Source organism: Streptomyces sp. NPDC101393, from assembly GCF_044767385.1.
GTDB lineage: Bacteria > Actinomycetota > Actinomycetes > Streptomycetales > Streptomycetaceae > Streptomyces.
The window spans coordinates 56,806-112,869 of sequence record NZ_JBIWNU010000007.1 but is presented as its reverse complement, the minus strand read 5'-3'; the positions used below and the strand labels follow the sequence as shown (position 1 = coordinate 112,869).

The 56,064-nt window shown below is 72.4% G+C and carries 49 protein-coding genes (2 of these 49 cut by a window edge); 16 read left to right on the top strand and 33 right to left on the bottom strand.

Annotation, left to right across the window (positions count from 1 at the left end):
- From ACIRQ7_RS22760 to asnB, 7 genes are all read right to left on the bottom strand, one after another.
- Positions 1-127, bottom strand: partial view of a hypothetical protein gene (locus tag ACIRQ7_RS22760; RefSeq protein WP_404264658.1) — the 5' portion only. Its footprint begins 1,088 nt before the window's first position; only the first 127 of its 1,215 coding nucleotides appear in the window; its start codon is at positions 125-127; its stop codon lies off the left edge, out of view.
- Between the two features lie 88 nt (positions 128-215).
- On the bottom strand, positions 216-593 hold the full coding sequence (locus ACIRQ7_RS22755; protein WP_401473768.1) for a hypothetical protein: 378 nt from the start codon (positions 591-593) through the stop codon (positions 216-218).
- Between the two features lie 135 nt (positions 594-728).
- Entirely contained in the window at positions 729-1,022 is a 294-nt protein-coding gene (locus ACIRQ7_RS22750; protein WP_404264657.1) for a LuxR C-terminal-related transcriptional regulator, read from the bottom strand.
- A 735-nt stretch (positions 1,023-1,757) separates the two neighbouring features.
- Positions 1,758-2,720, bottom strand: a complete 963-nt coding sequence (locus ACIRQ7_RS22745; protein ID WP_404264656.1) for a pirin family protein — start codon at positions 2,718-2,720, stop codon at positions 1,758-1,760.
- A 19-nt stretch (positions 2,721-2,739) separates the two neighbouring features.
- Positions 2,740-3,516 carry a dimethylargininase gene (gene ddaH / locus ACIRQ7_RS22740; RefSeq protein WP_404264655.1) on the bottom strand — a complete coding sequence of 259 codons (777 nt, stop codon included), beginning with the start codon at positions 3,514-3,516 and terminating at the stop codon, positions 2,740-2,742.
- A gap of 5 nt (positions 3,517-3,521) precedes the next feature.
- The gene (locus ACIRQ7_RS22735; RefSeq protein ID WP_401473779.1) at positions 3,522-3,911 is read right to left on the bottom strand and encodes a GntR family transcriptional regulator; all 390 of its coding nucleotides are present in this window, start codon (positions 3,909-3,911) and stop codon (positions 3,522-3,524) included.
- Between the two features lie 165 nt (positions 3,912-4,076).
- Positions 4,077-5,927, bottom strand: coding sequence for an asparagine synthase (glutamine-hydrolyzing) (gene asnB / locus ACIRQ7_RS22730; RefSeq protein ID WP_404264654.1), 1,851 nt, complete (start codon positions 5,925-5,927; stop codon positions 4,077-4,079).
- Positions 5,928-6,149: 222 nt separating this feature from the next.
- Between asnB and ACIRQ7_RS22725 the strand changes: the two genes are divergently transcribed.
- Positions 6,150-7,079, top strand: coding sequence for a GNAT family N-acetyltransferase (locus tag ACIRQ7_RS22725; protein ID WP_404264653.1), 930 nt, complete (start codon positions 6,150-6,152; stop codon positions 7,077-7,079).
- A 90-nt stretch (positions 7,080-7,169) separates the two neighbouring features.
- Here ACIRQ7_RS22725 and ACIRQ7_RS22720 read toward each other — a convergent pair whose 3' ends face one another.
- The 4 genes from ACIRQ7_RS22720 to ACIRQ7_RS22705 form a co-directional block, all read right to left on the bottom strand.
- Positions 7,170-8,348: a methyltransferase domain-containing protein gene (locus ACIRQ7_RS22720; RefSeq protein ID WP_404264652.1), complete on the bottom strand. Its 1,179-nt coding sequence runs from the start codon at positions 8,346-8,348 to the stop codon at positions 7,170-7,172.
- 112 nt (positions 8,349-8,460) lie between these two features.
- Positions 8,461-10,044 carry a tripartite tricarboxylate transporter permease gene (locus tag ACIRQ7_RS22715; protein ID WP_404264951.1) on the bottom strand — a complete coding sequence of 528 codons (1,584 nt, stop codon included), beginning with the start codon at positions 10,042-10,044 and terminating at the stop codon, positions 8,461-8,463.
- A gap of 18 nt (positions 10,045-10,062) precedes the next feature.
- Entirely contained in the window at positions 10,063-10,581 is a 519-nt protein-coding gene (locus ACIRQ7_RS22710) for a tripartite tricarboxylate transporter TctB family protein (protein ID WP_404264950.1), read from the bottom strand.
- A 32-nt stretch (positions 10,582-10,613) separates the two neighbouring features.
- Positions 10,614-11,597 (bottom strand): Bug family tripartite tricarboxylate transporter substrate binding protein, encoded by a 984-nt coding sequence (locus ACIRQ7_RS22705; RefSeq protein WP_404264949.1) that lies wholly within the window; start codon positions 11,595-11,597, stop codon positions 10,614-10,616.
- A 142-nt stretch (positions 11,598-11,739) separates the two neighbouring features.
- Between ACIRQ7_RS22705 and ACIRQ7_RS22700 the strand changes: the two genes are divergently transcribed.
- Both ACIRQ7_RS22700 and ACIRQ7_RS22695 read left to right on the top strand, forming a co-directional pair.
- Entirely contained in the window at positions 11,740-12,453 is a 714-nt protein-coding gene (locus ACIRQ7_RS22700) for a response regulator (RefSeq protein ID WP_404264651.1), read from the top strand.
- A gap of 375 nt (positions 12,454-12,828) precedes the next feature.
- Complete coding sequence (locus ACIRQ7_RS22695; protein WP_404264650.1) at positions 12,829-13,839, top strand: lytic polysaccharide monooxygenase; 1,011 nt, start codon at positions 12,829-12,831, stop codon at positions 13,837-13,839.
- 92 nt (positions 13,840-13,931) lie between these two features.
- Here the strand turns inward: ACIRQ7_RS22695 and ACIRQ7_RS22690 are convergent, their stop codons facing one another.
- On the bottom strand, positions 13,932-14,390 hold the full coding sequence (locus tag ACIRQ7_RS22690) for an Lrp/AsnC family transcriptional regulator (protein ID WP_401473800.1): 459 nt from the start codon (positions 14,388-14,390) through the stop codon (positions 13,932-13,934).
- A gap of 80 nt (positions 14,391-14,470) precedes the next feature.
- Between ACIRQ7_RS22690 and ACIRQ7_RS22685 the strand changes: the two genes are divergently transcribed.
- Positions 14,471-15,763 carry an APC family permease gene (locus ACIRQ7_RS22685; RefSeq protein ID WP_404264649.1) on the top strand — a complete coding sequence of 431 codons (1,293 nt, stop codon included), beginning with the start codon at positions 14,471-14,473 and terminating at the stop codon, positions 15,761-15,763.
- 80 nt (positions 15,764-15,843) lie between these two features.
- On the opposite strand, the gene ACIRQ7_RS22680 is transcribed toward ACIRQ7_RS22685, so the two are convergent.
- Entirely contained in the window at positions 15,844-16,698 is an 855-nt protein-coding gene (locus ACIRQ7_RS22680) for an esterase/lipase family protein (protein WP_404264648.1), read from the bottom strand.
- A gap of 380 nt (positions 16,699-17,078) precedes the next feature.
- Here ACIRQ7_RS22680 and ACIRQ7_RS22675 point away from each other — a divergent pair, with 380 nt between their 5' ends.
- Entirely contained in the window at positions 17,079-17,702 is a 624-nt protein-coding gene (locus ACIRQ7_RS22675) for a pyridoxamine 5'-phosphate oxidase family protein (protein WP_404264647.1), read from the top strand.
- Here ACIRQ7_RS22675 and ACIRQ7_RS22670 read toward each other — a convergent pair.
- Together ACIRQ7_RS22670 and ACIRQ7_RS22665 are read right to left on the bottom strand one after the other, a co-directional pair.
- Positions 17,693-18,817, bottom strand: a complete 1,125-nt coding sequence (locus tag ACIRQ7_RS22670; protein WP_404264646.1) for a hypothetical protein — start codon at positions 18,815-18,817, stop codon at positions 17,693-17,695. The two genes, ACIRQ7_RS22675 and ACIRQ7_RS22670, sit on opposite strands and share 10 nt — an antisense overlap.
- Positions 18,814-22,422, bottom strand: a complete 3,609-nt coding sequence (locus tag ACIRQ7_RS22665; RefSeq protein ID WP_404264645.1) for a PHP domain-containing protein — start codon at positions 22,420-22,422, stop codon at positions 18,814-18,816. Before ACIRQ7_RS22665 ends, ACIRQ7_RS22670 begins: the two co-directional genes overlap by 4 nt.
- 275 nt (positions 22,423-22,697) lie before the next feature.
- Between ACIRQ7_RS22665 and ACIRQ7_RS22660 the strand changes: the two genes are divergently transcribed.
- A complete protein-coding gene (locus ACIRQ7_RS22660; RefSeq protein ID WP_404264644.1) occupies positions 22,698-23,777 on the top strand; it encodes a DUF3533 domain-containing protein in 1,080 nt (359 codons plus the stop codon).
- A 60-nt stretch (positions 23,778-23,837) separates the two neighbouring features.
- Here ACIRQ7_RS22660 and ACIRQ7_RS22655 read toward each other — a convergent pair whose 3' ends face one another.
- Positions 23,838-24,608: an SDR family NAD(P)-dependent oxidoreductase gene (locus tag ACIRQ7_RS22655; RefSeq protein WP_404264643.1), complete on the bottom strand. Its 771-nt coding sequence runs from the start codon at positions 24,606-24,608 to the stop codon at positions 23,838-23,840.
- Between the two features lie 116 nt (positions 24,609-24,724).
- Between ACIRQ7_RS22655 and ACIRQ7_RS22650 the strand changes: the two genes are divergently transcribed.
- Together ACIRQ7_RS22650 and ACIRQ7_RS22645 are read left to right on the top strand one after the other, a co-directional pair.
- Positions 24,725-25,378 (top strand): TetR/AcrR family transcriptional regulator, encoded by a 654-nt coding sequence (locus ACIRQ7_RS22650; RefSeq protein WP_404264642.1) that lies wholly within the window; start codon positions 24,725-24,727, stop codon positions 25,376-25,378.
- A gap of 357 nt (positions 25,379-25,735) precedes the next feature.
- Complete coding sequence (locus ACIRQ7_RS22645) at positions 25,736-26,176, top strand: subtilase-type protease inhibitor (RefSeq protein ID WP_404264641.1); 441 nt, start codon at positions 25,736-25,738, stop codon at positions 26,174-26,176.
- Positions 26,177-26,279: 103 nt separating this feature from the next.
- Here ACIRQ7_RS22645 and ACIRQ7_RS22640 read toward each other — a convergent pair whose 3' ends face one another.
- Entirely contained in the window at positions 26,280-27,350 is a 1,071-nt protein-coding gene (locus ACIRQ7_RS22640; protein ID WP_404264640.1) for a S1 family peptidase, read from the bottom strand.
- Between the two features lie 751 nt (positions 27,351-28,101).
- Here ACIRQ7_RS22640 and ACIRQ7_RS22635 point away from each other — a divergent pair.
- Positions 28,102-29,043, top strand: a complete 942-nt coding sequence (locus ACIRQ7_RS22635) for a nitroreductase/quinone reductase family protein (protein ID WP_404264639.1) — start codon at positions 28,102-28,104, stop codon at positions 29,041-29,043.
- Positions 29,044-29,051: 8 nt separating this feature from the next.
- On the opposite strand, the gene ACIRQ7_RS22630 is transcribed toward ACIRQ7_RS22635, so the two are convergent.
- The 10 genes from ACIRQ7_RS22630 to ACIRQ7_RS22585 all read right to left on the bottom strand — a co-directional run bounded on the left by ACIRQ7_RS22630 (position 29,052) and on the right by ACIRQ7_RS22585 (position 40,307).
- Positions 29,052-30,068, bottom strand: coding sequence for a slipin family protein (locus tag ACIRQ7_RS22630; RefSeq protein WP_404264638.1), 1,017 nt, complete (start codon positions 30,066-30,068; stop codon positions 29,052-29,054).
- 254 nt (positions 30,069-30,322) lie between these two features.
- The gene (locus tag ACIRQ7_RS22625) at positions 30,323-31,222 is read right to left on the bottom strand and encodes a S1 family peptidase (protein WP_404264637.1); all 900 of its coding nucleotides are present in this window, start codon (positions 31,220-31,222) and stop codon (positions 30,323-30,325) included.
- A 273-nt stretch (positions 31,223-31,495) separates the two neighbouring features.
- Positions 31,496-32,284 carry a DUF1684 domain-containing protein gene (locus ACIRQ7_RS22620; RefSeq protein WP_404264636.1) on the bottom strand — a complete coding sequence of 263 codons (789 nt, stop codon included), beginning with the start codon at positions 32,282-32,284 and terminating at the stop codon, positions 31,496-31,498.
- A 5-nt stretch (positions 32,285-32,289) separates the two neighbouring features.
- Positions 32,290-33,615, bottom strand: a complete 1,326-nt coding sequence (locus ACIRQ7_RS22615; protein ID WP_404264635.1) for an NtaA/DmoA family FMN-dependent monooxygenase — start codon at positions 33,613-33,615, stop codon at positions 32,290-32,292.
- Entirely contained in the window at positions 33,615-34,640 is a 1,026-nt protein-coding gene (locus ACIRQ7_RS22610) for an LLM class flavin-dependent oxidoreductase (protein ID WP_404264634.1), read from the bottom strand. The genes ACIRQ7_RS22615 and ACIRQ7_RS22610 overlap by 1 nt, the downstream gene beginning before the upstream one ends.
- Positions 34,641-34,664: 24 nt before the next feature.
- Positions 34,665-35,633, bottom strand: coding sequence for an ABC transporter substrate-binding protein (locus ACIRQ7_RS22605; RefSeq protein ID WP_404264633.1), 969 nt, complete (start codon positions 35,631-35,633; stop codon positions 34,665-34,667).
- Between the two features lie 100 nt (positions 35,634-35,733).
- Positions 35,734-36,537, bottom strand: coding sequence for an amino acid ABC transporter ATP-binding protein (locus ACIRQ7_RS22600; RefSeq protein WP_404264948.1), 804 nt, complete (start codon positions 36,535-36,537; stop codon positions 35,734-35,736).
- Positions 36,538-36,641: 104 nt separating this feature from the next.
- Entirely contained in the window at positions 36,642-37,559 is a 918-nt protein-coding gene (locus ACIRQ7_RS22595) for an amino acid ABC transporter permease (RefSeq protein ID WP_404264632.1), read from the bottom strand.
- Entirely contained in the window at positions 37,543-39,450 is a 1,908-nt protein-coding gene (locus ACIRQ7_RS22590) for an FAD/NAD(P)-binding protein (RefSeq protein ID WP_404264631.1), read from the bottom strand. Before ACIRQ7_RS22590 ends, ACIRQ7_RS22595 begins: the two co-directional genes overlap by 17 nt.
- On the bottom strand, positions 39,447-40,307 hold the full coding sequence (locus tag ACIRQ7_RS22585; RefSeq protein WP_404264630.1) for an amino acid ABC transporter permease: 861 nt from the start codon (positions 40,305-40,307) through the stop codon (positions 39,447-39,449). The genes ACIRQ7_RS22590 and ACIRQ7_RS22585 overlap by 4 nt, the downstream gene beginning before the upstream one ends.
- A gap of 531 nt (positions 40,308-40,838) precedes the next feature.
- Here ACIRQ7_RS22585 and ACIRQ7_RS22580 point away from each other — a divergent pair.
- From ACIRQ7_RS22580 to ACIRQ7_RS22565, 4 genes are all read left to right on the top strand, one after another.
- Positions 40,839-41,927: an LLM class flavin-dependent oxidoreductase gene (locus ACIRQ7_RS22580; protein WP_404264629.1), complete on the top strand. Its 1,089-nt coding sequence runs from the start codon at positions 40,839-40,841 to the stop codon at positions 41,925-41,927.
- The gene (locus ACIRQ7_RS22575; RefSeq protein WP_404264628.1) at positions 41,924-42,430 is read left to right on the top strand and encodes a GNAT family N-acetyltransferase; all 507 of its coding nucleotides are present in this window, start codon (positions 41,924-41,926) and stop codon (positions 42,428-42,430) included. The genes ACIRQ7_RS22580 and ACIRQ7_RS22575 overlap by 4 nt, the downstream gene beginning before the upstream one ends.
- Positions 42,427-43,377, top strand: coding sequence for an ABC transporter substrate-binding protein (locus ACIRQ7_RS22570; protein WP_404264627.1), 951 nt, complete (start codon positions 42,427-42,429; stop codon positions 43,375-43,377). The genes ACIRQ7_RS22575 and ACIRQ7_RS22570 overlap by 4 nt, the downstream gene beginning before the upstream one ends.
- Positions 43,378-43,825: 448 nt before the next feature.
- On the top strand, positions 43,826-44,275 hold the full coding sequence (locus ACIRQ7_RS22565; RefSeq protein ID WP_401473872.1) for a cell division protein SepF: 450 nt from the start codon (positions 43,826-43,828) through the stop codon (positions 44,273-44,275).
- 71 nt (positions 44,276-44,346) lie between these two features.
- Here ACIRQ7_RS22565 and ACIRQ7_RS22560 read toward each other — a convergent pair whose 3' ends face one another.
- On the bottom strand, positions 44,347-45,543 hold the full coding sequence (locus tag ACIRQ7_RS22560; protein WP_404264626.1) for an acyl-CoA dehydrogenase family protein: 1,197 nt from the start codon (positions 45,541-45,543) through the stop codon (positions 44,347-44,349).
- A 214-nt stretch (positions 45,544-45,757) separates the two neighbouring features.
- Positions 45,758-47,410, bottom strand: a complete 1,653-nt coding sequence (locus ACIRQ7_RS22555) for an MFS transporter (RefSeq protein ID WP_404264625.1) — start codon at positions 47,408-47,410, stop codon at positions 45,758-45,760.
- Between the two features lie 212 nt (positions 47,411-47,622).
- Between ACIRQ7_RS22555 and ACIRQ7_RS22550 the strand changes: the two genes are divergently transcribed.
- Together ACIRQ7_RS22550 and ACIRQ7_RS22545 are read left to right on the top strand one after the other, a co-directional pair.
- Entirely contained in the window at positions 47,623-48,816 is a 1,194-nt protein-coding gene (locus ACIRQ7_RS22550) for a hypothetical protein (RefSeq protein ID WP_404264624.1), read from the top strand.
- 265 nt (positions 48,817-49,081) lie between these two features.
- Complete coding sequence (locus ACIRQ7_RS22545; RefSeq protein WP_401473883.1) at positions 49,082-50,116, top strand: phosphatase PAP2 family protein; 1,035 nt, start codon at positions 49,082-49,084, stop codon at positions 50,114-50,116.
- A gap of 105 nt (positions 50,117-50,221) precedes the next feature.
- Here the strand turns inward: ACIRQ7_RS22545 and ACIRQ7_RS22540 are convergent, their stop codons facing one another.
- Complete coding sequence (locus ACIRQ7_RS22540; RefSeq protein WP_403673451.1) at positions 50,222-50,446, bottom strand: I78 family peptidase inhibitor; 225 nt, start codon at positions 50,444-50,446, stop codon at positions 50,222-50,224.
- Between the two features lie 500 nt (positions 50,447-50,946).
- Between ACIRQ7_RS22540 and ctaD the strand changes: the two genes are divergently transcribed.
- Positions 50,947-52,626 (top strand): cytochrome c oxidase subunit I, encoded by a 1,680-nt coding sequence (gene ctaD / locus ACIRQ7_RS22535; protein ID WP_401473889.1) that lies wholly within the window; start codon positions 50,947-50,949, stop codon positions 52,624-52,626.
- Here ctaD and ACIRQ7_RS22530 read toward each other — a convergent pair.
- The 3 genes from ACIRQ7_RS22530 to ACIRQ7_RS22520 form a co-directional block, all read right to left on the bottom strand.
- Positions 52,595-53,554 carry a helix-turn-helix transcriptional regulator gene (locus tag ACIRQ7_RS22530; protein ID WP_401473892.1) on the bottom strand — a complete coding sequence of 320 codons (960 nt, stop codon included), beginning with the start codon at positions 53,552-53,554 and terminating at the stop codon, positions 52,595-52,597. The genes ctaD and ACIRQ7_RS22530 overlap by 32 nt on opposite strands.
- Before the next feature lie 281 nt (positions 53,555-53,835).
- Positions 53,836-54,855: a hypothetical protein gene (locus tag ACIRQ7_RS22525; RefSeq protein WP_404264623.1), complete on the bottom strand. Its 1,020-nt coding sequence runs from the start codon at positions 54,853-54,855 to the stop codon at positions 53,836-53,838.
- Positions 54,852-56,064: the 3' portion of a glycosyltransferase family 4 protein gene (locus ACIRQ7_RS22520; protein WP_401473898.1), read on the bottom strand. Its footprint extends 47 nt past the window's final position; only the last 1,213 of its 1,260 coding nucleotides appear in the window; its start codon lies beyond the right edge, outside the window; its stop codon occupies positions 54,852-54,854. Before ACIRQ7_RS22520 ends, ACIRQ7_RS22525 begins: the two co-directional genes overlap by 4 nt.

The window sequence follows — 56,064 nt, the reverse complement described above, 5'->3', positions numbered from 1 at the left end:
GGACGAACGCGGCCTTGGGGGCGTCGGGTCGGGGCTCGGTGTCGGCGGCCTGTGAGGTGGCGGCGGTGGCGAGCAGGAGCAGGGGAAGGGCGGCGGTTATCGCGGTGCGGGGCAGGTTGGGGCGCACACCATCTCCGGTGGATTGTGGGGGCTGGGGGACGGCGCGCCCCAGGGCCGTTGCTCACAACATGTCCCTGGGGCACGCTTGTTGGCGTCTAGCGGACGCCGATGTCCACCTTCTTGCCCTTCTTGGGGTACTTGAGGACGACGTAGTACTTGCCTGCGGAGACCTTCTTGAAGTCGGTGAGCCAGCAGACGTACTTGTCCTTGTGCCTCATGGAGAAGACCTTGGGGTCCTTGCCCTTGACCTTCTTGTAGGCGGTGGCCGTGAAGGTGGTCCTGCCATTGCCCTTGATGCAGACCGTCAGGAAGCGCTTGCCCTTCTTGACGTGGTGGGCGCCGGTGGTCTGGGTCTTGTTGCCGGTGGTCTTGTAGGAGTGCTGCCAGGCGAGGGCGTCGCCGGCTCCTCCCAGACCGATGGTGAGGGCGAGGGCGGTGGCGCCTACGCCTTTGGCGATGCGGTGGTTGGCCATCGGGTTCCCTTCCTGTGTTCGTGTGGAAGGGGACCGTAGCCAGGATGATCTTGGTTGGGGAACGTCCCTGGGGGCAGTGCCCCAAAGGGCGGGTCCCTGTGGGGCAGTGCCCTTCGGGGAGGGCGGCCAGGCGGATCAGCGGCGGGCGGAGCAGGGTCCGGGTGAGTCGGTGGCCTGGTGGGGGATGCCGTTGAGGATGACGCGGCAGCGGGTGTCCGGGCAGAGCTGGGCGTGGACGAGGACGGAGATCACGGAGACCTGAAGACGTGTTTCCTGGCCGAGCTTGAGGAGGATGCGGGAGATGTGGGCCTTGACCGTTCGTTCGGCGATGCCGAGGGTTTTGGCCAGTTCCCTGTTCGAGGGACCTCCCGCCAGGTGGAGGAGGACCTGCCGCTCGCGGTCGGTGAGGCGGTCGATGTCCCAGCTCATCTCGAACGGCCCCGCGGTGTCGCCGCTTCTTCGAAGCAGGCACTCTCGTGCGTCGTGGTCATGGTTTTCGCTGGTGGGAGCGGAGCGTTTCACAAGCGGTCGGCTTTCTGGCGCGCGCTGGTCCCAGCGAAGCCCCGTGCCCCGGTTGTGGCGCGCGCCGGTTTCGACCCTAGCGGCGCCGCGTGGCAGGTACATGGACTTAACGAATGCGGAGTGTCCGGAAGTTGCCCCTCCCGAAGGGGAAGTGCCCCTGTGGGATGGGCCGTTGGGGCAGTGCCCGAAGAGGCAATACCGGAACGGTGTGCGCTCCACGTAGGCTCGGGATGACCAAGGGACCGACGTCGTACCGGAGTTGCTCATCGGCACTGTCATGACCCGCCGCGTCGGTACCGCTGTGGCAGCCGGTGCCGCGACCGCCGTCGTTTTCGCCACGCCCGACCGCTTCCGCGGCGACCACGATCCCGGCCGCGCCTGCTTCGACGTCATCGTCGGTGGAGGCGACGAAGCCTGCGAAGCTGACGGTCACCTCGGGCAAGACCGCCTACAAGGCGCAGCTCGCCAACCGCTGAGCTTGGCGGTGACCGGCCCCCGTACGGCCCCCCTGGCTGACCTGATCGCTTGAGGTCGGCCACATGTGGGCGGCGCTGATGGCGACCGCTGCTCTCTTCACCGCGGGACATCCCCAGAGGCCACGGCCACCCCGCGCGACCACGATCAACCCGTCATCACCGCAGGTCAGCGCGCCCTCCCCCGTGGCTTCAGCGGCAGCGGCGGGAGTTCCGGGGCGGACAGCGGGGCGCCGTCGTAGCCCTGCACCTTGCCGAAGCGGGAGCCGTCGGTCCAGTCTGCGCGGGCCTGGGCGATGTCCTCGTGGGTGCGGCCGATGAAGTTCCACCACATGACGATGTCCTCCTCGAACGGTTCGCCGCCGAGGAGCATCAGACTGCTGTCGGAGTCGGCGCGCAGGGGCAGCTCGTTGCGGCCGCAGCCCAGGTAGAGGAGGGCGCCGGGGGCCAGGCGGATGCCGTCGATCTCGCTCTCGCCGGAGATGGCCAGGGCCGCGTACTCGAAGTCGGGATCGACCGGCAGACGGGTGTCCGTGCCGGCGGCCAGGGTGAGGTCGGCGCCGACGAGCGGGGAGTAGGTGGTGCCGGGTGAGGTGGCGCCGGCCAGCTCACCGAGGATGACGGTGGCGGACAGGCCGCCGCCACCGCTGATCACCGGCAGCTCGGCGTGGTGCTCGAACGCCGGGGCGGCGTCGCGGTGTTCGCCGGGGAGCGCGACCCACAGCTGGGCGCCGTGCAGCAGCGGGGCATGGCCGTGCGGCGACTCCTCGGAGTGCGCGATGGCACGGCCCGAGGTCATCAGGCCGAGTTCGCGCGGGCGTACGGTCTGCACACTGCCGAGGCTGTCGCGGTGCAGCACCTCGCCCTCACGCAGCCAGCTGACGGTCTGCAGGCCCATGTGCGGATGCGGTGGCACCTGCATTCCGGGCTCGTCGGCGATGTCGTCGGGGCCGTAGTGGTCGACGAAGCACCAGGCCCCGACCATCCGTCGGCCGAGGTTGGGCAGCAGCCGGCGGACGACGGTGCTCTCGCCGAGCGGCACGAGCTTGCCGGGCTGGACGTCGCGTACCGGGCCCGTACGTCCGTTCCCCCCGCACAGGTTGGGCGCGGGTTTGAGATCGAGATTGCTCATACCGCCACGATATGCGCGTTCAGGCATACAGCTCGCGCAGGCGTACGGACAGGCATGTCACACAGCCCTCCAGTTTCTCGAACTCGCCGATGTCCACGAGGACGGGCTGATATCCGAGATCGGTGAAGAGCTGCGCGCTGCGGGGCGCGGAGGCGGCCATCAGCAGCTTGCCGCCGCCGAGCAGGACGACATGCGCGCCGGACTCCTCGGGGACCGGCAGGAACCGCCCGAACACGCCGGGGTCGTCGACCAGCGGCGGGTGGCCGATGACGGTGCCGTCCGGCAGGGCGGTCACCGCGGATTTGAGGTGCAGCACCTTGCTGACGGGTACGGCCACGACCCGGGCACCCAACGGTTCGAAGGCGGAGCGGAGTTGGCGTACGCCGTCGGCGTTGGTCCGGCCGCCGCGGCCGACGTAGACGGTGTCGCCGATCTTCAGCACATCGCCGCCGTCGAGGGTGCCGGGAGCCCTGACCTCGTTGAGGGAGCAGCCGAGCGCGCGGGCTGCCTCGCGGGCCGCGTCGGCCTCGGGCTTGCGGGGGTCGGCGCCGGGGCGGGCGATGAGGGCGACATTGCGGAAGACGACCATGGTGTCCTCGACGAACACCGCGTCCGGGCAGTCGTCGGCCGGGTCCACCTCGGTGGTCTGCCAGCCGTGGTCGCGCAGCACCTGGACGTAGCGCTCCCACTGGCGCAGCGCGAGCGCGGCGTCCACCGGCCGGCGGTCGATATGGGTGACCAGGCCCTCGGCGATGCGGGGTCCTGGGCGGCGTACGAGTGCCTGCTGGCCGGGCATGGGGATCAGCCTTCCGAAGGGTAGGTGGCGCGCAGCGCGTCCTCGACCGCGGCGAGGGCGGCGCGCCGGTCCAGGCCGAGGCGGTGGGCGCGCCGCGCATAGGTCTCGGCGGCCGCCGCTGCTTCCTTGTCGGCGGCCTCGCCGGCCGCCGCGATGAAGCTGCCGTTGCGGCCCCGGGTCTCGATCACGCCGTCGGATTCCAGGGCGCGGTAGGCCTTGGCGACGGTGTTGGCGGCCAGTCCGAGGTCCTCGGCGAGGCCCCGGACGGTGGGGAGTTTGTAGCCGACGGGCAGACCGCCGTCCCGGGCCTGGCCGGCGATCTGGGTGCGTACCTGCTCGAACGGCGCCTCGGTCGCATCCGGGTCGATGGTGATCGTCAGGGTCTGCGGTGGCACGGGGCGCTCCTGGTGCGGGTGGAGGTGCTGGCGGGCGGGTGCGCGTTCGTCGCGCCCATTGTGCGCCAGGAGCGCCCGTGGTGCCGGGGCGGGGCGGTACGCCCAGGAGGGTGGCGTGCGAGGTCACACCCCCGGGTCACACCCCGGATCGCACCGCCGGGGGGGTCACAGCTCCAGTGTGGTGCCGGTCGTCCGCAGCCAGGCGTTCATGCCGAGGATCAGCTCGGCGCCGGGGCGGATGTCGGACGTCGCGCCGTCGGCGGTGGCCTCGGCCGCGGCCACCGAGTTCAGCAGCGGCTGCACGGGGGCGTCGCGGTCGGCGACCACGCCCTTGAGTCCGGTGCGCAGCGCCTCGCCGTAGCGCGGGTCCTGGGTGCTGGGGTAAGGGCTCTTGACCCGGTCGGCGACCAGGTCGGGCAGCACATCGCGGGTGGCGGCGCGCAGCAGGGACTTCTCCCGGCCGTCGAAGGTCTTCATCGACCAGGGGGTGTTGAAGACGTAGTCGACGAGGCGGTGGTCGCAGAACGGGACCCGGACCTCCAGGCCGACGGCCATGCTGGCCCGGTCCTTGCGGTCGAGCAGGATCTGCACGAAGCGGGTCAGGTGCAGGTAGCTGATCTCGCGCATCCGGCGCTGGAGTCCGGTGTCGCTGTCCAGATACGGCACTTCGGCGAGCGCCTCGCGGTAGCGGCGGTCCTCGTAGCCGGGCAGGTCGAGCTTGCCGAGCAGGCCGCGGTCGAGGAGTGCCTCGCGGGTGGCGTTGCCGCCGGTGAAGCGTCCGGAGACGCCGGCCGCGATCCAGGGGAAGGTGTCGGCGTTGACGGTCTCGGGGTCGTGGAACCAGCGGTATCCGCCGAAGACCTCGTCGGCCGATTCACCGGACAGCGCGACGGTCGACTGTTCACGGACGGCCTTGAACAGGAGGTAGAGGGAGGTGTCGCCGTCGCCGAAGCCGTTGGGCAGGTCACGGGCGGCCAGGACGGCGGCGCGGTGGCCGGGGTCCATCAGGGCGGCGGTGTCCAGCACGATGTCGTTGTGGTCGGAGCGTACGTGCTCGGCGAGGGCGTGCGCGTACGGGCCGTCGGGGGTGCCGCGCAGGTCATCGGCCTTGAAGTTCTCGGTATAGCCGGTGAAGTCGACGGCGAACGAGCGGACCGGGCCGCTGCCCTGGGCGGCCAGCGCCTTGGCGGCGAGCGCGGTGATGGCGGACGAGTCGAGGCCGCCGGAGAGCAGGGTGCACAGCGGGACGTCGGCGATCAGCTGGCGGGCGACGATGTCGTCGAGCAGCTCGCGGACGTGCGCGACGGTGGTGTCGAGGTCGTCGGTGTGCTCACGGGCCTCCAGCGCCCAGTAGCGGGTGGCCTTCACCCCGCCGCGGCCGACCTTGACGATATGGCCGGGCCGGACCTCGTGCATGCCCTTGTAGACGGCGTGGCCGGGGGTCTTGGTGAAGGTGATCAGCTCGGCGAGGCCCTCGGCGTCGACGGTGGGACGCACCGAGGGGTGGGCGAGGATCGCCTTGGGTTCGGAGCCGAAGAGGACGCCGTCGTGGGTGGGGTGGTAGTAGAGCGGCTTGATGCCCATCCGGTCACGGATCAGCAGGAGTTCTTCGGTCCGCGGGTCCCAGAGCGCGAACGCGAACATGCCGTTGAGCCGCGCGGCGAAACCCTCACCCCATTCGAGGTAGGCGTGCAGCACCACTTCGGTGTCGCTCCGGGTGCGGAAGGCGTGGCCCAGCTTCTCCAGCTCGGCGCGGAGTTCGCGGTAGTTGTAGACCTCACCGCTGTAGGTGGTGACGATCAGTGTGCGGCCGTCGTGTGCGACGGACATGGGCTGCTTACCGCCGTCGATGTCGATGACCGCGAGCCGGCGGTGGCCGAACGCGGCGTGTCGGTCGAGCCAGATGCCGGCGGCGTCCGGGCCGCGGCAGGTCATGGTCTCGGTCATCGCCTCAAGTGTGGGGCGCTGGGTGGTGAGGTCGTTGTCGTAGGCGATCCATCCGGTGATTCCGCACATGCGGGCGGCTCCTTCTCCGTGGGCGGCGGGCCGCAGCATCCCGGCGACGGCCTGCGGTGGCGACCGTACGCCCAGGTAGTTGCAGAGGCCACCTATGCCGCGGAGGGACCGTCCGGAACGAGCCACGCGTTCCCCGGCACGGGGGAAAGGGACGGCAAATCGCGCACCCCACCGCGGAAAAGGAGAGGCAAAGGCACACCCCCCGGCGTACCGTCCGCCGTCATGACGATCACCGTGCGCGACTATCGCCCGGCCGACGCCAAGGCCGTCTCCGATCTGCGGCGCGTGGCGCTGCCCTTCCTGATCTCCACCCCGCAGGGCGTCGCCTGGGACGTCACCACCTCCCCGGCAGCACAGGAACTGCGGATGTACATCGCCGAACTCGACGGCCGGATCGTCGGATCCGCCCGTGCCCAACTGCTCCACGACAGCAGTGTTCGGGGGCAGGCCGCGGCCGCCGTTCAGGTGCATCCCGACCACCGGGGGCGGGGCGCCGGCGGGGCGCTGCTGGCTTCGGCCGAGGAACACCTGTCCGCGGTCGGCGCCACCCACCTCTTCGCCTGGGTGTCCGACACCCCGGACGCGCACGCCTTCGCCACCCGGCACGGCTACCGGCGCTCCCGTCCGGGCCGCTTCCTGCGGCTCGACCTCGCCGGGGCCGACCTGCCACCGCTGCCCCGCGCGCTCCCGTCCGGCGTCCGGCTGTGCACCGGCGCGGACTTCGACGCCGATCCGTACCCGCTGTTCGCCGCCGACGCGGAGGCCGCCACGGACGAGCCGGGCGATGTGGCCGCCGACGCCATGGCCTACGAGGACTGGCTGCGGCACACCTGGGAACATCCCGACATCGACCTGGACCTCACCTCGGTGGTGACCGTCAGGGGCGAGGTCGCCGCCTTCAGCCTGGCCGTGACCGACGGGCTCGGCCGCTATGTGTCGGGCATGACCGGCACCCGCCGCGCCTTCCGGGGGCAGGGCCTGGCCCGGCTCGCCAAAACGGCCTCGCTGCGCCGGGCCCGGGACGCCGGCTGCACCGAGGCCTTCACCGGCAACGACGCCGCGAACGCGCCGATGCTCGCGCTCAACACAGCCTTCGGCTACCGCTCGTTCGCAGCCGAGTGGCGGTACGTCCGCGAACCGGGGCGGGGCTGAACCGGGACCGCCCTCCCCCAGGACCCCACCCGCTCCTCGCCGGGGCCGGAGCCGGGTCGGGCCCGGCCCGCCGCCCGGCCCGGCCCGCGACTACGGCGCGTCGAGGGCGAGGGCCCGACCCGCGGCCGACGGGTCGTGGGCGATGGGGTCGCCGGGCCGGTGCCAGTGGAGCAGGAAGCGGTGGCCCGCGCGGATACCGTCCAGCCCGGCCCGGCAGTACGCGACCATGTCGTCGGGCAGGCCGTCCCACGGAAACCAGTCCAGCTGCGAGCACTTGTCCGGCTCCCGGTTGACCGGCTCGCCGCCCGCGCCGTACGCCGCCTCGAAGAACCAGCCGATCCGCGGGCGGGCCGCCGGATCGGGCGCACGGTGCTGCATCACCAGCGCGACCCTCAGGTCCTCGGGCCGCAGCCGCAGCCCGAGCTCCTCCGCGGCCTCGCGGATCATGGCCTGCCGCACGTCCTCGCCGTCCTCGGCGTGCCCCGAGGGGGCGTGCAGCAGCCCGTCCGCGTAGCCGGTGCCGGAGCGGCGGGCGAGCAGCACCTCCCCGCCACGGCGCAGGACGAGATGGACGTCCACCACTTCGGTGTGCCGCAGGGGCACTTGGGCGATCAGGGCGTACCGCTCATCGGTCACCTCCCTGCCCCAGAGGGCGCGGTCGTGGGAGAGCGGCTCAAGATGCGTAGGGGACGCCCACGGCTCGGTGAGGGCGCGGAGTTCGGTGGCCGGGATGCCGATCGGGGCGGACTCGCCCCAGCGGCCCTCGATGAGCACCAGCCTGCCGCCAGGCGCCAGCAGACCGGCCCAGCGGCGCAGCGCGGCCCCGGGGTCGGGCAGCGCCCACAGGACATGGCGGACCAGGACGACATCGAACCGCCGCTCCCCAACAGGGGGTTCGGCGGCATCCCCGACCAGGAACGCCGCGTCCCGCCCGGCGAGCTTGGTGCGGGCCCGCTCGACCATGCCGGGTGAGCGGTCGACTCCCGTCACCCGATGGCCCTGTTCGGCGGCGAGCAGGGCCAGGCTGCCCGTGCCGCAGCCGAGGTCGAGGAGGTCGCAGGGGGCGGGCGGGAGCCAGCAGCGCATCCGGGCGGCCCAGGCCGCGCGGACGGCGGGGTCGCGCAGGCCGTGATCCGGTTCCTCGTCGAAGGCCTCGGCGGCGGCTTCCCAGTAGGCGGCGTCGGCGGTCGGCAGGGGCGGTCGCCCCTGGTGGCCGGTCGGTTCGGCGGGCGGGTCGGCGGGCGGGTCGGCGGGCGGGTCGATGCTCATGCGCCCATGGTGCCGCCGACCACTGACAACGGCGGGCGCGGAACGGGGGGATGGAGGGGTCCGCGCGCGGGGGGCGGGCGGCGGCACGGCGCGGCCGCCGCCCGTCTCCGGGTCAAGCGCCGTCCGCCGCCCCGGATCCCGGCCCCGAAGCCGAGCCCGCTCCCGCCCCGGAAGCCGGCCCCGATCCCTGCCCCGGTCCCGGCCCCGGTCCCGACCGCAGCCGTACCACCAGGCGCTTGATCCACGGCCAGGCCAGCAGCACCAGGATGACGGCGTACACCGTCACCGCGAACGGGGTGTTGACGAGGCCGGTGACGCTCCCGTCGCTGATCTGCAGGGCGCGGCGCAACTGCTGTTCCGCTGCCGGGCCGAGGATGACGCCGATGACGGCGGGCAGCACCGGCAGCCCGTACCGCCGCATACCCAGCCCGATCAGGCCGATGACCAGCAGGATCACCAGGTCCATGGCCTGCCCGCCGACGGCGTACGCGCCGACCGCGGCGAAGAAGAGGATGCCGGCGTAGAGGTACGGGCGCGGGATCCGCAGCAGCTTCGCCCAGACCGGGGCGAGCGGCAGGTTGAGCACCAGCAGCAGCACCATGCCGACGAACAGCGAGGCGATCAGGCCCCACACCAGGTCGGGTTCCCGCTCGAAGAGCAGCGGGCCCGGCTGGATGCCGTACTGCTGGAAGGCCGCGAGCATGACGGCGGCGACCGCTGTGGTGGGCAGGCCCAGCGTCAGCATGGACACCAGCGTGCCGGCGGCGGACGCGGAGGACGCCGACTCGGGACCGGCCACCCCCTCGATGGCTCCGCGGCCGAATTCGTCGCGGTTCCTGGAGAGTCTCTTCTCCATGACGTAGGAGAGGAAGGTGGGGATCTCGGCGCCGCCGGCCGGGATGGCGCCGAAGGGGAAGCCGATGAGCGGTCCGCGCAACCACGGCTTCCAGGTGCGCCGCAGCTCCGCCTTGCCCAGCCAGGGGCGTCCGACCGGGATCGACTCGCCGGACGTGCGCCGCAGATGGGCGGCGACCCACAGCGCCTCGCCGATGGCGAAGAGCCCGACGGCGACGATCACGACGTCGATGCCGTCGGCGAGTTGCAGGGATCCGAACGTCAGCCGCTGCTGGCCGGTCATCTGGTCCAGCCCGACCAGACCGATGGTGAGGCCGATCAGCAGGGAGGCGAAGCCGCGGATGCGGGAGCTGCCCAGGACGGAGGTCACCGCGATGAACGCGAGGACCATGATGGCGAAGTAGTCGGGCGCGCCGATGTCGACGGCGAGCGAGGCGACCGTCGGGGCCAGCACCACCAGCAGGATCGTGCCGATCATGCCGCCGGCGAAGTGGCCGATGGCGGCGGCCGCGAGCGCCTGGGCGCCGCGCCCGGCCCTGGCCATCGGGTTGCCTTCGATGGCGGCGACCACGGCCGCGCTCTCGCCCGGGGTGTTGAGCAGGATCGAGGTGGTGGAGCCGCCGAACATGCCGCCGTAGTAGATGCCGGCGAACATGATGAACGCCCCGGTGGGGTCGAGTCCGTAGGTGACGGGCAGCAGCAGCGCCACGGCCATCGCGGGCCCGATGCCGGGCAGCACGCCGATGGCGGTGCCGAGCAGCACGCCGATGGCGGCCCACAGGAGGTTGAGCGGGGTGAGTGCCGTCCCGAAGCCGTCGAGGAGCGAGTTCAGGGAGTCCATCGCCACAGTGGTCATCGGTTACAGCACCCCCATCAGCGGGCCGCCGGGCAGCGGGACGCCCAGCAGGTTGTTGAAGACCAGGAAGGTGGCCAGGGACAGCCCGGCCGCGATCAGCGGGTCCCGGGTGAGGTTGCGGCTGCCGAGTGCGTACGCGGATCCCCAGAAGAGGAGCGCGCCGGATATCGGGAAGCCGAGCGGCTCGATGAGGACGGCGTTGGCGAGGAAGACGCCGACGAGGAGGACGACGGTGCGCCAGTCGCCGGGCTCGGTGAGGTCCACGTCCTCGCCGCCCTCGGCCTCCCCCCGGCCGCCGCGCAGCACATCGACGGCGAGGAGGACGGCGACGACCAGCAGGAGGATCCCGACGGCGAAGGGGACGGTGGTGGGACCCACGGGGCCGCGCCGGCCGATGTCGGTGTCCATGGAGAGGGCGTCGGTCAGCACCAGGATGCCGAGGACGAGGAGGATGCCGCAGACGCCGAGTTCGGAACGGCCGCGCAGCCGGTCGCGCAGGGTCGTGGGCCCGGGCGGGGTCATGGGCTCGGGCGAGGTCGTGCCGTCGGTCGCGTTCACAGCCCCAGCTCCTTCAGCACCGTGTCGACCCGCTTGTCCTGGGCGGCCAAAAAGCGGCCGAAGGTGTCACCGGTCGCGAAGGCGTCGATCCAGCCGTTGCGTTGGGCGGCTTCCTTCCACTGCCGGGAGTCGTGCAGCGTGGTGAACAGCTTGATGAGCTTGGCCCGTTCGGTGTCCGACAGGCCGGGCGGCGCAACGACGCCGCGCCAGTTGGTGAACTCCACGTCCACGCCCGACTCCTTGAGGGTCGGGGCGTCGAACCCGTCGACCCGCTCGGGACCGGTGACGGCGAGCAGCCGCAGTTGGCCGGACTTGATCTGGTCGAGGTATTCGCCGAGGCCGGAGACGCCGAAGGCGACCTTGCCGCCGAGTACGGAGGCGAGGAGTTCGCCGCCGCCGTCGAACGGCACGTAGTTGACCGTCCTGGGCGTGATGCCGGCGGCCCTGGCCATCAGCATCGGCGCGAGGTGGTCCGGGCCGCCGGGCGAGGATCCGCCGCCCACCGGCGTCTTGGCGGGGTTCTTCTTCCAGTCGGCGAGCAGCTGACCGAAGGTCTTGTACGGGGAGTCCTTGGCGACGACGACGATGTCCGGCTCCTCGGTGAGCCGGGCGATGGGTGTGGTGTCGGCGAGCGTGGAGGGCGCGTGGTTGGTGTGTACGGCGCCGACCACCCCGAGGCCCATGGACATCACGGTCCTGCCGTTGCCGCGCTCGTTGACCAGCCGGCTGAGCCCGACCGTGCCGCCGGCGCCGGGGAGGTTGTAGACCTCGACGTTGTGGTTCAGTCCGGCGTCTTCGACGCTCTTGGCGGCCGTCCGGGCGGTGATGTCGTAGCCGCCGCCGGGGGTGTTGGGCACCATGATCTTGAGGCCGGGGATCTGCGTGCCGGTTTCGGCGCCGCTGCCGGAGGTGAGCAGCGGCGGTCCCAGGAGGACCAGCAGCGCCGCCGAGAGCAGAGCGAGGGGTGTGCGCGGGCGCACAGGTGACACCACCCTTCTGTGGTTGGCCGGCGGGGGGGTGGCCGTGTGATGCGGGCCACATGTTGCCGGGGGGTTAACGTCACGTCGCGCTTCCGGTATTAAGGGTCCTTATGAAACTTGTGGCCATGGAGAGGCTCGTGTGATGACCGAGGTCCTGGTCGTCGACGACGACTTCATGGTCGCCAAGCTGCACAGTCATTACGTCGCCGCCACGGAAGGCTTCTCCGTCGCCGGGGTGGCCCACAGCGGTGCTGAGGCGCTGCGCGCCGTCGACCGGCTGCGGCCCGATCTCGTCCTGCTGGACGTCTACTTGCCGGACATGGACGGGGTGAGTGTGCTGCGGGAGGTACGGGCCAGGGAGGCGGCGGCCCGCAGTCAGCACGCCCCCGGGGGAGGGCGGCATGTCGACGCGCTGTTCATCACCGCCGCCCGGGACGCGCACATCATCCGCGACGCGCTGCGGGCCGGGGCCCTGCACTACCTGATCAAGCCCTTCCACCGCACCTCCCTCCAGGAGCAGTTGCGGCATGTGGCCGCGCAGCGCTCCCGCCTGGACCGGCTGGACCGCCTGGACGACGCCCGGCAGGAGGACGTGGACCAGCTCTTCGGCGCCCGCCCGCCGGGCTCCCGCGGGCTGCCCAAGGGGCTCGCCGCGCACACTGCCGAACTGGTCGAGCGAACCTTGCGCGATCATGCCGCCGGCCTGTCCGCCGCCGAGTGTGCGGCGGCCGGTGCGCTGTCCCGGGTGAGCGCGCGGCGCTATCTGGAGTACTTCACCGACACCGGGCGCGCCGAGGTCTCGCTGCGCTACGGCGGCACCGGGCGCCCCGAGCGGCGCTACCGCTGGATCACCTGAGCGGTCGGCGAATCGGTCGGCGCCACCCTGGGCCGGCCGGTCGCCCCGGTCGCCCCGCGACCCTGCCCGGAAGCTCACGTGACGTCACGTCAGCCGCACCTTCCGGCGCCCAACTCCCGCCCCGGATGCCCCTTTTCGCCCCGCCTGCCTGTCGCCCCGCTTAGCCCTTCCTTAAACGGACCATAAGGATCCGCCGGATCGCCTTCCGAGGCCCGAATCCGCTGTTCAGCGCGGCTAGCGTGCTGTTCGCAAGGCGGGTTGCGTGCCCTCGGCGCCGCTCACCGGGGGACGGCGCCGTGTGCGCAACCCGACCCCCCACCGCTCCCCCTTGCGCCCCCACCCCGCTCGACGCACCAGATGAAGGAGAACCTCACGATGACCGCTCGTCGCAAGGCCGCCGGGATCGCCATTGTCGGCATCGCCCCGCTGGCGCTCACCGCGCTCGCCGCGAGTCCGGCCGCCGCGCACGGTTCGATGACGGACCCCGTCAGCCGGGTCTCGGCCTGCTACGCGGAGGGCCCCGAGAACCCGCGGTCCGCGGCGTGCAAGGCCGCCGTGGCCGCCGGCGGCTCGCAGGCCCTCTACGACTGGAACGCGGTGCGCGACGGCAACGCCGGCGGCGCGTCACAGGAGAAGATCCCGGACGGCAAGCTCTGCAGCGGCGGCGACGACAAATACAAGGGCCTGGACCTGCCGCGCGCCGACTGGCCGTCCTCGAAGATGCAGGCCGGCAACCACACGTTCCACTACAAGGCGACGGCCCCGCACAAGGGGTACTTCGCGCTGTACCTCACCAAGGCCGACTACGACCCGACGAAGCCGCTGAAGTGGTCGGACCTGGAGTCGAAGCCGTTCACGAAGGTCACCGACCCGACGCTCACCAACGGGGAGTACGTCTTCGACGGCAAGGTGCCCGCACGGTCGGGCCGGCACCTGATCTACAGCATCTGGCAGCGTTCGGACAGCCCCGAGGCGTTCTACACCTGCTCCGATGTCGTCTTCGGCAAGGACAGCGGCGGTGCGGGCGCCGGCTCCTCCGCGGCACCCGCCCCGGCCGCCTCCGCACCGACCGACACCCAGATCGCCGCGGGTGCGGACAAGTCGACCGTCGAGCACCACGGCCACGGCGACGACGACGCCCACACGCACAGCGACCCGGCACCCTCCGCCGGTGCGGACGACCCGGCGCTGGGCGGCGGCGCTCCCGAGGGCAACGCCCCGCACACCGACGGGAGTTCGACGCCGGTCGACGGCCACCGGCTGGCCGAGACCGGTGGTGACAGCTCCACCGGCCCGATCGCCATCGGCGCCGCCGCCGCACTGGCCGCGGGCGCGGCGTTGCTGTTCGCCACCACCCGCCGCCGGGCCGCCCGCCAGCGCGGCTGATCCGCCACCGGGGGGGCTGACTGCGACAGCCCCCCGGCACGACGACGCCGCCCCCGGCACCCGGGGGCGTCGTCGTCGTGCCGGGTTCCGCGTCACTGCGCGAGCGGCTCGATGATGTCGTTGGCGACGTGCTGGTAGATGACCGAGCTGCGGCAGTCGACGACCTCCCGGCGCTTGAAGACCTGGTCCATCAGCAGGGCGTGCAGCCGGTCGACGTCGGGGACGGCGACATGGACGAGGAAGTCGTCGCCACCCGCGACGACATAGACGTTGAGCACCTCGGGCAAGGAGGTCAAAAACGCCTTGAAGCGTTCGATGACCTCGCGGTTCATGGGGCGGATGCGGACCGTGAGCAGGGCCTGTACGGGGCGGTTCAGGGCCCGCAGGTCCACGGTCGCGCGATAGCCGGTGATCACCCCGCGGGCGCGCAGCGCGCGGACCCGCTCCAGGCAGGTGGAGGGGGCGATGTTCAGCAGGCGGGCCAGTTCGCGGTTGGTCTGCCGTGCATCGCGCTGCAGTTCGCGGACAATCGCCGAATCAATGTCGTCCATGGGACCCATCGTGCCGCACTCACCGAATTTCGTTCGGCGAGCCAGCGAATCGATCATCATTACGGTTACCTTCAGCAACTGTGACCGTACAAGAAACAACGCTTCCCGCTTCCGCACGGCCGGATGTACGGCGGCTGGGCATCGGCAGCGGCACCGCGCTGTGCGCCGGTGCCGTCCTCGGCCCCGGCGTGCTGACCCTGCCCTCCCTCGCCGCCGCCGCGGCGGGCCCCGCCTCGATCCTGGCCTGGGTCGTGCTGCTGGCGATGTGCGTGCCGGTGGCCGCCTCGTTCGCCGCGCTCGGCGCGCGGTTCCCCGACGGCGGGGGCGTGGCCACGTACGTCCACCGGGCGATGGGCCCGCGGGCCGCGGCGGTCGTGGGCTGGTGGTTCTACGGGGCGGTGCCGATCGGGGTCGTCTCGGCCGCCTGGATCGGCGGGAAGTACGTCGCCGACGCGGTCGGGTGGGGCGACGCCGGCGCCGCGGCGGTGGGCGCCGCGGTGCTGGTCTGGGCGCTGGTCTCCAACGCCGTGGGGCTGCGGATGTCGGGCCGGGTGCAGCTGCTGCTCGGTGCGCTGCTGGCGGCCGTGCTGCTGTGCGCCGTACTGGCCGCCGCCCCGCACGTGTCCGCCGCGCACTTCACCCCGTTCATGCCCGGCGGCTGGTCCTCGGTCGGCTCGGCGGCCTCCGTGCTCTTCTTCGCGTTCGCGGGCTGGGAGGCGGCGAGCCATCTGTCGGGGGAATTCGCCGACCCCCGGCGGGATCTGCCGCGGGTGACCCGCTACACCCTCGCCGTGATCACCGTGCTCTACCTGGGCCTCGCCCTCGCCACGATCGGCGCGCTGGGACCGGCCGCGGCCCGCACCGACACCCCGCTGACCGAACTGCTCACCCGGAGCGTGGGCGAGGCCGCCCGGCCGGTCGCCGCGGCGGCCGCGCTGTTCCTGACCTTCGGCGCGGTCAACTCCTATCTGGCGGGCGCCTCCCGGCTCGGCGCGGCCCTCGGCCGGGACGGCGCGGCACCCCGCTGGCTGGCCAAGGGCGGCGCACCGGGCGAGGTGCCGCGCCGGTCGCTCGCCGTACTGGGCGGGGTGTGCGTGCTGCTCGGCCTGGCGGCCGGTGCCGGCGGCGCCGATCTGGATCTGCTGATGCGGGCGACCGCGACCTGTCTGGCGGCGGTGACGCTGGCCGGGCTGGCCGCCGCGCTGCTGCTGCTCCCGCGCCGCACTCCGCTGTGGTGGGGCGGGCTCGCCAGTTCCGTGCTGACCCTGGCCGTGCTGGCCTTCTCCGGCCTGCTGCTGCTCATCCCGGCGGCGCTGGCGCTCGCCTCGTTCTGCTTTCTGACGCTGCGCCGGGTGGGCCTTCGGCGCCGGTGAGGCGGCCGGCGGCCGGGCGGTTCGGTCGGACGGCCCGGACCTGTGTCCGAGGGGGGATGCGGGTCCGGGCCGTCCGCCGGTCAGTTCACGTCGCAGGTGGTGGGGGTGGCGTGGGCGGGGTCGAGGGCGTTGGCCGTTTCGTGGAAGGCGACCCTGTCCGCCAGGCCGATGGCGACGTGCTCGGACCGGTCGGACGGACACAGGTCCTGGAGCAGGACGTTGTGCACATCGGGGCCTTCGAGGAACTGCGTCCGGTAGGGCGTGACGACCTCGTCATAACGGGTCGCGATGACGGTGTAGTGCACGCCGGGGACCGTGTCGCCGCCGTCGTTGAGGCGGCTGAGGGTGTCGGATCCGGCGATCTGGTCGGACAGCCCGGGGGCGGAGGCGTCGATGTATTCCTTGGCGCCGGGGAAGTGGTCCAGCAGCCGGGTCAGGCCGTTCAGATCGGTGCCGTGGTTGCTGGGAGCCAGCCCGATCAACGCGTTGACCTTGTCCGCGCCGCCGTGGGACTTCAGGTAGACCCGCGGCATCATGCCGCCCTGCGAGTGGCCGACGATGTCGGTCTTGGATGCCCCGGTGGCCGCCAGCACCCGGTCGACGTACACGGCCAGCTGCCGGGCGGAGGCGTCGACGGCGCCCAGTCCGTGGAAGAACGGGACGCCGGGCAGCTGACCGTAGTCCAGGGAGAAGACGCAGTAGCCGCGGTGCACCAAGTACGGCGCCAGACCGAGCCAGTTGTCGACCGCGTTGCCGAAGGTGCCGTGTGCCAGGACCACCGGACGGGGGTGTGCGGCGGAGGGCTTGCAGGAGAAGTTGTTCCAGCCGCTGCTGACGGTGGGGGCGCCGGCGGAGGCGGGGGCCGCCGTGACGAGGCCGACTGCCAGGGCGAGGGTGGGCACCACGGTGAGGGCGCGTGACCAGCACAGCTTCATACGATGCTCCTTGCGGGGTGAGGGGACTCCGAAGTGCTCGGTGAGCCGTTCACCTGCGATCCGGATCGCAAGGGCCAACGTTGTTGACTGAACGTCAAGTTACGGCCGGGTAGACGCGGAGACCAGCCACGCGACGGTGAAGGAAGGCGCACACAACCCTCACCGGACGCACGGGGTCCGCATCGACCCGGCCGTGCTCACCACTGCCCGATACTTCGCCGCCATCCCGTTTGTCAGTGGTGTCGCGTAACGTCGGTGATGCGTTCGATCCGGGTCGGTGCGGGACCGGCCCCCCCGGGCCACCGGGCGCAGCAGCTGCGGGCACCGCAGTGGCACGGCGGACGGGAGACGGAACAGTGGACGGGACGACGGAGCCGACGATGACCGGGATGACGGAGATCTCGTCCGCGGCGGAGCTGCGCGAGCTGATCGGCGAGCCGTCGGCGCACGCCGCGCACAAGACCCGCGACCGGCTGCACGAACTGGACCGCCAGTGGCTGGCGCGCTCGCCGTTCTGCCTGATGGCCACCTCGGACGCTCAGGGCAGATGCGATGTCTCACCCAAGGGCGACCCGGCCGGCTTCACCCACGTCCTGGACGACACCACCCTCGTCATCCCCGACCGCCCCGGCAACAAGCGCCTGGACGGCATGCTCAACATCCTCAGCAATCCGCACATCGGGCTGAACTACCTCCTGCCGGGCCGCGGTGACACCCTCCGGATCAATGGCCGGGCCCGGCTGCTGCGGGACGCCCCGTTCTTCGACGCACTGGTGGTCAAGGGCAACCGGCCGCGGCTCGCGCTGCTGGTCGAGGTCGAGGAGGTCTTCTACCACTGCTCCAAGGCGTTCCTCCGCTCCGATCTGTGGAAGCCGGAGACCTGGGAGCCGGACGCGCTGCCGGCACGGGCCCGGATCGTCAAGGGCCTGGAGGCCAAGGACGTGCCGCTGGAGACCCTGGAGGAGCACTACGGCCCGCAGTACGCGGAGCGGCTCTACGGCTGAGCGGCTCCAGGGCCGAGCCGCGGGAATGCCGGGTCCCGGGCCACCGCGCCCCCGGGCTTCCCGGCGGCGATCTTCGCCGCCGGGTGCACCGCTCCGGTGCCGAAGCGCGCCCGGGCGCGGTCGACGGCCGCCTCGATGCGGTGGGCCTTGTCGTCGGCCGGGTCGAACATCAGCTGGCGCACGGCGAGTTCGGCGCGGCACAGGCCCTCGGCCCGCAACGCCACCGCCCGCACCCGCGCCCGCTGCAGCCCGAGCGCGGCATGCAGGGCGTAGGCCGCCTCGGTCAGCGTGGGGCCGTGCGCGGTCGGTTCGGCCAGCCGCCGGGTGCGGGTCGTCGTCGAGCGGTCGGCGTAGCGGACGGTGAGGGTGAGCGCGCGGGCCGCCTGACCGCCCGCGCGCATCCGGTCGCCGAGGTCGTCGGCGAGCGAGAGCAGCGCCCTGCGCCGGCAGGCCGGATCCAACTCGTCGTGGACGAAGCGGTGTTCGGAGCCGATCGAGCGGGCGGCGGCATTGGGTGTCACCGGGGTCGGGTCGACGCCCCGGGCCCGCTCGTGGACCGCACGGCCCGCCTTCGCGCCGAGGATCCGCTGCAGGGTCGCGGGCGGCGCTGCGGCGATCCGGCCCACGCTGTCGAGCCCGTACGCACACAGGGTGCGCGCGGTCGCGGGCCCGACGCCGTGCAGCGCGGAGGCCGGCCGGCGGGCGAGGAAGGCTGCGACGGACCCGGCATCGCCGGGAACGGCCCGGATCTCTCCGGGCTCCGCGCCCTGCGCCGCCATCCGGGCGAGCAGCGGGTTGGCGGCGATCCCGATCGTGCACCGCACACCGTGCCAGGCCAGCGCGCGCAGCCGCACCAGTTCGGCGATGCCCGTCGCGTCCCGGCCGAAGTAGCGCAGCGCCCCGCGGACGTCGGCGAGTGCGGCGTCCGGCGGCAGCGCCTCGACCACCGGGGTGAACCGCGCCAGCAGCCGCAGCAGTTCCTCGTACTCCTCGGCGCTCACGGGGGCGTCACCGGCCGCCCGGAAGCGGACATGGAGCATGCCGGGCGGTGCCGTACCCGGCGTGGCGGGCGGTACGGGAGCGGGTGCCGGGGTGGGCACGGGTGCCGGGGTCATCCCGCGCTCCCCGGGCTGGAATGCCACAGCTTGGGGCCGGTGGCGACGCGTGCGCCCAGGGGCCGGAGGCCGGCTCCCGGGTGCTGTTCCTCGCCTGCCTCCGGCCGGCCGGCGTGCCCGGAGCCGGCGGCGGGGGCAGGGGCGGCGGGGGTGTCCCTGCCGTCCGTCCCGTCCTTCCCTCCGCCGTCCCCTTCCGCGTCCCGGGGCGGCCGGTCCGGTCCTGCCGCGAGGCGGGCGGTGACCGCCTCCAGGCCGCCCTCGCGGCGCAGTTCGGCCAGCTCGGCGAGGTTCCAGGCGGCGGCGCCGATCACACCGAAGCTGCCCGGCCCGCTCCGCCGGACCGTTCCGCGCACCAGCAGCAGCCAGGAGTGGTGGACGGTGTGAGCACAGGTGGCAAGGGGGCCGGCGGGACCTTCCAGGCCGTCAGGGTCCCGGGGAGCGTCGAAGAAGGCGCAGTCGACCAGCCCCGTGCTGTCGTCGAGGGTGGTGAGGATGACCCGGCTGCCGGAGCGGGCCGGTGGCGTCCGGGTGGCGCCCTTGGCCCCGGCGACCAGCACCGTCTCGCCGTTCCGGGCGTCCTGCAGCTCCCGGGCCGGCAGCGCGCCCAGCTCGGCGAGGAACGCGCCGTGGTCGGCCATCAGATGCCGGGGGGCGTCGCCGGCGAGGACGCCCAGTTCGGCGCTGAGCCGTTCGACGTCGCTGAGACCGGGCAGCCCGGACGGTGCGGCGCCGTCGGCCGCCGCCTCCTGGCCGCCGGGGGCGCGGCGCCGGCGCGGGTGCAGCTCGGCGAGGTGCAGCAGCAGGTCCCGGCGGTTCGCGCCGAAGGCGTCCAACGCGCCGACCCGGGCGAGGCGTTCGGCCACCGGGCGGCTCGGCCGGGCGCGCTGCCACAGGTCCTGGAGCGAGGTGTAGGGCCGGCCGGCGGCGATGCGTTCCGCGGCGGCTTCGCTCATCCCGTGCACTTCGGTGAGCGCGAGCCGCAGCCCCCAGACGCCGGAGCCGCCGCCGTGGCCACCCCCACCTCCCTCACCGGACACCAGTTCGATTCGATGAGCGGCCGCCGACCGGTTCACGTCCAACGGCAGCACCGGCACCCCGCGCCGGCGCGCGTCCGCCAGCAGCAGCCGCCGGGGGTAGACCCCCGGGTCATGGGTGAGCAGCCCGGCGTAGAAGGCCGCGGGGTGGTGCGCCTTGAGCCAGGCGGACTGGTGGGCGGGCACGGCGAACGCCACCGCATGCGCCTTGCGGAAGCCGTACGCGCCGAAGGTCGCGACGCTCTCCCAGGTCTGCGCGATCACCTCGGGTGAGTGGCCGCGCCGCCCGGCACGCTCAGCGAACCAGGCACGCACCCGCTCCTGCCGCTCCGGGTGCGACAGCGCGCGCCGCTTCTCCTCCGCCTCGTCCCGCTCGCAGCCGGTCATGATCCGCAGCGTCTCGATGATCTGCTCGTGGAAGAGGACGACCCCGTAGGTCTCGCGCAGCGGTTCCTCCAGGTCGGGATGCGGGGAGCGGGCCGGCGCACGGCCGTGCACGGCCTCGGTGAAGAGCCGCACCGCGTCGGCGGCGACCGGACCGGGCCGGACGAGCGAGAGGGCGACGACCAGGTCGTGGAAGGTGGCCGGCTGGAGCCTGCCGATCAGGTCGCGCCGGTCCGGCGATTCGATCCGGAAGCAGCCGAGCGTCTCGGTGGAGCGGATCAGGTCATAGGTGGCCCGGTCGCCGGGCGGCACCTGCGCGGGGTCGTCCAGGTCCGGGCGGGCTCCGGTGGCCCGGCCGATCTCGGCGACCGCGTGCGCCATCGCGGACTGCACCGGCGTGCCCAGGACGTCGAACTGGAGCAGCCCCAGTTCCTCGATGTCCTCCTTGCCGAAGGGGGACATGCCGAACGGGGACATGGCGAAGGGGGCATCTCCGTCGTCGGCGCCATGGGGGACCTCGCCGCCGGCCGGCACGACGGGCGTACGGTCCAGCAGCGAGGCGTCCGAGAGCAGCACCCCGCTCGGGTGCGGGGCGATCCCGCGCGGCAGCGCGTCCAGCGACTCGACCAGCTGCCACAGCCGCTCGTCGGCGGCCTCCCGCACCCCGCGCAGCTCGGGGAGCTCGGCGAGCGCCGCGCGGGCGTCGCGGGCCCGGATGTGCGGGAAGGCACGGGCGAGCCGGTCCACCCGCGCCGGGTCCATGCCCAGGGCGGCGCCCACGTCGCGCAGGGCGTGCCGGACCCGGTAGGTCTCGGGCAGGGAGAGGGCCGCGACCCGCTCGGCGCCGAAGCGGTCGAGGATCGCGCGGTGGACCTCCGGCCGGCGGGCCGACTCGACGTCGATGTCGATGTCCGGGAGGGCCGCCCGCCGCTCGGACAGGAAGTGCTCCCTTTGCAGTCCGTGGGCGACGGGGTCGGCGGGCGCGATGCCCAGGAGGTGGTTGACCAGCGATCCGGCGCCCGCCCCGCGGACCGCGACCCGGATTCCCCGCTCCTTGATGTCAGCCACGACCTGAGCGACCGTCAGGAAGTACCCGGGGTGGCCGAGCCGCTCGATCGTGCGCAGTTCGTCGTGCAGCCGCTGCCAGCGCTCCCGGTCACGGTCGTGGCCGCGCAGCACCATCCCGGCGGCGCAGCGCGAGCGCAGCACCCGTGCGGCGGTGCGGTGCCCGGCGCCGAGCAGCCGGGGTTCGGGGAAGTGGACCCGGCCCAGCCCGATGTCGGCCTGCGGGTCGACCAGGCATCCGCCCGCGGTCTCCTCGGTCAGGGTGAGCAGCCGGTGGGCGAGGCCGCGCCGGAAACCGGCCGACTCGGCGATCCGCTCGGCGGCGCGGCCCATCGCGGCGGCGTCCTTGAGCCAGCGCTCACCGCCGTCCCCTGCTCCGGGGCGGTGCCGGCCGGCCGGCACCGGGCGGCGGACGGAGTCCAGGACGTCGGCGACCGGGCCCTGGCCGGGGTCGGCGTAGCGGACGGCGTTGGTCAGGACGGCGCGGACGCCCTGTTCGACGGCGAAGCCGAGGGTGCGGGCGGCCAGCCGGAGCGAGCCGGGGCCGCTGCCGGGCCGCCCGTGGTCGACGACCTCCAGGCGCAGCGCGTCGCCGTAGAGCTCGCGCCAGGGGGCGGCGAGCCGGGCGGCGTGGTCCGGCCGGCCCGCGGTCAGCGCCCGGCCGACGTCGGAATCCGGTCCGAGCAGGACGGTCAGCCCTTCCGTGGCGGTCTCCAGGGCGCTCCAGGGAAGGACGGGCCGTCCGGGCGCTCCCGCGTGCGCGGCCGAGACCAGCCGGCACAGGGCGGCCCAGCCGGCCGCCCCGCCACGGGCCAGGAAGACGGTGCGGGCGGCGGACCCGTCGGGGAAGGCTTGGCCGGGTGCCGGGGCGCGGCGGCCCGCGGTGGCGGTGGGCGTCACCGCGCGCTCCCCCACGGCGAGTTCGGTGCCGAACAGGGGCCGGACGCCGGCCTCGGCGGCGGCCTTGGCGAACCGGACGGCTCCGGAGAGTCCGTCGCGGTCGGTCAGGGCGAGGGCGTCCATGCCCCGTTCGGCGGCGCGCTCGGCGAGCCGCTCGGGAGGGGAGGCGCCGTAGCGCAGGGAGAACCCGGAAGCGGTGTGCAGATGCGTGAAGCCTGGCATCCGCACCTCCTGCACCTCATCCGCCCCCGGCTGATCCTGAGTCCCTCACTTCTCGCTCCACCATAACCCCTGTATCGAACATTCGTACGAACACCTGCTCGGGAGCCGCTCGCCCGCTCCACTGATCAGCCCTGTCCGATCTGCGCGATCACGCCACCGATCGGAGGATATGGAGGCACGCGCCATGAATGGATCACCTATCGCCCCGGCGCACCCCGGAGCGATCCGGCACGGATACGCCACGAGTACGGCACGAATGCGGCAAGGAGCGGCGCATGGCCACGTTGGGCGACGACACCCGCACCACCTTCCTGGGGGAGGTGAAGAGCGCGGTGACCACCCGGGCCGCGCTGCTGGTGGTCGGCGTACTGGGCCTGATGATCGCGTTCATCACGTCGTACACCGGCGCCTTCCACCACCCCAAGCCCACCGACGTCCCGCTCGCCGTGGTCGCCCCCGCGCAGGTCAGCGGGCAGCTGGTGGGGAAGCTCGACCGGCTGGCGGGCTCGCCCCTGGATCCGCGCCCGGTGGCGTCCGAGGCGGAGGCGCGGCGGCAGATCGCCGACCGGACGATCGACGGCGCGCTGATCGTCGATCCGCGGGGCAGCACCGACCGGCTGCTCGTCGCGAGCGGCGGCGGGGCGTCGCTGTCCCAGGCCGTCGAACTGGTCGTCCACGCGGCGGAGAAGGCGCAGAATCGCACCGTGCGGACGGTGGACGTGACGCCCGCCTACCGTGGCGACACCCGGAGCCTGTCGTCCTTCTATCTGGTCGTGGGCTGGTGCGTCGGCGGCTACCTGTGCGCCGCGATCCTCGCGATCAGCGCCGGGGCGCGCCCCGCCAACGGGCAGCGGGCGACCATCCGGCTGGCCGCGCTCGCGCTCTATTCGATCGCCGCCGGCCTGGCCGGTGCGATCGTCGTCGGCCCGGCCCTCGGCGCACTGCCCGGCAGCCTCTTCGGGCTCTGGGGCCTCGGCGCCCTGACGGTCTTCGCCGTGGGGGCCACGACCCTGGCCTTCCAGGGACTGCTGGGCATCCTCGGAATCGGCCTGGCGATCCTGGTGATCGTGGTGCTGGGCAATCCGAGTGCGGGCGGCGCCTACCCGTATGCGCTGCTGCCGCCGTTCTGGCATGCGATCGGGCCCGCGCTGCCGCCGGGCGCGGGCACCTGGGCGGCGCGCTCCGTCGCGTACTTCCGCGGCAACGCGCTGACCGGACCGCTGCTGGTGCTCTCCGCCTGGGCGGTCGGCGGCACCCTGCTCACCGTCGGACTCTCACTGTTCCGCAGGAAGGGCGACGCGGACAGGCCGGGCGGCGGAGCCGCGGCGGGCGACGGGGAGCGGCTGCCGGGCTGAGCGCCACGGCGACCGTGGCCGCCGCCGCGCGGTCCGTCCGCGCGACGCCGCTCCGCCCGCTCACATATGGGTGCCGCCGTCGATCCGGATCTCGGTGCCGGTGATGAACGCGCCGTCCTGCGAGGCGAGCATCGCGATGACGCCCGCGACGGTCTCGGGGCCCGCGAAGCCCTCGCCGATGGCCGGGGCGAGCTTGGTGAACAGGCTCATATCGGCGTCCTCGGGCAGCCCCGGGCCGGGCCCGTTGGTCATGCCGCTGGCGATGGAACCCGGTGCCACGCACACCGCACGCAGTCCCTGCTTGCTGTATTCGCTCGCGATGGCGTGCGTCAGGGACTGAATGCCGCCCTTGCTCGCCGCGTACGCCGCCATGTACGGGTGCGCGAACGTGGCGGAGGTGGAGCTGAAGTTGACCACGACCGGCGACCGGCCCTCCAGGAGGGCGGGCAGCGCCTCCCGGATCATCAGGAAGGTGCCGGTCAGGTTGACCGAGATGATCTTGTTGAAGAAGTCCAGGCCGGTCCTGTGGGTGTGTGAGGAGCGCAGGATGCCGGCCGCGTTGACCAGGACGTCCAGGCCCCCGAGGCCGGACACCGCGGCCGCCACGCCGGCCCGGACCGCAGCCTCGTCGGATATGTCCAGCACCGCGGTCTCCAGCCGGTCCCCCGCGCCGTCCGCCGCGGCACGCTCGGCGGTGGCCCGCAGGCCCGCCGGGTCGACGTCCGCCGCCACCACCCGGCCGCCCTCGGCGAGGACGCGGTGGACGGTGGCCTGCCCGATGCCCGATCCGGCGCCGGTGATCAGTGCGCGGCGGCCGTCAAAGCGGTTCATGGTGTGCTCCGTTCTCGAGGTACATCGCACCGTACGCCATAGTGGCATGACGTGCCATTACTGCACGTCGCGCCAGTACGTCACCTCGGCACGCCGCTCTCCGTAAGCTGTGCGGCATGCCCACCGAGCCCCGCCCCGCGACCCGCCCCTCCCTCACCGAGCGGCGCAAGGCCGACACCCAGATGGAGATCGCCCGGACCGCGGCGGCCCTGTTCGCGGAACGCGGCGCCACCGTCACCGCGGAGGAGATCGCGCGCACCGCCGGCGTCGCGCTGCGCACCTTCTACCGCTACTTCCGCACCAAGGAGGACGCGGTGGCGCCGCTGCTCGCCGTCGGGGTGCGGCAGTGGATCGACGGCCTGGCCGCGCAGGCCACGGGACCGGACGCGGCGCCGGTGCGCGCGGCGCTGGAGCAGGCGGCGCGGCAGGCACTGACCCCCGCCGACGAACCGGCCGCCGAGGCGCTGCGCCGGACCCGTGGCCTGCTGCGGGCGATGCCCGCCTCCCCGGCGCTGCGCGCAGTCTGGCACCGCGTGCACCACGACTCCGAGGAAGCGCTGATGCCGGTCCTGGCGCAGCTGACCGACGCCGGCCCGCTGGAGGTACGGCTGGCCGCGGCCGCCGCGAACACCGCGATGCGGGTCGCCGTGGAGGAGTGGGCGGCCGGCGACGGGCCGGCGTCCGGTCCGCAGGGTCCCGCGGACCTGGTGGCGCGAGGCATGCGGGCCCTGACGGCGGGACTGCCGGAGCTCGACGACCCGAAGAAGTGACCGGCGGGCGGCCGACCGGATAACCGACGGTCACCCCTCTGCCGCCCCCGCCCCTCCCGAGGCCCCCTCTTCGGGCCAATCGCCGGAGATCGATAACCTCCCGAACGACCGGTCGGCGGCCGGATTCCTCCCTTCCGGCGGCGTGCGGAGGCCCGGCCGGAGCGGCTCACCGCGCCGCATTCGGGCTGACCGCACACCATGAAGTCACACCCTCTTCACAACTCCATCGCACCCCTTCACGCCATTACCCACAGCGTTCCTCTCTCGACTCAAAGTGATTGCTCCGTGTGCGATCGAGGTGCGCTTGGGCCAGACTCCCGTCCGTCATCTGCACCTTCGAACAAGGGAGTGTTCGTCATGCGGTACATCACTGGGGGCATCGCGCTCGGCGCGGCGCTGGTTCTCGGCGCGCTGGCCACCACCGCACAGGCCGCCGCCGCACCGGCGCAGCCCGCGCGCACCGGCGGGCTCTACGCCCCGACGGCTCTGGTGCTCACCGTCGGCCAGGGCGCGGGCCGCGCCGACGCCACGGTGCAGCGCGCGGTGACCCTCAGCTGTACGCCGGGCGGGGCCGGCAGCCACCCGAACCCGAAAGCCGCCTGCGCCCAACTGCGCGCGGTGTCCGGTGAGTTCAGCGAGGTGACCGGCGCCCCGGACGGACGGCTGTGCACCAAGGAGTGGAACCCGCTCGTGGTCACCGCCGACGGCGTCTGGCAGGGCCGCCGGGTCTCGTACACCCACACCTTCGCGAACCCCTGCGAACTGACCGGCGGCCAGGGCGCGGTGTTCGAGTTCTGACCGGCACGCGACACGGCACCGGCCCCCGGACGTCGCATGTCCGGGGGCCGGTGCCGTGTGCGGAGCCGTACGGGAAGAACCCTACGGGTGCCGGATGGGGGCGTCAGCCGATCTGCGCGCCGTAGGCCTCCAGGGCCTCCGGGACCGGCTGGAAGAAGGTCTCGCCGCCGCCGGAGCAGTCGCCGCTGCCGCCGGAGGTGAGGCCCAGCGCCGACTCGCCGTCGAAGAGCGCGCCGCCGCTGTCACCGGGCTCGGCGCAGACGTCGGTCTGGATCAGACCGTCGACCTGGCCCTCCTGGTAGTTGACGGTGGCGTTCAGCGCCTTGACCGTGCCGTCGTGCACCTGGGTGGTGCTGCCGCTGCGCTGCACCTTCTCGCCGACCGTGGCCTCCGCGGCCTTGGTGATCTTCTGGGTGCTGCCGTTGTAGAGGTCCACCTCGCTCGGGTGCGCGGTGTCGCCGGTGTACTTGGCGATGGCGTAGTCGTTGCCCGGGAAGCTGGACTCCTCGGTCGTCGCGATCTCCGAGCCGCCCTGCTGGTCGGACCAGCTCTTGACGGCGTTGCCGCAGTGGCCGGCGGTCAGGAAGTACGGCTGGCCGTCCTTGACGACATTGAAGCCGAGCGAGCAGCGCGCGCCGCTCCCCCAGATCGCGTCACCGCCGCCGATGAAGGGCTTGAACTCCCCCTTGCTGTGGCGGACCACGACCTTGTCACCGAGGCCCTTGGCGACCTTGGTGAGCTGCGCCAGCTTGGCGCCCTTGACCGTACGGTCGGCGGTCACCACGACCTTGTTGCTCGTGGGGTCGACCCCCCAGGACGTGCCCGGGATGGTCGCCTTGGCCTTCAGCGTCTTCCGGGCCGAGTCGAGCTGGGCGAGCGTGTGCCGGACAAGTCTCGCCTCCGCCCCCTTCGCCCGGACGGTCTTGGCCGCCGCCTCGTTCACGACATTGACCACGAGCTTCTTGGCCTTGGCGTCATAGAACGCACCGGCCGTGTCGGTCTTGAGCTGGGACGCCAGCGTGTTCGCCGCGGCGGCGGTCAGCTTGGACACCGAGGGGGTGGGGGCGGGGGACGCGTTGGCGTTGGCCAGGGTGACGGTGGCGGTCGCGGCGAGTGCCAGGGCGCCCGCGCCGGCGAGGAGGGCGCGGCGGTTGGGTATGCGTCGGTGCTTCAACTCAAAGCCTCCCGTGGGGGGAAGGGCCCGGATCTGTGGGGAGATGTCCGAACCCGAGAGTGTGAGGAATCGGGACAGGACGGGTCCGCCCCCTCGAAAGTGCACCTGGGGAATCGCGTCCATGCCAACGTGCGGAGCCGAGTATTCCCATCACCCTCACTCGTGCACAAGACCGAGTACCGGCCTCGGGTACGGGAGTTCACCGTTTCACCACACGGCGGTCACACACCGGTGTCCGCGTACGGAGCTTCCGGGTACGGGCACCGGGGCCGACGGGCCGTCGGCGAGCGGTGAGGTGCCGGGGCCGTGCCTGGCCGGAAAGCGGCCGCACCGGTTCCGCGTTGACAGGCCATGAGCGGGTGACTGTAATGAGCCCGTGCCGCGTGGCACCGGCCGAAGAGCAGTGGGCGGGCCGGTGACCGGGCGAGCACCTTTTCCCGGGGACGATGCCTTGAGTTCACACTCCGCACCCCGCGTTTGACGTCAGCGCCTTCGCGCGCCCCCGCAGACACCGTTGGTGCGTCCGCGCGCAGTCCCGTCTCCGCGCAGTCGCCTCTCCGCTCGGTCACGTCCGACCGGAGTCACCTCTCCGGGCGGTCACACCCTCGTGCGGCCACGTCCTCGTGCGGTCCTGCGGTCGTCGCGCACCGCGCCGCTTCGCCTTCCGCTGCCTCCGGTCACCGCGTCACGGCCTGCCGTTACGGCCCGCGGGGCCCCACCTCTCGCACACCTCTTGGGAGATCGACACCGTATGCCCGAGCACCAGCCCGCCCCGGAACTCGCCCCCGGGCCCACCCCCGCTCCGACGCCCGCGCCCGCCGCCACCGCGGGCGGTGACCTCCTCCTGCTGACGACCAAGGGCGCGAGGTCCGGGCGGGACGTCACCACTGCCCTCGCCCCCTTCCACGACGACGGCCGGCTGCTGGTCGTCGGGTCCAACCTGGGGGCGCCCCACCACCCCGCCTGGTACCACGACCTGCTCGCCCACCCGATCGTGCGGGTGCAGCTCGGCTCCGAGGAATTCCAGGCCGTCGCGGTCCCCGCCGAAGGCGCGCGCCGTGACCGGCTGTTCGAGCGGGTGGTACGTGCCGCGCCCGGATACGGCGACCACCAGAGCCGGACCACCCGGATCCTGCCGGTCGTGGTGCTGGAACGCTCCGCAGCGGATCCGGACGAGGGCCCCCGCGAGATCAGGACGCTCGCCGACAAGGTGGAGGAGGTGCACACCTGGCTGCGCGCACAGCTACGGCACGTACAGGCCGAAACCGAGGCGCACTTCGCCTCGCGGGCCGCCCCGCGACAGGGCGCCGCGCCCCACCCCGGGCCGGGCCTCGGACTGCAGATCCGGCAGCACTGCCTGGCGTTCTGCCAGTCCCTGGAGTTCCATCACACCAGCGAGGACGCGCATCTGTTCCCCGGGATCGCGCGCCATCACCCCCACTTGGGCGCCACCTTCGACCGGCTGCGCGACGAGCACCGGACGGTCGCGCGCATCCAGGGTGAACTGGTCGGCCTCCTGGACGGCATCGGCGCCGCCGACCCCCGGCGCTTCCGCACCGAGTTGCACCGGATGTCCGGTGAGCTGACGGCGCATCTCGCGTACGAGGAGGAAGCGCTGCTCCCCCTCCTCGCGGACGTGCCGTGGCCACCGGCCCCGCCGCCGGCCGCCCCGCAGACCCCCGAGCGAGGCTGACGGGCGCCTCACCGGCCCTCTTCCACATCCGTCCAGGTCACGTCCGAGTCGGTGAGGGCTTCCAGCTCCGGGGGCAGCGCGTCACCCTCGGCACCGTCCTCGACGGCCTCGCGGGAGGGCGTGGGCGTCGCGCCCGGATCGGCCGTGGCGCCCGAAGCGGCCGTCGCCCCGGAAGCGGGCGGCGGCTGCGTACCGGCCGGGGGTGTACCGGGCTGCTGGGCGCCGGCCTGCTGCGCCTCGGCCACCGCGGTCTGCGCCTGGGCCTGCAGGCCGGAGCGCTCCAGGAAGCGCAGCAGCTCCACGGGGAAGGGCAGCACGAGCGTCGAGTTCTTCTCGGCGGCGACCGCCACCACGGTCTGCAACAGCCGCAGTTGGAGCGCCGCGGGCTGGTCGGACATCGCCCCGGCCGCCTCGGCCAGCTTCTTCGATGCCTGCAGCTCGGCGTCGGCATTGATCACCCGGGCACGCCGGTCACGGGTGGCCTCCGCCTGACGGGCCATCGACCGCTTCATCGTCTCCGGCAGCGAGACGTCCTTGATCTCCACCCGGTCGATCCGGACGCCCCAGCCCAGTGCCGGGCTGTCGATCATCACGGCGAGGCCCTCGTTGAGCTTTTCCCGGTTGGAGAGCAGATCGTCCAGATCGCTCTTGCCGATGATGGAGCGCAGCGAGGTCTGGGCGACCTGGGAAACCGCGAAGCGGTAGTCCTCGACCTCGACGACCGCGTCGGCGGCGTCCACGACCTTGAAATAGACCACCGCGTCGACCCGGACGGTGACGTTGTCGCGGGTGATGCCCTCCTGGGCGGGCACCGGCATCGTGATGATCTGCATGTTCACCTTGCGCATCCGGTCGACGCCCGGAACGATCATGGTGAACCCCGGCCCCCGCACCTCCGAGGCCAGCCGCCCCAGGCGGAGCACCACACCGCGCTCGTACTGCTTGACGACCCGCGCCGCCGCCATGCCGTACACCGCGCCGACCGAGACCAGCGCCACTCCGGCCGTCACCAGCTCTTCCAGCATCACCGGCCCCTGACTGTGCCGCCTGCGCCGTCGGCGGTGCCGTCCGTGACGGCGTCGCCTGCCGCCCTGGGCACTCTTGAGCACCACGGCGAGCGTTTCGCCCTTATTCACCATGGTATGCCCGGGTCGGTGAAGGGGGTCGGGCGCCGCTCGCGGTGCCCCGCACGCGCCCGGGCCCTCGTCCGCCGGCGGACGAGGGCCCTTCTGCCGCTGCCGTGCGGGGGCCGGCGTCGATCAGCGCCGGCCCCGTCCGGTCAGTAGACGCTCACGCCGTACGCGCTGAGTGCCTCGGTGACCGGCTGGAAGAACGTCGTCCCGCCGGAGGTGCAGTCGCCGCTGCCGCCGGAGGTGAGGCCCAGGGCCTTGGTCCCGGAGTAGAGGGGGCCGCCGCTGTCGCCGGGCTCGGCACAGACGGTGGTCTGGATCAGTCCGGAGACGATGTCGCCGCCGCCGTAGTTGACGGTGGCGTTCAGCCCGGTGACCTTGCCGCTGTGGATGCCGGTGGTGGAGCCGCGGCGGGTGACCGACTGTCCGTTGGTCGGATTGCCGGCGCTGGTGATGTCCTGGCTGCCGACGGTGCCCTCGTGGGACACCGAGCCGGTGTACTTGATGATGCCGTAGTCGTTGCCCGGGAAGCTGGAGCCGGCGGTCGGGCCGATGCTCGCACCGGAGCCGGTGGTCCACGGCGGGTTTCCGTCGGTGCAGTGACCGGCGGTCAGGGCGTAGTAGGTGCTGCCGCTGCGGACGTTGAAGCCCAGCGAGCAGCGCCAGCTGGGCGCGTAGATGGCGTCGCCGCCGGAGATGAACTTGCGGAAGGTGCCCGCGATGCGTTCGATGCGTACCGCGCCGGAGTTGGCTCCCGCGGCCTGCTCGATCTTGTTGATCTCGGCCTGGGAGACGGTGCGGTCGGCCGTGACGACAAGGGTGTGGGTCTTGGAGTCGACCGTCCACGCCGTGCCGGCGACGTCCGCCGTTCGTACCGCGTTGCCCGCGGCGGACAGCTGGGCGGCGCTGAACGTCTTGGCGGGGGCGGTCTCCTGCGCGTTGGCACTGGGGATGGCGATGGCCCCGACGGCCACCAGTCCCGACGCCACGGCGATCAGCCGCGTGCGTCTCGCTACGCCGCTGCGGGGGGTAGTGCGCTCGTTCCTCACGTGATTCCTCCGAGGGGGATCGATGGGCCACCTGTGGGCGGCCCGTGAGGCGCAGCCGAAGGCACACGGGAATCCGCACGTTCCTTTTCCGCGTGCCCCTGACAAGCGCTGATCGGGAGTGTCGGGCGCACCACCCCCGCAGCGCAAGAGGGCCTCATGAAGTTGCCCCCGAAGTGGCCCGAACTGTCCGTGTTCAGGCCAACGCACCGCCCCGGCACCCTCGTTGGAGGGCTGCCGGGGCGGTGTGCGCCCCTCGGTCAGGGCCGGTACGGCTCAGCCGTCGAGGCGGCTGAGCTCACCCGCCCGGAGGGCGAACGGCAGAGTGTTGCCCGGCGGCGGGAAGGGGCAGAGGAAGTGGTCGGCGAAGGCACACGGCGGCAGCAGGGTGCGGTTGAGATCGACGGTGACGGTGCCGTCCTCGGCGGGCGCGGGCGGCCGCAGGAAACGGAAACGGTAGCTGTCCTTGCCGCTGGTGGCGTCGGCGAGCACCGCCCACAGCGAGCCGTCGTCCTCGACCGCGACCTGCAGGGTGTGCTCGTCGCCTTCGAGGGTGAAGGCGAGTTCACCGGCAAGCCCGAGCCCGCGCCGCTGCCCGTCGGCGTGGGGCACCTCGACGGTGCGGTCCCGCGCGTACGGACGGAACAGGCCGGGCCGCACCCAGCGCTCGTCGTGGTCATGGACCTCGATGCCGGCGAAGGCGCGGCGGGCCGCGGAGTCCGGGTCGAAGTCGCGCACCGCCCACAGTCCCTCGCGCCGCAGCACCGGCAGGCGCCGGCCGCCCCGCGCCACCCGGGCCCCTTCGGGCGGGCCGTCCGGGCCGAGCCGGACCTCGCCGTCCAGCGGCCTGCCGTCGGCGGTGAGCCGGTCCTCGGCGGTGGCCCGCAGCACGACCTGGTCACCTTCCGCGGTCCAGACCCCTGGCAGAGCCTCGATATGGCCGTCCGGGTGGTCGCTGAGCCAGTGGGTGCCGGTCAGCGCGAGCGGGCCGTAGGGCCGGGAGACCGACGCGACACGCAGCTCGTGCCACTCCTGCCATGCTTCGCGCGCGTTCGTGGTGGTCATGACGGTCAGCCCTTCCCTACCGGGTGTGCGGCATCCGGCAGTCCCAAATGGGAGCGCAGGGTGGTGCCGGTGTATTCCGTGCGGTGGGCGCCGCGCTCCTGGAGGAGGGGAACCACGCGGTCGACGAACGTGTCGAGGCCGCCCGGGGTCAGATGCGGGACGAGGATGAATCCGTCGGCCGCGTCGGTCTGCACGAAGGTGTCCATCTCCTCCGCGACGGATTCCGGGGTGCCGACGAAGGACTGCCGGCCGGTGGTCTCGATGACGGTCTCGCGGATGGACAGGCCCTTGGCCTGCGACAGCGCCCGCCACTTGTCGGCGACGGCCTGCGGGTCGGCGATCTTCACCCGGCCCTGCGCCAGCTCGCCTCCGGGGTCGGGGTCGATATCGGGCAGCGGCCCGTCGGGGTCGTAGGCGGACAGGTCGACGCCCCAGACCTGCTCCAGCGCGAGCAGCGCGTTCTGCGGCGACACCTGCCGGCGGCGGATCTCGGCGGCGTGCTCCTGGGCCTCGGCGGCGGTGTCGCCGAGGACGAAGGTGACACCCGGCATGATTTTGAGGTCGTCGGGCTGCCTGCCGTATGCGGCGAGCCGGCTCTTGACGTCGGCGTAGAAGACGCGGCCGGCCTCCAGGCCGCTGTGCCGGGTGAAGATCACGTCGGCGGCGGACGCGGCGAACTCCCGGCCCTCGGGCGAATCACCGGCCTGGATGACGACGGGGTGCCCCTGCGGGCTGCGCGGCACCCCGAACTCGCCGCGGATGTCGAAGTGCTGGCCGCGGTGCGCGAACGGCCGCGGCTGTCCGCCGTCCGGCCACGAGTCCCACAGCTCCCGTGCGGTGGCGATGAATTCGGCGGCCCGGGTGTAGCGGTCGGCGCGGTCGAGATAGCCGCCGCGGCGGAAGTTCTCGCCGGTGAACGCGTCGGAGGTGGTGACGACGTTCCAGGCGGCCCGGCCCCCGCTGAGGTGGTCGAGGGAGGCGAACCGGCGGGCGAGTTCGTAGGGCTCGTTGAAGGTGGCGTTGACGGTCGCGGCCAGGCCCAGCCGGTCGGTGACCGCGGCGAGCGCGTTGAGCACGGTGATCGACTCGGGGCGGCCGAGCACGTCGAGGTCGTGGATACGGCCCTTGTGCTCCCGCAGCCGCAGCCCCTCGGCCAGGAAGAAGAAGTCGAACAGCCCGCGTTCGGCGGTGCGGGCCAGATGCACGAAGGAGTCGAAGGCGATCTGGCTCCTCGACCGGTCGTCCGCCCAGACGGTGGTGTTGTTGACTCCGGGGAAGTGCGCCGCCAGATGCACCTGCTTGCGCGGCGGCCGGTGCTGGTTCGGGGTCATCAGGAGGCCTCCCGGGCGAGGGCGTAGCGGTTGGCGGGGCGGGGCAGGCCGAGGTGTTCGCGCAGGGTGGCGCCGGGGTAGAAGCGGCGGAGCAGGCAGCGGTGCTGGAGCACCGGGACGGTGCCGTCGACGAGGTGGGCGAGGTCCCGGGCGGGGTCGGCGGGCCGCAGGTGGAAGCCGTCGGCGGCGCCGTCGGCGTGCCAGTCGCCGAGGAGGTCGGCGAGCCCGACGGCGTCCCCCGAGGAGTACAGCTCGACGGGCAGCGAGGCCAGGACGATCAGCCGGTCGGGGTTGCGGCCGAGCGCGCGGGCGCGTTCGCGCAGGGCGGTGCGGGCGGCGCCGGCGGCCTGCGGGTCCTCGGCGCGCACCAGCGCGACATCGGCGTACGCGGCCGCCGCCTCCTCCGCCGCCGGGCCGCCGTCCCCGTCGCCGGTCGCGTCGATGACGGTGACGGGGCGGCCCTGCGGGGGCCTGGGCACGATCGAGGGGCCGCGGACGGAGAAGGTGCTGCCGGTGAAGTCGACGTAGTGGAGCTTGTCCCGGTCGACGAAACGGCCGCTCGCCCGGTCACGGATCTCCGCGTCGTCCTCCCAGCTGTCCCACAGCCGGGCGGCGACGTCGGCGACCTCGCCGGCCTCGCGCCAGACGTCGGCGGGCGGGGCGGCGTCCCGGCGGCCGAAGAGCGCGGCCTCGGCGTCGGTGGTGGACACGCCGACCGCCCAGCCCGCCCGGCCGCGGCTGACCCAGTCCAGGGTGCTGACGGCGGTGGAGACGTGGAACGGCTCGGTGTGGGTGGTGGTGACCGTCGGGACCAGGCCGATCCGGTCGGTGGCCGGAGCGATGCGGGCCAGTACGGCGAGCGCGTCGAGTCCCGGCCCGGTGAAGCTGTCGCCGAGGGTGACGAAGTCGAGGGTGCCGCGCTCGGCGAGCTGCCCCAGACGGACGAAGTGGGCGGCGGCGTCCGGGTGTTGGAGCGGGCCGTCCAGCGCTACGGCCAGGTGGAGGGGGCGTTGGGTGACAGGCATGGGGGGTTCCTTTCGTGCGCCGGGTCAGTTCGCGGTCCGGGGCAGCCCCGGCGGGTTGATCTGCGAGGTCTCAAGGGCCTCGGCGGTCAGCCCCCAGCGCGCCAGCACCTTGCCGTAGCGGCCGTTGTCGATGACCTTCCGCAGCGCCGCGGCGTAGGCCTTGACCAGGCCGCTGTCCTTCTTCGTGGTGACGGCGATCTTGCCTTGTACGCTCTTCCCGCCGCCGGAGAAGGTTCCGGCGTTCTCCGTCTGGCCGGCCGTGTGCACGTGGTAGGCGACGGACGGATTGGGCCCGAAGTAGCCGTCGATGCGGCCCGACTGGAGGGCGAGGTAGGTGTCGGAGGCCTTCTGGAAGTACTTGATGCCGACCGGCTCGCGGCCCGCCTTCTCGTTCTGCTCGCTCCAGTCGACCAGGATCTTCTCCTGGTTGGTGCCGGAGCTGACGGCGATGGTTTTGCCCGCGACGTCCTTGGCGCCGTGCACTTTCCAGCCGCTGCCCTTCTTCGCCTCCATCGCCAGTTCGTCGAGGCGGTAGGTCGCGAAGTCGTATTTCTCCTTGCGCTCCTCGGTGACGGTGACATTGGCGAAGACCGCGTCGAGCTTCCCGCTGTCCAGGCCGACGAAGAGGTTCTCCCAGGACAGCGGGTCGAACTGCGGCTTGAGGCCGAGGGTGTCGGCGACGAGCGTGGCGATGTCCTCCTCGACGCCGATGAGGGTCCGGTCGTCGGAGGCGTAGAAGCTCAGCGGCGGGGCGCTCTCGGCGCCCACCCCGATGCGCAGCGCCCCGGCCGCGCGGACCCGCGCGGGCAGCAGCGCGGCGGCCTTCGGGTCCTTCGTCCCGCGGATGCGGTGCTGGTCGGGACCGGTATTGATCGTCGTCCCCGACGCGCCGGCGGCGGCGGTGCTGCCGCTCGGCGCGCCGCCGCCGCAGGCGGTGAGGAGGACGGAGCCGGCGGCGAGCGCGAGGGCGGCGGTCAGGGTACGGGGGTTCAACTCGGGACTCCTCGTGGTGGTTCGCCCGGTCGTGCGGCGAGGCGTGCTGCGGTGGGTACTCCGGGTCGCGCTGCGGAGGGTTCTCCGGGGTGCCGCCATGTCAGAGGACCTTGGAGAGGAAGGACTTGGTGCGCGCGTGACGCGGGTGGTCGAGGACCTCGCCGGGCGGGCCCTGCTCGACGATCCGTCCCTCGTCCATGAAGACGACGGTGTCGGCGACCTCACGGGCGAAGCCGATCTCGTGGGTGACCACGACCATCGTGGTGCCCTGGTGCGCCAGGTCCTTGATGACGTCGAGGACCTCACCCACCAGCTCGGGGTCCAGCGCGGAGGTCGGCTCGTCGAAGAGCAGCAGCTTGGGTTCCAGGGCGAGCGCACGGGCGATGGCCACCCGCTGCTGCTGGCCTCCGGAGAGCTGCCGCGGATAGGCGTCGGCCTTGTCGGCCAGGCCCACCCGGTCCAGCAGGGCGCGGGCGGCGGCGCGCACGTCCTTGCGGGGGCGGCGCAGCGCCGAGACGGGTGCCTCGGTGATGTTGTCCAGGACCGTCAGATGGGGGAAGAGGTTGAAGTTCTGGAAGACGAAGCCGATATGGGTGCGCTGCTTGAGAATCTCCCGCTCGCGCAGCTCGTAGAGCTTGCCCGCCCGTCGCCCACCACCACCCTTGCCGGAGGCCCTTCGGGCCACTGCTTTGTCATCGCGCCGGTAGCCGACCAGCGCGCCGTCCACGCTGATCCGGCCGCTGTCGACCTTCTCCAGGTGGTTGATGGTGCGCAGCAGGGTGGACTTGCCGGAGCCGGACGGGCCGAGGACGACCGCGACCTCTCCGGCCCCGACCTGGAGGTCCACTCCCTTCAGCACCTCCAGCGGGCCGAAGCTCTTGTGGACCGCGCGGACGTCGACCATCACGTGCGGTGCGCTCCGGGAGTGCGGGGTCTGCCCGGTCGGCTCGGTCCGGCCGGTCGGCTCCGTCTGCTGGGGCTGCTGGGTCTGCTCTGTCTGCTGGGTGCTCATCGGGTCGCTCCCTTGGCGAAGTGGCGTTCGACGTAGTGCTGGAGGACGGAGAGCACGGTGGTCAGGAGGATGTACCAGGCGGTGGCCACCATCAGCAGGGGCACGACCCGGCCGTTCCGTCCGTAGATGACCTGGACCTGGTAGAAGAGTTCGCCGATCGCCATGACGGAGACGATCGAGGTGCCCTTGAAGAGGGAGATGACCTCGTTGGTGGCGTTCGGCAGGATCGAGCGCATCGCCTGCGGCAGCACGATGCGCCGCAGCTGCCGCAGCCGGGGAATGCCGAGCGCGGACGCCGCCTCCAACTGCCCGCCGTCCACGGCCAGTACGCCGCCGCGCACGATCTCCGCGGCGTATGCGGCCTGGTGCAGGGCGAGGCCGAGTACCGCCGCTCCCATGGCACCGACCAGGCCCATGGTGTCGAAGGAGAAGAAGCCGGGACCGAAGGGGATCCCGAAGTCCAGGCGCTTGTAGAGGTAGGCGAGGTTGAACCAGAACAGCAGCTGGACGATGAGCGGGATGGAGCGGAAGGCCCAGATGTAGCCGAAGGCCACCCACCGCAGGAAGGGGCTCGCCGACAGGCGCATGAAGGCCAGCACGACGCCGAGGGCGAAGCCGAGTGCGGTGCCGTAGACGGTCAGCTGGAGGGTGATCCAGACCGCTTGGAGCACGGTCCCCGCGGTGAAGAACTCCGCGAACACCTGCCATTCCCAGGCGGGGTTGGTGACCAGCCCGTGCACGAACTGGGCGATCAGCACGGCGGTCACCGCCACGGCGACCCAGCGCCAGGGATGGCGTACGGGGACGACCTTCAGGTCAGCCGGGTCGTCCGCCGCCCGGTCCGCTGCCTCCGGGGGCCGGGGCCGCTGCGAGGTGCGGAGTTCGTCGACGGGTGGATCACTGGTCAGCGGCATGGGAGTCCTCGGTGAGGGGTGCGGTGCGGGCGGCGGGGACGGTGCGCGGGCCGCCGGACGGCCCGGCGGGCGGGTGGTCCCGCAGGAAGGTGAGCAGCACCCGGGCGCTCGCGTCGTTCTGCCGGAACGCGGGCGCGTTGGTACGGGGCCGGGCGAAGGCGCCGCCGGAGCGCGCGTCGGTGTGCGGACCGAGGGCGAGGCGACGGGGGTGCGGGCGCCCGGACCGGTCCAGGATCCGGCCGTCCGCGGGGTCAACCGCCAGCAGTCCGGCGGGGGTTGAGGCCGCGCCCTCGGCGTGCAGGGCGCGCAGCAGGGAGTCCTGGGTGTGCTCGACCGTCGGCTCCGGCAGCCGCGCCTCCACCAGCGCGCGGGCCGTGACCGACTCTCCCGGCACGGTGGCGCTCGCCGCCCGGAACACGCCGGCCCGCTGATCGGCGGTGACGGTGGTGCCGGCGCCGAGGAACCGCACCACTCCGGCCCGGGAGAGGGCCAGCAGCCGGCGCAGCCGCGGTCCCGGCGGGCCGGAGGCGAGGTAGCTGAAGAAGCCGTGCCACCAGGGGCCGCGGTCGCCGATCCGGATCAGCTGGCCGTAGACCGACAGCAGCGCGAGGAAGACCGCCAGGTCGGGGCTGTGCTCGGGGTCGTGGCGGCGGGCGAGGTCGGCTTCGATGTAGCCGCGCAGCGCCTCCTGGAGCGCGTCGCCGTCGGGGTGGCGCAGTCCGGCCAGCGGGTGGTCCAGGGCGTCCAGGTCGAGATGGTCGGCGGGATCCGGGACGGAGGCGGCGACCAGGGCCTGGAGTTCGGCGCTGCCCGGGTCGGCGGCGGCGTACTTCTCCTCGAAGTCGGACCAGTTGACCCGGGTGCGGCCGGGGTGGGCGGTGAACAGCCGGTGGTAGTGGGCGAAGCCCAGTTCCTTGTCGATCAGCGGCCAGACGTCATGCCGGAAGTCGAAGCCGGCCGGCCTGGCGAGCAGCTCGTCGACCTGCTCGGGGCCGAAGAACCGGGGCACCGGCGGGCGGCCGCCGGTCAGCTCGTAGCCGATCTTGGAGTGGTAGGGCACCCCGCGCCGCGATCCGACGTGCAGGACGGGTTCGCGCCCGGAGGGCAGGTACGTCAACCGGCCGTCGGCGTCGGCCGCGTAGGTGCCGCCGCGCCCCTCGGTGAGCAGCACCATCAGGTCGATGAAGGCGAGCCCGAAACCACGGACGATGACCGGTTCGCCGGGCCGCAGGGCGTCGAGGTCGCTGTCGGCGGTGAACGCGGGCGGCAGGTGCGTCAGACCGTGCCGGGCCGCGAAGGCGGTCAACTCCCGTTGTTCGGGCGGAGGTTCGGAGTCCAGGTGGCCCAGGGTGAGGACGACGAGGTCGGCGGCCAGGGGCTCCGGGCGGCCGTCCAGCCACACCTGCTGCCGGCCCTCGCGCGGACCGGTGATCCGTACGGCCGTACGCCGGTGCTCATGGACGGCGACCTGCGGCGGCAGGGCGGCCACCGAGCGGTCGTACACCCAGCGCAGATAGGCGCTCTGCAGCCGCCGGCCGGCGAAGTCCTGCGGGCCCAGCGCCGCGATGTCGGCGGCGAGCGCGGGCTCGACGGGGATCTCACCGGCCCGTACGGCACCGGCCCATTCGGCGAGGGAGGGGCCCGGCCGCACCGGTCCGGCCAGCTCCACCGTCTCGTCGGTGAACATGGTGACGTCCTCGGCCATGGAGTTCATCCACAGCAGCGGGGACTGGTCGCGGCGCCAGATACGGCCGCCGCCGGGCGGGTGCGGGTCGACGAGATGCAGGTCGAGCGGTGTATCGCCGTACAGCTCGGCGGCGTTGGCGGCGATCCGTTCGATCAGGCCGGTGCCCCGCGGCCCGGCTCCGACGATCACCACGGACGGCTTCACCGGGCACCTGCCGCGCCGCGGGCGTAGTACCGCTCGATGTAGTGCTGGCCGACCCCGAGCAGGGAGGTGACCACGATGTACCAGAGGGTGGCGACCAGCAGCAGCGGGATGACCTGGTAGGTGCGGTGGTAGACCAGCTGGACGGAGTAGAGCAGGTCCTGGACGGCGATGACGCTGACGATGGACGTGCCCTTGAGGGTGCCGATCAGCATGTTGCCGGCCGGCGGCAGGATCGAACGCATCGCCTGCGGCAGCACGATCCGGCGCAGCCGGCGCCAGCCACCGAGGCCGAGCGACTGGGCGGCCTCCAGCTGCCCCTTCTCGACGGACAGGATGCCGCCGCGGACGACCTCGGCGGCGTAGGCGGCCTCGTGCAGGGTGAGGCCGATGACGGCGATGGTGACCGGCCCGAGCAGATTCACGGTCTTGATGCCGAGGATCGTCGGGTACAGCGCACCGATGTTGAACCAGAACAGCAGCTGGACCAGGATCGGCATCGAACGGAAGAGCCAGACGTACCCCCAACTGACGCTCCGCAGCACGGGGTTGGCGGACAGCCGGAGCACCGCGAGCAGCGTGCCCAGCGCGAAGCCGAGCACCATCACGGCCCCGGTCAGCCAGAGGGTCAGCCCCAGACCGCGCAGCACGGCGGTGGTCAGGAAGTAGTCGGCGACCACGTCCCACTGGAAGGCGTCGTTGCGTACGACGGAGTACGCGGCGAGTGCCAGCAGCAGGAGGACGGCGGCCGCAGCCAGCCATTGGCCGGTGCGGCGCCGCGGCACGATGCGCAGGGGGTCGGGGCCGGCGGTTTCGCCGGGCGGCGCCTGGGCGGGGGTGACGAGGGTGTCAAAGGACATGCGAAGGCTCCGTGGATTCAGTGATCGCACACGGGAGTTGAACGCCTTCACACGGCGGGAACAGGTCGCGCCCCTCAGCACGACCGGCCTTGAGGCTATGGGGTGAACACGCCCGGCTGTCAAGGCTGTCCACACTGTGAGCAGGTCGCCGGGTCGCGGTTGACGCGCAAACGGATGCCTGTTCCACTTAGCCGCATGTACTCATGGCAGCGGCTGGTCACCCGCGACCACATCGACTTCGGTCGCGTGTGGTCGTCGTCCTGTTGAGCTGACGCCCTGCCCTGAAGCCCGCTGCCGTCCAGGCCGGGCCGTTTCGCGGTTCTTTTCTCCTTGTCACCGCGCGCCTTCACACTTCGCGCCGCCGTCCGGCGCACCCTCCCCTCGCCTGTCCCGCAACACCCGCTTTCCCTGACTGACCCCTTTCCTCCCGTTCCTCCCGTTCCTCCCCCGCCCCACCTTTCCTCCCTTTCCCTCCACTCTCCTCCCTCTCTCCCTCCTCTCTCCTTCCGCACACCTGAAGAAGGGCGCGGTATGCGCTTCGGCGTCATGACCTTGATCGACAACGTCCCGGACGCGCGCTCCGGGCACCTCCTCACCCCCTACGAACGCTTCCGCGAGGTCATCGAACTGGCCGTGCTCGCGGAGGAGTTGGGCTATGACGCGTTCGGTGTCGGGGAGCGGCACGGCGCGCCGTTCCTGTCCAGTTCACCGCCCGCGGTGCTCGGCGCGATCGCCGCCCGCACCCACCGCATCCGGCTCTTCACCACCGTCACCGTGCTGTCCACCCTCGACCCGGTCCGGGTCGCCGAGGACTACGCCACCGTCGACCAGCTCTCCGGCGGCCGGCTGGAGCTGACCATCGGCAAGGGCAACGCCCCCGAACCGTGGCACCTCTTCGGCCGCGACCCGGACAACCAGTACGCGCTCCAGGAGGAGAACTACGAACTGCTGCGCCGGCTGTGGAGCGAGGAGCAGGTCACCTGGTCCGGCGACCACCGGCCGCCGCTGCGCGGCGCGACCGTGCTCCCCCGCCCGCACCAGCAGCCGCCCACCATCTGGCACGGCAGCGCCACCAGCGAACGGTCCGTGGAGCTGGCCGCCCTGTGGGGCGACCCGATCTTCGCGGCCAACGCCGTACAGCCGGTGGCCAACTACGCCCGGCTGACCGACCACTACCGCGAACGCTGGGAGGACTACGGGCACGATCCGTCGGCCGCGCTGGTCGGCTCCGGCGGCACGCTCTACGCCGCCCGCGACGACCGCACCGCCCGCGAGGAGTTCGCGCCGTATTACGAGGCGGCCGTCGCCGCCCGCGATGTCCCCGGCAACAACACCCCCTTCCGCACCCTGGACGACGCCGTCGACCACGGCCCGGTGCTCGTCGGCTCCCCCGAGCGGATCACCGACAAGATCCTCCAGCAGCACTACGCCTACGGCCACGCGCTGCAGTTCTTCTCCGTGGACAGCGCCGGACTGCCCTTCTCCCGCAAGGCCGACGTCCTGCGGCTGACCGCGGCCGAGGTCCTGCCGCAGCTGCGCCACGAACTGCCCGACCCGCTGCTGTGGCCGGCCGCGCCCGCCGCCCCGCTGCCGCCGCTCGCCACGGAGGCGGCCCGGTGACCGCCGCGCCCCGCCCGCTGCCCACGGCACGGGTGACGGTGCTGCACACCACCGTCACCGACCCGCTCGCCCGCCCCCTGCTCGACGAACTCACCCACGAATACAGCACCCGCTACGAAAGACCGGTCGACCTGAGCCTGGAGTACCCGCCCGAGGAATTCACCCCGCCCCGGGGCGCCTTCCTGCTGCTCCTGGAGGACGGCGAGCCGGTCGCGGGCGGCGCGTACCGCCGCTACGACGCCGGCACCGCCGAACTCAAACGGATCTGGACGCACTCCGCGCACCGCCGCCGCGGCCTCGCCCGGCGGGTCCTCGAAGCGCTGGAAGCGGACGCCGGAGCCCGCGGCTACCGCCGGGTCTACCTGACCACCGGCCCCCGCCAGCCCGAGGCCAAGGGCCTCTACCTCGCCGCGGGTTACCGCCCGCTCTTCGACCTGTCCGCCGCCCCGGAGACGATCGGCCCGCTGCCGTTCGACAAACACCTGGAGAACCCGCGCCCATGACCACCACCACGCCCCGCACCGCCGCGCTGCGCGCCGCCGCCCTCCTGGCCACCGCGGTCCTGGCGCTCACCGCCTGCGGTTCGGGCGATCCGGCGGCCGGCGGCCCCGCGGGCCCGGCAGCGGCCGACGCCAAGATCCCCACCACCGACGTGGTCACGAAGGTCAGGAAGGACCCGGCCGCCGCGAAGCTGCTGCCGAAGGACGTCCGGGAACGCGGCACGATAGCCCTCGCCGCGAGCGTCGGCGGCCCGCCCGGCGCCACCTATCTGCCCGACGGCAAGACCGTGGCCGGTCAGGACATCGACTTCGCGGACGCGGTCGGCAAGGTCCTCGGCATCAAGGTCACCCGCGAGGTGGCGAGCTTCGAGGCGATCCTGCCCGCCCTCGACAGCGGCAAGTACGACGTGGGCACCGGCAACTTCGGCGTCACTGAAGAGCGCCGCAGGACCATCGACTTCGTCACCTACATCAACGACGGCCAGGGCTTCGCCGCCCGCAAGGACAGCCCGCTGAAGAAGGTCACCTCACTGCGGCAGCTGTGCGGGCTGACGGTCGCCACCGGCGCCGGCACCACCTTCGAAGCGACCCTGGAGAAGAACCGCCACCTGTGCACGGAGGCCGGGAAGAAGGCGTACGACGTCAAGACCTACGCCGAGCAGGGCGCGCTGTGGATCTCGCTCCAACAGGGGCGCAGTGACGTGGTGATGAGCACCATCAACGGGCTGCGCTACGCCGTGCGGCAGCAGGAGGGCCTGCGGTTCCTCAACGAGTTCAAGCGTCTGGACGTCGGCTTCGCCTTCAAGAAGGGCACCCCGCTGGCGCCCGCCTTCCAGGCCGCGGTCAACCGTCTCAAGAAGGACGGGACCTACGACCGGATCCTGAAGAAGTGGGGCACCGGCCCCTCGGCGATCAAGACCTCGCAGATCAGCCCGCCGGAGATCCGCTGACCGGTCGGCGGCCGCGCGCAGGCCCGCCGTCCGACGGGCGCAGGCCCCGGGATTCCGTCTCCCGGGGCCTGCGCGCGCCGGTACGCGGAAGGACATCCGCGCCCGCGTCCCGTGCCTCTCCGATGACCCAGTCACCCGATCATCGGTCCCTATCACGGACGCCCTTCACCTCTTCGTACATCTGCCCTGGTCCGGCGTTCGAACCGACTCCACGGTACGATCTTGGTTCCGCCGACACCTTGTCGACATGACCGGGCGCGTACCGACCGTGATGCCCGTCGCACTGTCAGTTCCCGCCTCTTGCACGGGAGCTGACGACACGCCACCCTCTTTGCACCAGATGTGTCACGAACCCCCCGTGCGGCGGCTATCCACTTGGCACACCCTCCGCTTCATGGACGACGATAGAGAGGCGGAACACAGACACCGCGGGTGAGAGGAGGCGTCAATGGGATCGGTGCGCAAGGCAAGTGCCTGGCTTGGCCTCGTCGACGACAACGATGACGAGCGCTACTACGACGACGACTACGCCGAAGGACCCGAACCCGGAGACTCGGGGCGCAACCCCTGGGTGACCGACCCACGGGTCCGGGTGGCCGACGAGGCCGCCCAGGATCAGGGCACCCGCATCGCCACGGTCACCCCGGAGAACTTCCGGGACGCCCGCGGTATCGGCGAACTCTTCCGGGACGGCGTCCCGGTGATCGTCAACCTGACGTCCATGGAACCCGCCGACGCCAAGCGGGTGGTGGACTTCGCCGCCGGCCTGATCTTCGGGCTGCGCGGTTCGATCGACCGGATCGCCACCCGGGTGTTCCTGCTGACCCCGCCCGACTACAAGGTCGTCAACGGCGAGAGCGGCGCTCACCGCAACGGCGGTTTCTTCAACCAGAGCTGAGCCCGTGAACAGCCCGCCCAGGGACAGGGCCGCTCACCGGACGCCGGTCCGCACCCGCCGGCCCCTTCCGCTCAGCGGAAGGCGTCGAGACCGGTGAGCGCCTTGCCCAGCACCAACTGGTGCATCTCGACGGTGCCCTCGTAGGTCAGCACCGACTCCAGGTTCGTCGCATGCCGCATGACGGGGTACTCCAGCGAGATCCCGTTCGCGCCCAGGATCGTCCGGGCGGTGCGGCAGATCTCGATCGCCTCCCGGACGTTGTTCAGTTTGCCGAAGCTGATCTGCTCCGGGCGCAGCCGCCCCGCGTCCATCCGCGCCCCCAGGTGGTGGGCGAGCAGGATGCCCTTGTGCAGTTCGAGAGCCATGTCGGCGAGCTTGGCCTGGGTCAGCTGGAAGCCGCCGATGGGCCGGCCGAACTGTTCCCGCGTGCGGGAGTAGTCCAGCGCCGCCTCGAAGCTGGCGCGCGCCGCACCCATGGAGCCCCAGACGATGCCGTAGCGGGCATGGCTCAGACAGCTGAGCGGACCGCGCAGCCCGGTGACGTCCGGGAGCACGGCGTCGGCCGGCAGCCGCACCTCGTCCATCACGAGTTCGCTGGTCACCGAGGCCCGCAGGGACCACTTGTGCGTGATCTCGGGCGCGGAGAAGCCGGGGGCGTCGGTGGGCACGACGAAGCCGCGGACACCGTCCTCGGTGCCGGCCCAGACCACGGCGACACCGGCGACCGAGCCGTTGGTGATCCACATCTTGCGGCCGTTGAGCACCCAGTCGGTGCCGTCCTTCTTGGCGTAGGTGCGCATCCCGGCAGGGTCGGAGCCGTGGTCGGGCTCGGTCAGCCCGAAGCAGCCGATGACCTCGCCGGCCGCCATCCGCGGCAGCCACTGCTGCTTCTGCTCCTCGGAGCCGAAGCGCCAGATCGCGTACATGGCGAGCGAGCCCTGGACGGAGACCAGCGAGCGGATACCGGAGTCGGCGGCCTCCAGTTCCAGGCAGGCCAGACCGTACTGGACGGCGGAGGCGCCGGCGCAGCCGTAGCCGGTCAGGGACATCCCGAGCGCGCCGAGGGAGCCCAGTTCGCGGGCCAGTTCGCGGATGCCGGGGAGCTCCCCGCGCTCGTACCAGTCGGCGATGTCCGGCAGGACGCGGTCGGCGGCCCACTGGCGGACGGTGCCGCGGACGGCGCGGTCCTCGTCGGTGAGCAGGTCGTCGAGGCCCAGGGGATCGCTGGGCTCGAAGGGCGGCAGCTTCGAGGACGGCTTTGCGGACATGACGGGCCTCCGGCGGGTCAGCGCTCGCGCGTAAAACTAGCAGTGGTAGTTATGGCGCTTCCGACGGTACGGCCGACGGCACCGAGCGGGCAAGGGTCGCCGCCGCACGACCGGGAGATAGAGGACACCGAAGCCATATGCCGTATACCCCTATATAGGCGGACCCGATCCTGCCGCACGGGCCGGAGGCGGATCCCGACGGGGAGGGACGCGCTCAGCGCCTGGAGGAGCTCGCCGGGGCCGGTTCACTGTCGCAGCCGGAGCCGGAGCCGGGCGCCCCGTCCCCCGCGGCGGCCTCGCCCTCCGCCCGCTCCGCGGAGTCCGCGGCCCGGCGCGGCAGCCGCAGCGCGATCGCCGCACCGGCGAGCAGCAGTACGGCGCTGGCCACGAGGGTGACATGCAGACCCCGTACGAAGGAGTCCCGGGCCGCCTCCCGCAGTGCGGCCCTGGCGGAGTCGCCGAGCCCGCCGGCGACCTTGTACGCCTCGCCGAGCGAATGCGACGCCGCGGCGGTGGAGCGCTCGGGGACGCCGTCGACATGGCCGAGGCCCGGGGCGTAGGCGGCGTTCATGACACTGCCGAGCAGCGCGACGCCGATGCCGGCGCCCAGCTGGTAGGAGGTCTCCCCGATCGCCGCGGCACCGCCGGACTGCTCGGCGGGCGCCTCGCTCAGCATCGATTCGTACGCCCCGAAGAGCGTGGCCTGGAAACCGAAACCGAGCAGGACGAAACCGAGCGAGAGCAGCCAGACGCGGTCCTGGTCGTTCATCGCGGTCAGACACAGCACCGCCACGGCGGTGAGCACGAACCCCAGCGAGACCATCGCGCGCGGGCCGACCGCCTGCAGCAGCCGCGAGCCGGTGAGACCGGCGGCCATGGCGGCGAAGACCAGCGGCAGCAGCCGCACCCCGGTCTCCAGAGGGCTCAGCCCGAGGACGAGCTGGAGGTACTGGACGGCGATCAGCTGCAGGCCCACCAGCGCGAGCATGGCCAGCACGATGCAGCCGACGGAAGTGCCGAAGGCGCGGCGCGCGAAGAGCCGCATGTCGATCAGCGGGTGCTCGCGGCGGCGCTGGCGCCGCACGAAGAAAATCAGCAGCAGGGTGCCGACGACGATCGGGCCGAGCGTGGTGACGCCGAGGACGGCCGTACCGCTGCCGATCCGCTTGACGCCGAGGACGATGCCCAGCACGCCCAGCGCCGCGATGATCGCGCCGATCACATCCCACGGGCCGTTGCGCTCACCGCGCGACTCCGGCAGCATCCAGCGGCCGACCAGGAGCATCACGGCCATCATCGGAATGTTGATGAGGAAGACCGAACCCCACCAGAAGTTCTCGACGAGGAAGCCGCCGAGGACCGGGCCGACGGCCGCGCCGACCGCGGCAACCGCGCTCCAGACGCCGATGGCCACCGCTCGCTCGCGCCGGTCGGGGAAGACCTGGCGCAGGATCGACAGGGTCGCGGGCATGATCATCGCGCCCCCGATGCCGAGCAGCGCACGGGCCACCATCAGGATCTGCGGATTGGGCGCCAACGCGGCGGCGGCCGAGGCCAGACCGAACAGGCCGTAGCCCAGGAGCAGGATGCGCCGGCGTCCGACGCGGTCGCCGAGCGTGCCGAAGAGGATCAGCAGCGACGCCGCTATCAGCGGGTACACATCGACGATCCAGAGGAGTTCCACCGGTCCCGGACGCAGGTCCTCGGTGACGGACGGCACGGCGACGTACAGGATCGTGGTGTCCAGCGCGACGAACAGCAGGCTGATGCACAGGACGGTCAGCACGGTCCAGCGGTTCACACCGCCGCCTGAGAGCCGGGGAACACCAGCCTTCCGTCCACTGCCGGACGAGGTCGTCCCGGACATGCACGCACCTCCTGTCATGCTCTCGCGACCGCGGATCAGGGCGCGAAAACGCCCCGGGGGAACCGGCGGCACGGGCGAGTTGAGACGTCAGACTACGCGAGTCCCCCAGGGCTCCGCGTGGCTCACCTCACGATGAGACGCGCATCGCAGGGCTCCGCGTTGCCTCACCCGCCGTCCGCGACCACTCCTCGGCCACCTGGATAATCGACCGGATGAACGATCTTGCCTCCACCGCCGCCACCGGCCGGGCGCCCGGCGGACCCGCCGTCCGGGCCGCGCTGCGCCGTGCCGCCCCCGCGCTGGCGGCGTACGCGGCGATCCGGCTGGTGGGCCTCGTCGTGCTCGCCGTCTGGTCGTCGGCCGACGGCAAGAACTGGCACACCCTGCTCACCGCCCGCTGGGATGCGCTCTGGTACACCCGCGTCGCCGAACAGGGATACGGCTACACCGTCCAGCTGGCCAACGGCGACGTGCACTCCAACCTCGCGTTCTTCCCGCTGCTGCCGTGGCTGGAGCGCGGGCTGTCGGCGATCTCGCCGCTGTCGGCGCCGGACGCCGGCCTGGTGGTGGCCTGGTCGGCGTCGTTGCTCGCGGCCTGGGCGCTGTACGCGACCGGGGAGCGGCTGCACGGGCCGCGGGCGGGTGTCGCGCTGGCCGCGCTGTGGGCCGCGCTGCCCGTCGGGATCGTGCAGTCGATGGCGTACTCGGAGTCGCTGTTCACCGCGCTGGCGGCCTGGGGCGTGTACTGCGTACTGACCGAGCGCTGGGTGTGGGCGGGCGTGCTGGCCTCCCTGGCCGGGCTGACCCGGCCGGTGGGTGCGGCCGTCGTCGCCGCCGTGTGGATCACCGCGGCGGTGGCGGTGCGGAACGACCGGGCCGGCGGCCTGGGGCTGCGTGCGATCCTCCGCGGCCGGCACCGCGGAATGCTGCCGGGCGTGCTGCTGGCACCGCTCGGCTGGCTCGGCTACTTCCTGTGGGTGGGGGCCCGGCAGGGCGGCCTCACCGGCTACCTGGACGTCCAGGGCGGCTGGGGCAACGGCTTCGACGGCGGCCTCGCCTTCGGCGCCTTCCTCTGGCACCTGCTGTCGGGCCCCGGTTTCGCCGGGGGCCTCGGCCTGATCGCCGGCGTCGCACTGGTGATCTGGCTGTACGTCCGCGGCGCACGGCAGGGGCAGCCGCTGCCGCTGCTGGTCTACGGGGGCCTGGTGCTGCTGCTGGCGCTGACCGCCAAGGGCTACTTCGGCTCCAAGCCGCGGCTGATGATGCCGGCGTACCCGCTGCTGCTGCCGCTCGCGGTGGGGCTCGCGCGGTGGCGGCCGGTGCGGTCCTGGCTGGTCGTCGGGCTGGTCACGGTGGGCTCGGCGGCCTACGGAGCGTTCTGGCTGAACGGTTCGGGCCCCCCGTGACCGGAAGCTCTCCCTCCGTAAGGGGCGGCGAGGGGAAACACCGCGCGAAGCCCGAACGAACCGGGGATAAACTCCCCCGGAGAAAAACAGATAAGGCTCTCGCAGTACCGACACGCGGATCCCGGGACGGCAATCAGAGGCGCTGGGAATTCCCTTCGAAATCCGTGCACCGAAGCCCGGATTGAGACTCATTCCACATCACATCGTCATTACAAAGCTCACGGTTTGACCAAGCACCTACATCACACGCGGTAACGTCGATTGAGTGCGTACCGATGACAAGCTCGACCAGATGGAGGAGCGCCCGACCGATCGCGCCCGACCACCCCAGATGACCCGGACCCGCCTGTGGCTGTTCGGCGGCACACTGGCGGTGTACATGGCGATCGTGGTCGGAGTGCTGGCGACTTCATGGCTGGTCACCTTCGACTGGCAAGTCATGTTCTTCAAGCCGTACAAGCAATGGCCGGAGATCCATGCCTTCCTGGACTACTTCGTCGTCCTGGGGCAGCGCGGACCCACCGCACTCGCGGTGGCCGCCTGGCTGGGCTGGCGCTGCTGGCGCCAGCGCAACCTCCACCCGCTGCTGGTGCTGGGTGCCTCGCTGCTGCTGCTGAACATCACCGTGGGCGCCGCCAAGATCGGCATGGGCCGGCTCGGCCCGCACTACGCGACCGTGGTCGGCGCCAATGAGATGGCGCTCGGCGGCGATATATTCCCGTCGGGTCACACCGCGAACGCCGTGGTCACCTGGGGTGTGCTGGCCTACCTGGCGACCACCCCGCTGCGCCGCCGCACCCTGTCGGTGATCGCCGCGCTGGGCGCGCTGGGCGTCGGTATGACCACCGTCTACCTCGGCACCCACTGGGTCAGCGATGTGCTGCTCGGCTGGGCGGCCGGACTGCTGGTGCTGCTCGCACTGCCGTGGATCGAGCCCGCCATGACCTGGGCCGAGGACCGCCTCATGGGGATCCTGCTGCGGCTGTGGCTGCGGCTGCGCCCCGATTCGCTGCGCGGACCGCTCCCGATCGGCGCGACGGTCTCCGGGATGTCGCGGCAGCGCGTCGCCCCGGACGGCGAGGTGCTGGTGCGCGAGACGGTCGGTGCCGGTACGGGCGGCCGCAGCGCCACCCGGGCCCCGGACGGCTGGCCGCACCACCCGCCGCGCCCGCACACCACCCGCTCGGAGCGCTCGCCGGTCACCCCCACGGGCAGCCGGCGGCCGCCGCACTCGGACCGCGTCCCGCGCACCACGCCGCTGAGCCCGACCTCCGGGCGCGGCCGCAACGGGACGGGCTGACCGCTCCACAAGCCGCGGGGCCGGTACGCACACCCGCTACCCCGCACCGAAGGCCCCGGCCGCTCCTCTCAGGAGCCGCCGGGGCCTTCGTCGTACGCGATCGGGTCAGCCCTGCCAGCTGCGGTGCACCACGCCGTCCTTGACCTCGAAGTTGAGCCGGCTGCCCAGATACTCCATCGTGATGATCGCGCCCGGCGGCAGCGAGCGGACGGTGGTCCAGCCGCGTGCGCGGGCCCGCTCCTCGGCGTCCTGCTGGGCAAGGCCCACATAGGCCTCGATGTCCTGGGGCTCGTCCTGGGGTGCGTTCGGGGGGTTCGGTACGGGTGCCATGACTGCCACCGTAGGCGCCCGCACGGACGGGCGGAAGGCCCGTCCGTCGCACACGCCGGTGTCTTCCTGGTCCTTCATTGGTCACACTTGTGTCACAGCGAAGACTCGCGCGTTTGCGGTAACTTGCGTCACCCGAACGCGCCGCGTGATGCCGCAACCGGGTGGAAAATAAAGCGGCCTGAATTCCCCCTTGATCAAATGCGCAACGGCCCGTGGCGCCCGGGGGCAACGCCGAACAAGGTTCGGAATTTCATACGCCGTCAGCGGTGGATTCTCTTTACCCGATGCCCTTTATCGACCGTTCGACAATCGGCCAACGAGACACATTCCACACACATTTCCCGCACATCGCCCGGACCGTCCGGCCCACCGGGCCCGCCGGCGGTCCCGGCCACCGTCCGGATCGCACCGGAACGGCCCGGAGCGCCCCCTCGCTCCGGGCCCGCCGCGCGAGCATCATGTCCCCGGCCCAGTACCCCCTCGACGAAGAGGTGCAGCGGATGGTTACGGACACCGCCCGGCCGAGCCTTAGGCCTCCCAGGGCCCAGCGGCGCGGGACGGTGCTGGTCGACTGGCTGACGACCACCGACCACAAGAAGATCGGCCATCTCTACCTCATCACGTCGTTCCTGTTCTTCCTGGTGGGCGGCCTGCTGGCCCTGGTGATGCGCGCCGAACTCGCCCGTCCCGGGCTCCAGCTCATCAGCAACGAACAGTTCAACCAGGCGCTGACAATGCACGGCACGATCATGCTGCTGCTGTTCGCCACCCCGGCCTTCGCCGGCTTCGCGAACGAGATCATGCCGCTGCAGATCGGTTCGCCGGACGTCGCCTTCCCCCGGCTGAACATGCTCTCGTACTGGCTCTACCTCTTCGGCGGGCTGATCGTGCTGGCCAGTTTCCTGACCCCGGAGGGCGGTCCGGGCTTCGGATGGACGGCCTACGCGCCGCTCAACTCGGCCGTCCGCTCCCCCGGCGTCGGCGCCGACATGTGGATCATGGGCCTGGCGCTGTCCGGTTTCGGCACCATCCTCGGCGCCGTCAACTTCCTCACCACGATCATCACCATGCGGGCGCCCGGCATGACGATGTTCCGGATGCCGGTCTTCACCTGGAACATCCTCTTCACCTCGATCCTGGTGCTGATGGCCTTCCCGGTGCTGGCGGCCGCGCTGCTGGTGCTGGAGGCGGACCGGCAGTTCGGATCGGTGGTGTTCGAGGCCCAGTGGGGCGGTGCGCTGCTGTGGCAGCACCTGTTCTGGTTCTTCGGCCATCCCGAGGTCTACATCATCGCGCTGCCGTTCTTCGGCATCGTCACGGAGATCATCCCGGTCTTCTCCCGCAAGCCGATCTTCGGCTACGTCATGCTGGTCGGCGCCACGATGGCCATCACGGCGCTGTCGGTGATGGTCTGGGCGCACCACATGTTCGCCACCGGCGCGGTGCTGCTGCCGTTCTTCTCCATCATGTCGTTCCTGATCGCGGCACCGACGGGGGTGAAGTTCTTCAACTGGATCGGCACCATGTGGAACGGCTCGCTGTCGTTCGAGACGCCGATGCTGTGGTCCGTAGGGTTCCTGGTGAGCTTCCTCTTCGGCGGGCTGACCGGCGTCATCCTGGCCTCGCCGCCGCTGGACTTCCACGTCACCGACTCGTACTTCGTCGTCGCCCACTTCCACTACGTCGTCTTCGGGACGGTGGTGTTCGCGACGTTCGCCGGCTTCTACTTCTGGTGGCCGAAGTTCACCGGCAAGATGCTCGACGAACGGCTGGGCAAGATCCACTTCTGGACACTGTTCGTCGGCTTCCACACCACCTTCCTCGTCCAGCACTGGCTCGGGGTGGAAGGGATGCCGCGCCGCTACGCCGACTATCTGGCCGCCGACGGCTTCACGGCCCTCAACACCCTCTCCACCATCGGCGCGTTCCTGCTCGGTGCGAGCACCCTGCCGTTCCTCTACAACGTCTGGGACACCACCCTGCACGGCACCAAGGTCGCGCTGGACGATCCCTGGGGCTTCGGCCGCTCCCTGGAGTGGGCCACCTCCTCACCCCCGCCGCGGCACAACTTCACCACCATCCCCAAGATCCGCTCCGAGTCACCGGCGTTCGATCTGCATCACCCGGAGGTGGGCAGGAAACCGGCGGCTATCCCAGCGCCCGGGACAACCGGTCCCTGATCTCCCGCACCCGGCCGGTCAGTTCCTGCGGTTCACGGATCTCGAAGTCGAAGCCGGTCAGCACGAGATGCATCACCATCACATCCAGGCTGTGCGCACCGCTGGTCAGCAGACAGCTCTCCGCGTCGACCGCCTCCAGCACCCCCGCGGACGGGCTGATGCGGGCCGCCGCCTGCTCCGCCGACGCGTGCAGCAACACCGTCGCCCGCATCGCGTACACGCCGGTGGAGACACCCCGGGAGACGTACGCCGCGAGGTCCTCGTCGGGCGGCGGACGGGGCACGAAGCGCGGGCCGTGCGGCGGGGTGGGCGTGATGCGGTCGGCGCGGTAGGTGCGCCAGTCCTCGCGGTCCACGTCCCAGCCGACGAGATACCAGCGGTGGCGGGCGGAGACCAGCCGGTGCGGTTCGACGGTGCGGCGGCTGACGGTGCCGTCGTGCGTGGCGTAGTCGAACCGCAGCCGGGTGCAGTCCCGGCAGGCGTGCGCGAGTTCGCTGAGGGTGTCCGCGTCCACGCCCGCGCCGGCCGGCGGTCCCAGCATCGGGACGGTGAAGGCGTTCAGCGCGCCCACCCTGCGCCGGAGCCGCGCCGGCAGCACCTGCTCCAGCTTCGCCAGCGCCCGGACCGAGGTCTCCTCGATGCCCTGGACCCCGCCGGCCGCCGCCGTCCGCAGCCCGACCGCGACGGCCACCGCCTCCTCGTCGTCCAGCAGCAGCGGCGGGAGTTCGGCGCCGGCGCCCAGCTGATAGCCGCCGTCGGTGCCCGGCGAGGAGTGGACGGGATAGCCCAGCTCGCGCAGCCGGTCGATGTCCCGGCGGACGGTGCGCGGGGTGACACCGAGCCGGTCCGCGAGGTCCGCCCCGCGCCAGTCCCGGTGGGCCTGCAGCAGCGAGAGCAGGCGGAGCAGCCGTGCCGAGGTCTCCAACATGCCCCGAGTCTCCCAGCCGTCGCGGACAGCCGCGGTCCTCAATGAGATTCACCCGCGACCGCCCGCGCGACGACAGGGGCCAGGGCCGGTCGTCACACTCCCGTCGTTTGCCTGAAGGGCATGCCTTGCGGCGTCCGGTGCATGTGATCGCAAGGCGGAGGGTCGTCCCGGTACTGGGTGTACCGGGACGATCCGACAACGCGGCGAGCACGCGTGCCAGGCGTCGCAAGGCTGGGAGCACCTCCCGGCGTCAGCCGGGGGAGGGAGTGTGACGACAGGGCCTAGGAGGCGCCGCCCTCCGGGCCCGCCACGCGTATCGCCAGGTCGTTGTCGAGCGTGTAATACGGGCCGATCCTGACCTGGGCGGACGGGGACTGCACCGGCAGCGCGGGGTAGCTGAACACCTGCTTCTTGTCCGGGACATCGTCCAGCAGGCGGCCGATCCGGACCGGCCGGGCGCCCTCGGCGGGGCGCAGCCACAGGTCCCACGGCTCGTTGCCGCCCTGCCAGCTGCCGGCGAGTTCGTCGTAGGGCAGCGTGAAGCGGAACTCCGCGCCCTCGACGGTCAGCGGGGCGGTGACGACGGCCGGGGCGGCGGGCGCGGACGCGGTGCCCGCACCGGAGCGCCGCGCGCGGGCCTCGGCCTGCGCGCCGGCGGCAGGGGCGGCGCCGTAGAGGCGGCCGGAGACCGTGATGCCGTCGGGCGCCACCAGGATGTCGCCGGCCTCGGCGTGCGGGCCGCGCAGCCAGCTGCGCAGCGCGAGATTGCCGAACTTGGTGGAGTACGGGATCCGTACACCGAGCCGGCCGATGGCCGCCAGCGGCCTGCGGTCCACCAGCGACCGCAGGTCGTTGACGCCCGGCAGCAGGCGCTGCGGGTCCCGGCCGTCGCCGAAGTCCGCGTAGGCGTTCCAGCGGCCCTCGGCGAGCGCGACGGTGCTGGGCAGCACGGCACGCAGCCGCCCGGCGCCGTTCGGTCCGAGCGGCAGCCGCACCTCGTCGTCCGCGCCGTCTCCGGCGCGCAGCCGCAGCACCAGGGCCGCGCCCCAGCCCTGGGCGGTCTCCTGAGGGGCGTTCAGGTCGAAGGTGAGGCCGCCGGCGGAGTCCGCGATGCAGTCGGCCTTCAGTTCGGCGGGCGGCTCGCTCCCCTGCGCACCCGCCGGCCGGGCCTCGGGGTCCTGCGGTGTGCGCGTATCGCTCCCATCGGGGCGGGCGGTCGCGGGAGCCGTGTGTTCCTTGTCGATGGCCTGGGGCTCCTTCGCCTCGGGTCCGGTCGCGGGCAGCTGCGTCGACGCGTTCATGCCGTCCGCACCCCTCTCACCGCGGCACGGGCCGCGTCCTTGGTGGCGTATGCGCCGCTCAGCAGCGCTCCGCGGGTGCGGTGCAGGGTGCCGCGCAGGCGGCTGCCGCGCCGCTGCTCCAGCAGCTCGCCGAAGAGCGATTCGTAGCGTCCGGCGACCGTCGCGGGGTCGAAGCGGGCGGACGCAGCGAGCGCGGCGCGGCCCATCCGCTGCCGTGCCCCGTCGTCGTTGATCAGCTCCAGCAGCGACGACGCCAGTGCGGCCGGATTGCCGACCGGCACCAGCCTGCCGTCCACCCCGTCGTTGATGATCTCGCCGGGACCGTGCGGGCAGTCCGTGGCGACGACCGGCAGGCCGCAGCGCATGGCCTCCACGATCGTCATCCCGAAGGATTCGAGGCTGGAGGAGACCGCGGCGATGGAGCCCTTGGCCCACTCGGGTTCGAGGGGGTTGGCCGGGCCCATCAGGAACACGTGGTTGTAGAGGCCGAGTTCGTCGATCAGGGCCCGCAGCCGGGCCTTCTCGGCGCCGCCGCCGTAGATCCGCAGCCGCCAGTCGGGCCGCTCGGCGGCGACCTGGGCGAACGCGCGGATGAGGACGTCGTAGCGCTTGACGCGGGCGAGCCGGCCGGCCGCGACGACCCACTTGCCACTGCCGTCGGCGGGCTCCAGGGCGGACGCCGGCACGCTGTTGGGCACCGCCTCCACGCGGACACCGGGCAGCCGCAGCGTACGGCGGTAGGCGCCGGCGTCGGCCTCGGTGACGGTGGTGACGGCGTCCAGGCGCGGGTAGGCGCTGCGCAGCGCCAGCTTGAGCGCGCGGCTGTGGGTGTCGAGGGTCAGGTGTTCCTGGCCTATCCGCACCGGGCCGCGGCGGGCCTGCTTGGCGATGTGCACATTCAGCCCCGGCCGGGTGCCGACCACCACGTCGGACTCGATGGTGCGCAGATGCTCGGCGATCCGGCGGTCGGTGAGCTCGCTGTACTGGCCGTGGCGGCCCTCGGCGGCGGGGAACACCTTGGCGGGGCGGGCGTACGCCGGGTCCGCGCCGTCGTAGGTCGGGCTGCTCTCCCGGATGTCGACGAGATGCCGGAGCGCGACGTCGGGGCCGAGGTCGAAGACCGGGGCGTCGCGGTGGCGCAGCACGGACACGATCTCGACGTCGTGGCGCTCGGCCAGCGTCCGGGCGAGATTGAACGTCGTCCGGATC

Excerpts from the sequence above, each read along its gene's own strand:
- ACIRQ7_RS22755 (WP_401473768.1), bottom strand. The coding sequence starts at position 593 with ATGGCCAACCACCGCATCGCCAAAGGCGTAGGCGCCACCGCCCTCGCC.
- ACIRQ7_RS22750 (WP_404264657.1), bottom strand. The coding sequence starts at position 1,022 with ATGAGCTGGGACATCGACCGCCTCACCGACCGCGAGCGGCAGGTCCTC.
- ACIRQ7_RS22745 (WP_404264656.1), bottom strand. The coding sequence starts at position 2,720 with ATGAGCAATCTCGATCTCAAACCCGCGCCCAACCTGTGCGGGGGGAAC.
- ddaH (WP_404264655.1), bottom strand. The coding sequence starts at position 3,516 with ATGCCCGGCCAGCAGGCACTCGTACGCCGCCCAGGACCCCGCATCGCC.
- asnB (WP_404264654.1), bottom strand. The coding sequence starts at position 5,927 with ATGTGCGGAATCACCGGATGGATCGCCTACGACAACGACCTCACCACC.
- ACIRQ7_RS22725 (WP_404264653.1), top strand. The coding sequence starts at position 6,150 with ATGACGATCACCGTGCGCGACTATCGCCCGGCCGACGCCAAGGCCGTC.
- ACIRQ7_RS22720 (WP_404264652.1), bottom strand. The coding sequence starts at position 8,348 with ATGAGCATCGACCCGCCCGCCGACCCGCCCGCCGACCCGCCCGCCGAA.
- ACIRQ7_RS22715 (WP_404264951.1), bottom strand. The coding sequence starts at position 10,044 with ATGGACTCCCTGAACTCGCTCCTCGACGGCTTCGGGACGGCACTCACC.
- ACIRQ7_RS22710 (WP_404264950.1), bottom strand. The coding sequence starts at position 10,581 with ATGACCCCGCCCGGGCCCACGACCCTGCGCGACCGGCTGCGCGGCCGT.
- ACIRQ7_RS22700 (WP_404264651.1), top strand. The coding sequence starts at position 11,740 with ATGACCGAGGTCCTGGTCGTCGACGACGACTTCATGGTCGCCAAGCTG.
- ACIRQ7_RS22695 (WP_404264650.1), top strand. The coding sequence starts at position 12,829 with ATGACCGCTCGTCGCAAGGCCGCCGGGATCGCCATTGTCGGCATCGCC.
- ACIRQ7_RS22690 (WP_401473800.1), bottom strand. The coding sequence starts at position 14,390 with ATGGACGACATTGATTCGGCGATTGTCCGCGAACTGCAGCGCGATGCA.
- ACIRQ7_RS22680 (WP_404264648.1), bottom strand. The coding sequence starts at position 16,698 with ATGAAGCTGTGCTGGTCACGCGCCCTCACCGTGGTGCCCACCCTCGCC.
- ACIRQ7_RS22675 (WP_404264647.1), top strand. The coding sequence starts at position 17,079 with ATGACCGGGATGACGGAGATCTCGTCCGCGGCGGAGCTGCGCGAGCTG.
- ACIRQ7_RS22670 (WP_404264646.1), bottom strand. The coding sequence starts at position 18,817 with ATGACCCCGGCACCCGTGCCCACCCCGGCACCCGCTCCCGTACCGCCC.
- ACIRQ7_RS22665 (WP_404264645.1), bottom strand. The coding sequence starts at position 22,422 with ATGCCAGGCTTCACGCATCTGCACACCGCTTCCGGGTTCTCCCTGCGC.
- ACIRQ7_RS22660 (WP_404264644.1), top strand. The coding sequence starts at position 22,698 with ATGGCCACGTTGGGCGACGACACCCGCACCACCTTCCTGGGGGAGGTG.
- ACIRQ7_RS22655 (WP_404264643.1), bottom strand. The coding sequence starts at position 24,608 with ATGAACCGCTTTGACGGCCGCCGCGCACTGATCACCGGCGCCGGATCG.
- ACIRQ7_RS22650 (WP_404264642.1), top strand. The coding sequence starts at position 24,725 with ATGCCCACCGAGCCCCGCCCCGCGACCCGCCCCTCCCTCACCGAGCGG.
- ACIRQ7_RS22645 (WP_404264641.1), top strand. The coding sequence starts at position 25,736 with ATGCGGTACATCACTGGGGGCATCGCGCTCGGCGCGGCGCTGGTTCTC.
- ACIRQ7_RS22635 (WP_404264639.1), top strand. The coding sequence starts at position 28,102 with ATGCCCGAGCACCAGCCCGCCCCGGAACTCGCCCCCGGGCCCACCCCC.
- ACIRQ7_RS22630 (WP_404264638.1), bottom strand. The coding sequence starts at position 30,068 with ATGCTGGAAGAGCTGGTGACGGCCGGAGTGGCGCTGGTCTCGGTCGGC.
- ACIRQ7_RS22620 (WP_404264636.1), bottom strand. The coding sequence starts at position 32,284 with ATGACCACCACGAACGCGCGCGAAGCATGGCAGGAGTGGCACGAGCTG.
- ACIRQ7_RS22615 (WP_404264635.1), bottom strand. The coding sequence starts at position 33,615 with ATGACCCCGAACCAGCACCGGCCGCCGCGCAAGCAGGTGCATCTGGCG.
- ACIRQ7_RS22610 (WP_404264634.1), bottom strand. The coding sequence starts at position 34,640 with ATGCCTGTCACCCAACGCCCCCTCCACCTGGCCGTAGCGCTGGACGGC.
- ACIRQ7_RS22600 (WP_404264948.1), bottom strand. The coding sequence starts at position 36,537 with ATGGTCGACGTCCGCGCGGTCCACAAGAGCTTCGGCCCGCTGGAGGTG.
- ACIRQ7_RS22595 (WP_404264632.1), bottom strand. The coding sequence starts at position 37,559 with ATGCCGCTGACCAGTGATCCACCCGTCGACGAACTCCGCACCTCGCAG.
- ACIRQ7_RS22585 (WP_404264630.1), bottom strand. The coding sequence starts at position 40,307 with ATGTCCTTTGACACCCTCGTCACCCCCGCCCAGGCGCCGCCCGGCGAA.
- ACIRQ7_RS22580 (WP_404264629.1), top strand. The coding sequence starts at position 40,839 with ATGCGCTTCGGCGTCATGACCTTGATCGACAACGTCCCGGACGCGCGC.
- ACIRQ7_RS22570 (WP_404264627.1), top strand. The coding sequence starts at position 42,427 with ATGACCACCACCACGCCCCGCACCGCCGCGCTGCGCGCCGCCGCCCTC.
- ACIRQ7_RS22565 (WP_401473872.1), top strand. The coding sequence starts at position 43,826 with ATGGGATCGGTGCGCAAGGCAAGTGCCTGGCTTGGCCTCGTCGACGAC.
- ACIRQ7_RS22560 (WP_404264626.1), bottom strand. The coding sequence starts at position 45,543 with ATGTCCGCAAAGCCGTCCTCGAAGCTGCCGCCCTTCGAGCCCAGCGAT.
- ACIRQ7_RS22555 (WP_404264625.1), bottom strand. The coding sequence starts at position 47,410 with ATGTCCGGGACGACCTCGTCCGGCAGTGGACGGAAGGCTGGTGTTCCC.
- ACIRQ7_RS22550 (WP_404264624.1), top strand. The coding sequence starts at position 47,623 with ATGAACGATCTTGCCTCCACCGCCGCCACCGGCCGGGCGCCCGGCGGA.
- ACIRQ7_RS22540 (WP_403673451.1), bottom strand. The coding sequence starts at position 50,446 with ATGGCACCCGTACCGAACCCCCCGAACGCACCCCAGGACGAGCCCCAG.
- ctaD (WP_401473889.1), top strand. The coding sequence starts at position 50,947 with ATGGTTACGGACACCGCCCGGCCGAGCCTTAGGCCTCCCAGGGCCCAG.
- ACIRQ7_RS22530 (WP_401473892.1), bottom strand. The coding sequence starts at position 53,554 with ATGTTGGAGACCTCGGCACGGCTGCTCCGCCTGCTCTCGCTGCTGCAG.
- ACIRQ7_RS22525 (WP_404264623.1), bottom strand. The coding sequence starts at position 54,855 with ATGAACGCGTCGACGCAGCTGCCCGCGACCGGACCCGAGGCGAAGGAG.